The sequence below is a fragment of the Streptomyces sp. CA-250714 genome (assembly GCF_050936705.1).
GTDB lineage: Bacteria > Actinomycetota > Actinomycetes > Streptomycetales > Streptomycetaceae > Streptomyces.
Genome location: NZ_JBNJMI010000002.1, coordinates 3,626,673 through 3,684,343 on the forward strand (window position 1 = coordinate 3,626,673; position 57,671 = coordinate 3,684,343).

Genomic DNA, 57,671 nt, shown 5'->3' on the forward strand with positions numbered 1-57,671 from the left:
CGGGCAGGGCACCCCGCAGTTGCTGGGCCGCGTCGGCGAACTGGACGGCCAGGGCGTGCCGGCCGTCCAGGTGCAGGACGTAGCCCGCGGTCAGCAGCGTCTGGCCGACGAGGCTCTCCGGGATGCCGATCTCCAGCCCGATGCGGAGCGCTGCACGGATCTTGCGGATGGCTTCGGGGAGCAGGTCGGGCCCCTCGGAGGCGGTGATACGGGCGTCCAGCACGCGCATCATCACGTCGAACATCGCGGGCGGCGTACCGACGGACGCGTTCTTCCTGCTCTGGCTGTGGAGTTCGCGGGCCCGTGCGATGTCGCCTGCCTCGGTCGCCGCGACCGCGCGTACGAAGACCGCGATGGTCAGCGCGTCTCTGATGCCGAGCCGCTCGGCGTCCTGGATGGCGCGCTGGGCCAGCTGGTCGGCCTGTTCCGTATCACCGCGGCGATACCAGATGTCGGCGATACGGGCGACCAGCACCGGCATCTCGGTGAGGGCGCCGAGTTGCTGGGCGTAGCGGAGGGCGGTCTCGCACTCGGCACGCGCATCGTCGTAGCGGCCCTCCTGGAGGGCGACCTCGGCGCGCAGTCCGCACGTCTGGCTCAGCAGCCAGCGGTCGCCGGTGCTCTCGGCGAGAGTGCTGATCTCGGGGAGATCGTCCTTGGTTACGGACAGGCCGCCGGGCAGGTCCATCTGCACGTGGGCGCGGAACAGCAGCGCCACGGCCAGTTCCCACGGGCCGCCGTAGCGGCGGCAGTTGGCGACTGACAGGTCCATCAGCGGCGCCACGCCCTTGCTGCCGTCGATCAGATAGCCGGTAAAGGGCCAGAGCATGCCGGGGAAGCGGGCGGTGACCGGCCCGGGCTCGCGGAAGACAGCCACCAGTTCTTTGGCGACGGCACGGTGGTGCGGGTCGGTGAGGAACTCCTGGCTGTACTGCTCGGACAGCAAGAAGTAGTCCAGCAGCTGGAACTCCCGGAAGAGCAGCTCCTCTTCACGGTCGCGCTCCTCGGCAGTGGAAGGAAGCATCGACAGGACGGCCTCGACCCAGTGCGCGCCCTCGTCGCGATAGTTGCGCAGCCACCAGAACCAGCCGGCCACGCGGACGAGGGAGACGACCGTGTCACGCTCCCCGTTGCGCAGCGAACGGTGCAAAGCGGCACGGATGTTGTCCAGATCGGCCTCGACTCTCGGCAGCCAGGAGAGCTGTTCGCCGGAGCGAAGGCGGGGTTCGGCCGCGTTGGCGAAGCGGAGGATCTGGGCTGTGTGCCGCGCCTCGGCAGCCTCCCGGTCGGCCGGGTGTTCGGCAGCACGCTCGCGGGCGTAGTCGTGGATCGTCTCCAGCATGCGGTAGCGCACGCCGGTGCCGGTGAGGGCGGGCGGCTGGTCGGCGACGAGGATGGACTTGTCCACGAGCGCGGAGAGCAGATCGAGTACGTCGTCCGGGTGGATCTGCTCCAGGTTGGTGTCCGGTGGCGACTGCTCGGGGTCCGGTGGCGGCTGTCCGGTGTCCTGCGGTGAGCCGTCCGCGCACACGTGTTCGGCGGCGGAGAGGGTGCAGCCGCCGGCGAAGACGGACAGCCTGCGAACGACGGTACGTTCCCGCTCGTCCAGCAGGTCCCAGGACCAGTCCACGACGGCCCGCAGGGTCTGCTGGCGCGGCAGTACGGTACGGCTGCCGCTGGTCAGCAGGCGGAAGCGGTCGTCGAGCCGGTCGGCGATCTGGCGCGGGGTGAGCGACCGCAGCCGCGCTGCCGCGAGTTCGATCGCGAGGGGCAGTCCGTCGAGGCGGCGGCAGATCTCGGCCACGGCCTCCGGGTCCTCGCTCGTACGGAACCCGGGGCGGGCCGCGGCGGCGCGGTCGGCGAACAGGCGGTGCGCGGGCGCGGGCGGCAGCGGTTCGACAGGGCGCACCGTCTCGCCCGGCACCCCGAGCCGTTCGCGGCTGGTGGCCAGCACGGTGAGCCCGGGACAGTGCGCCAGCAGCGTCTCGGCGAGGGTGGCGGCGGCATGCACGACGTGCTCGCAGTTGTCGAGCACCAGCAACAGGCCGCGCTGCTCCAGATGTTCGACCAGCAGCGCGGTGGGATCCGCCTCGCCGCCCAGCGACCGGGTGCCCTCGGTGGCCGCCGTGGACAGCGACGTCACCCGGCGGCCGAGAGCGCTGAGCACGGCACCCGGCACGGCGGCGGGGTGATCGAGCGGTGCGAGCTCCACCAGCCAGGTGCCGTCGGGATACGGCGAGGGGTCGGCCGCTGCCGACGTCGCGGCGACCTGCTCGGCGAGCCTGGTCTTGCCCGAGCCACCAGGCCCGATCAGGGTGACCAGCCGGGAGGAACCGAGGTCGGCGCCGATGGCCGCGATGTCCGTCTCCCTGCCGACGAAGCTGGTCAGCCGCGCCCGGAGGTTGCCCAGCGGACGGCGGACACTGTCGTCGCCGGCGTGCGGCGGTACGGCGGATCCGACGGCGGAGGGCGGTGCGCCGGGGGAGGGCGGCGCGCTATGGGAGCGCGGAGGTGCGGGTGGGGTGCCTGGCGGGGTGGAGTGGGAGCCCGGCGGGGTGGAGCTGGGGCCTGGCGTTGCGGCGCCAGAGCCCGGCGTTGCGGCGCCGGGGCCGGGACGGGTGGCAGGGCTGGGGGGTGCGGTGTTGGGGTTGGAGCCTGCGGCGTGGGAGCCCGGCGAAGCGGCGCCGGGGCCGGCACCGGCGGAGCCAGAACGGGGAGGTGCGGCGCCTGAGTTGGAGCCCGCCGCGTGGGAGCCCGGCGACGCGGCCCCGGCGTCAGCACCGGCGGAGCCAGAACCGGAAGGCTCGGCACTTGAGTTGGAGCCCGCCGCGTAGGAGCCCGGCGAAGCGGCATCGGGCCCTGGAAAGGCGCCGCCGGAACCCGGCGGGGCCGTGCCGGAACCCGGCGGCGCGGCACGCGGGTCCGGCCGGACAGCGCCGGAACCCGACGCCGCCCGGCCGGAGGACTCCGGGGGCACCGGGCCGGAGCCCGGAAGCGCAGCGCCGGACCTATAGGACGCCGCACCAACCCCCGGGGGCGCGGCACCAACCCCCGGAGGCACGGAGCCAGAGCCCCATGACGCGGCGTCGGCCCCATCAGGCCCAGCGCCGGATCCGGGCTGGTCCGCACCTGGCACGGCACCGGGCGCGCCCGTCGGGGCGCCGGCAGCCAGCAGTTCGGCGTGCAGGGCGCGCAGTTCGGGGCCGGGGTCGGCGCCCAGGCGGGCGGCTATGTCACGGCGTACGGACTCGTAGACGGCCAGCGCCTCCGCCGTACGACCGCTCTCGTGCAGGGCGCGCAGATACAGCGTCTGCAACGGCTCGTCGAGTGGGCGTTCGGGCGCCAGTTCGCGCAGCTCCGGCAGCACGCGGGCGGCGCGGCCGAGGGCGAGGTCGGCGGTGAGGCGGCGTTGCAGCGCGGTGTGCCGCAGCGCTTCGGCGCGAGCCGCGACACGGGTGCGGTCGGGCAGGTCGGCGAGGGCCGGGCCGCGCCAGAGTGCGAGGCCCTCGCGGAGTACGGAGGCGGCCCGTTCGGCGTCCCCGGCCTCCAGGGCACGCTCGCCCTCGGTGGCCAGCCGTTCGAAGCGGATCAGATCGACCTCGTCCCGCTCCGGGTCGACCCGCAGCCGGTAGCCGCCGGGCAGCGACTCGACGGCGTCCTTGCCGAGGGCTCGGCGCAGCCTGCCCACGAGTGCTTGCAGCGCGGCCGGGGCGTTCTCCGGCATGCTGTCGGGCTCCACGTCCCCCCACACCTCGTCGATCAGTGTGTCCGGGGAGGTGGGGGCGCGGTTGTGGGAGCGCAGCGCGAGGGCGGCGAGCAGCGCACGCAGCCGCTGCCCGCCCAGCGGGAGCGGCCGTCCCGCCTCGTCATGGGCCTCGCTCGCCCCCAGGATCAGATACCGCACGGACCCATTGTCCCCGTAGCCGCTGACACCGCCGCGCGCTTTTTCGCCGGGCGTAACGCCGTTCCCCCACGAGCGCCCCGGCCTGACCCCGGAGAACGCCCGGGCCTTCCCCCGCGAGCGCCTCGGCCTTCCCCGGCAACCACCCCGGACCGCCCCCCGGCAATCGCTCCGGCCTGACCCCGGCAAGCCGCCCTGCCTGCCCCGGGAAGTCCCCCTGCCTGACCTCGGAGAACGCCCCGCGCAGTCACTCCGCAAACGCCCCGGCCTGCCCCCGGCGAGCGCCTCTTGCGGTCCCCCACGAGCGCCCCGCCGAATCACCCCACAAGCACCCCCGAGTAACCCCGCAACCGCGCCCCCCGAATCACCCCCCAGTAGGCGGGAGGATCCGCTCGTAGCGGGCGTCCGGGTGCACGCCCGCCGCGGCGGCGCGGTGGCGGGGCGCGGCCGAGCCGGTCCAGCACGTGCCGCGCCGGGCGAGCAGGCGGCCCAGCCACAGCTCCATGGAGACCAGATCGGCGATGCCCTCGACGGGCAGCTGCTCGCCCCTGGCCACCCGCTGGATGGCCTGGCGTACGACGCGGGCCTCCACCAGTCCGGCCTCGGCCAGCAGCGGCGCACGGAAGAGCTCCAGCAGCTGTTCGGCGGCCAGCCGAACGCCCGCGCGGAGGGCGGCGTGCTGGGTGGCATGGGTGGGGGCGCCCCAGCCGGGAGGGAGCTCGTGCACGCCCGCACCGGCGAGTGCCGCGCGCAGTATGGAGGCGCGCGCCCCTGGGCGTACGCGGAGTGCTTCGGGCAGCTCCCGTGCGGCACGGACAACTTGGTTGTCGAAGAACGGGGCGTGCAGCCGCTGGTTGCGAATCTCCGCGGCCTGTTCGAAGACGCGGTGGTCGGTGGCGGCCCGGGCGAGCGCTGCCCGTGCCCGCCGTTCGCCCGGGCGTTCGACGGACGGCCGGGCCTGTGCTGCTGCCTCCAGCCGCAGCGAGACCTCCGCCAGCGCCTCCCCCGTCAGCCAGCGCGCCGCCGGTCCTGGACGGCACCAAGTGAGCGCGGCGACGGAGGCGTCCACCGCGCTTTCGCCGCCCTCCGGATACGGCGCGAAGGCGGCAGCCGTGAACGAGCTGTCCCGCAACTGCGCCGCCGTCTCCACCACTCCGTCGCGGTAGGGCGTACGGGCCAGCCTGCGCGCCGCCCGGTAGATGGTGACGGGCACCAGCAGTGAGCGCCCTGCGACCTGGCCGCCGGACTGCCCCTCGGCGCGGGCCAACGCGGCGACGGGCCGCACCAGATGGCGGCGGCGCCGGTCCAGCAGCAGGTCGGCCAGCCGGGCCGGATGCGCGTCGATGACCTGGCGGGCGCCCGACCCGAGGAAATGGTCGGCGCTGCCTGCCGAGAGGCGGTGCCGGTGGCGTTCCGCGGTCACCAGGGAAGGGCCGGGCTCGTCCGTGAGGGGGCCGTTCTCCAGGTCCGCGTAGGGCAGCGTCTCCTCGCTGCCGGTCACCACGACATGGCGCAGCCGCGGGTTCTCCGCGATGGTGTGCGCCCGCTCCAGCTCCGCGAGATGGCTGTCGGCGCCCGCGGTGCCGTGCGGGTCGGCCGCGGTGCCGGCTGGGTTCGCGGCGCTGCTGAGGGTGAGGTCGTTGTAGGTGACCGCCAGCAGCCGCTCGCCCGCGCTTGCCGCGCCGGAGCCGAAGACGGTGCCGGGCGTGCCGGGCAGCCCGGCGGCCAGCAGCGCGAGGGTGCCGGACGCGGGCCCGCCGGACAGGTCGGAACCGACGCCGGGCGCCGGACCGCCACGCGCCCGCTGCCGGTCGGCGGGGCCCATGCCGGGCACCGGGCCCGGATCGCGTACGTCGAAATCGTGTTCGGCCGCATGGCGGGGCGCGGTGAGCCGGGCCCGTACGGCGTCCACGAGCGCGTCCCGCACGCCCGCGACCGCCGCCTCCGGGTCGACGGGCGGGGCGCCGACGACGAGCGAGGCGGACGACTCATAGCTGGCGACCTCCCGGCTGCCGCCGTCCCGCACGATCAGCGCGTGCCCCGGCGGCACCCGCCGCACCCCGCGGTAGGGAGTGCCCTCGCCGAGCGCTTCGGCCGCATCCGGGCAGGCCAGCAGCGCGGCCAGGTGCCCGAAGTCCAGTTCGGCCTCGATGAGATCGGCGAGCGGCAGCGCGGCGGTCGCATAGGCGGTACCGCCCGCCCAGGGGGCGTGGAAAACGGGCCGGGCACCCGCGAGGTCGGCGGCGATGGTGATACGGCGGCCCACACAGGCGACCGCGGTGTAGCTGCCGGGCCACGCGGTCAGATGGCGAAACGCTCCGCCACGCGCGGCGACCAGCCCGAGGCGCAGCTCGTCGTCGCTGGCACCGCAACAGCCGAGCACCGCGAGCCTGTTACCCGGTTGGGCCTCGACGACACGGATCTCGTCGGGCCGCCAGTCGCCGACAGCCCACAGCGGATCGGGACCGCTCCACAGCACCTGCGCGCCGACGGGCTGCAGGACACCGGCACTCCCGTCGGGGATGTGCGCGGTGTGCGGGGCGTGGCCGTAGGGGCCGTAGGAGTCCCGCGGGTCGTGAGAGGTGTACGCGTTCCCGGAGTTGTACGGGTCCCGGGAGGCGCCCCCTGAGTTGTACGAGTCCCGGGAGCTGTACGCGTCATGAGGGTGGTCGTACGGGCGGTGCGGGTCATGGGAGTCGCGCCGGGCGTTGTACGAGTCGCCGTAGGCGTCGGCGGAACCGGCCGCCGTGCGGCTTCCGTTGGCGGTGCTGCGGGTGGGTCCGCGGCGGCGGTCGGGCGTTGCCGCGGCGCTGCTCCACCCCACCAACCAACGCATCGCCGCCTGCCTTCGCGTCACTCCGCCGCTGTCTGCCGCACCAGGCGGGCGCCCGGGGCGGCGGGGCCTGCCGCCCCGGAAACCGCTGCCGTTGCGGCTATGGTGCCACGAGAGTGGCGCGCAGGAGGCGTGTAAGGGGCGCATACCTCAGCTCGGTACGCCGCCCCCTTCGCACCGGCCAGCGCCCCTGGGACTCGGTTGCGAGGCCCTGGAGTTGCCGGATCGGCAGCGGCATATACCACTGGCGTCCGCACCCGGCACCGCACACGCGACCGATGTCATTCGGCCAAATATGAACGGCCTTCGCGGCTCCGTGACAGCTGTCTTGACCCCTCGCCACGCAACGGCGAACGGGCGGCGTACCGAAGGCAACCGGGGCGAGCGCGACAGCCGGGCACGATCCGCACGGGCCGTGCGAGCGGAGCGCGCGGCGGCGTCGCACACGCGGGGCACAGAAGCATGGGAGGGAGCACACGGCAAGCGGCGTTCCGGACGTGGCCGCGTCCGACGCCGGCAGCACGGCCGCAGCCGCGGCGCTCCAGTGCGGCCCTCCCCGGGCACGGGCAGGGCGCGGCGCCGGGTCGGCAGCACTTGGGCGCGGCACGCATCGTGCTGCGCAGCTCCCCATACCGGGACGGCGAGTTACGGCGGTACGGCTGCCGCGCGGGCGCTCGCCGGCGATCTCCGTACCTTTGCCGTTACCGACGGAAAGGCCACGTCCGCCCCGGTGCCGCGGCCCTTCCGCGCTCTGTCGCGCGGGCTCCACGAGGGACGCCCGCGACACGTCCGCGCAGCACACCCGACGGGGGGTGCCGCGCCTCGAATCTCGTTCCGGCCCCGCCTCGTTGCCGGGCCGGGAGGGGCGTTGCGCACCTCCCGGCCCAGACCGCCGCCCGCGGGGAATGAGACGGCGGTGTCCCCCAGCCCACTGATCCTGAGCAGCGGGCCGACCCACGCGACTCCCATCGAACCCCTCCCCCCTTCGTGTCGGGCAGGCGCATGGGTGGGCGCACGGCCACACACCCGGGGCACAGCGACCGGCTCGGGAGAAGTCGTACGTCCCGCGGACGTCGCGCACGATTCCAGCCGCCCCGCGCGGGGCAGTATGGGGGTGGCACGTGACCCCCGCACGTACAGGCGTACGGACATAGATCCCGCCATCCGGCATGACACCTCTTAACGGTCGGGATGCGGCGAACTACGCTGTGTTCGCAGTGCTTTCCGCGCCGCGCAGTGCGCAGTGACGGGAGGGGGCCCCGCGCCAGAGCCGCGGGGCGGTCGTCGGTGTGGTCAGGGGTGCGCATGTCCAGGGAGTCACGCGGGCCGAATGAGAAGCTCGGCACCGTCCTCGCCCTCGCAGGAATCAGCAACGCCGGACTCGCCCGACGGGTCAACGATCTGGGGGCCCAACGCGGCCTCACTCTTCGGTACGACAAGACGTCGGTGGCCCGCTGGGTGTCGAAGGGGATGGTGCCGCAAGGAGCGGCGCCCCACCTCATCGCGGCTGCCATCGGCAGCAAGCTCGGCCGTCCGGTGCCGCTGCACGAGATCGGCCTCGCGGACGCCGATCCGACCCCCGAGGTCGGGCTGGCCTTCCCGCGTGACGTCGGGGCCGCCGTCAAGTCGGCCACCGACCTCTACCGCCTCGATCTGGCCGGGCGGCGCGGCGGCGGCAGCATCTGGCAGTCCCTCGCCGGCTCGTTCGCGGTGAGCGCCTATGCCACCCCGGCGTCGCGCTGGCTCATAACCCCGGCCGACAGTTCGGTCGCCCGCCATGTCGAGTATCTCGAGGGGGCGAACCCGTCCGCCGACGGGGCCAGAGCGGAACTCGGGGCCAACGGCGCGCTCGCCGCGTTCGCCGAAGGGCGGCTGCGCGAGGGCCGGGACGGGCGGGACGCGGAAGCGGACGGGGTCGGCACCCCGCTGCGCGTCGGGCACACCGATGTGTCCAAGCTGCGCGAGGCCGCGGACGAGGCACGCCGCTGGGACTCCAAGTACGGCGGCGGGGACTGGCGTTCGTCCATGGTCCCCGAGTGCCTGCGGGTGGACGCCGCGCCGCTGCTGCTGGGCGCCTACACCGACGAGGTGGGCCGCTCCCTCTTCGGCGCGACAGCCGAACTGACCCGGCTCGCCGGATGGATGGCGTTCGACACCGGGCAGCAGGAGGCCGCGCAGCGGTACTACATCCAGGCGCTGCGGTTGGCCCGCGCCGCCGCCGATGTACCCCTGGGCGGTTACGTCCTCGCCTCGATGTCGCTCCAGGCGACCTACCGGGGCTTCGCCGACGAGGGCGTCGATCTCGCGCAGGCCGCGCTGGAGCGGAACCGGGGGCTGGCCACCGCCAGGACGATGAGCTTCTTCCAGCTCGTCGAGGCCCGGGCCCACGCCAAGGCGAACGACGCACAGGCGTGCGCCGCCGCGCTGTCGGCGGCCGAGAGCTGGCTGGAGCGTGCACGGGAGGGCGACGCCGACCCCTCGTGGCTCGACTTCTACTCCTACGACCGGCTCGCGGCCGACGCCGCCGAGTGCTACCGCGATCTGAAGGCGCCGCGCCAGGTGCGCCGGTTCACCGAGAAGGCGCTGTCCCAGCCGAAGGAGGAGTTCGTCCGCTCGCACGGGCTGCGGCTGGTCGTCTCCGCCGTCGCCGAACTGGAGTCGGGCAATCTGGACGCGGCCTGCGCCGCCGGGGTCCGCGCCGTGGAAGTCGCCGGCCGTATCTCCTCCGCGCGCACCACGGAGTACGTCCGCGATCTGCTGCACCGCCTGGAGCCGTACGGGGACGAGCCTCGCGTCGCCGAGCTGCGCGAGCGCGCCCGGCCGCTGCTGGTGGCCCCGGCGTGAGGGGTGCCGGTTGGTCGCGAGAGGTGCCGGTAGGTCGTGAGGGCTGAGGGAGGCCGGTGGGTCGTGAGCGGGGCGGACGGGCCGTGAGCAGGGCAGCTCGGTGAGGTATGAGTCGGGAGGCAGCTGAGTCCGGGAGGCGAAGGCAGTTCATGATGGGGGACGTGTCCTCGACGTCCGGAAGACTCGACTGCGACGTGCTCGTGATCGGCGCGGGCATCGTCGGCCTGTCCACCGCCCATGCCCTCACCCGCCGGGCGCCCGGCACCCGGGTCACCGTCCTGGAGAAGGAGCCCGGCCCGGCGCGCCACCAGACCGGGCGGAACAGCGGCGTGATCCACAGCGGCATCTACTATCCGCCCGGCTCCCTCAAGGCCCGGTTCGCGCTCAAGGGCGCGGCCGAGATGGTGAAGTTCTGTGCGGAATATGGCATTCCGCACCAGGTCACCGGAAAGCTGATCGTCGCCACCGAGCACCAGGAGCTGCCCCGTCTGCACGCCCTCATCCAACGCGGCAGACAGCACGGCATCCCGGTGCGGGAACTGGGCCCCGCACAGATCGCGGAGCATGAGCCGCATGTACGGGGCCTCGCGGCCATCCATGTGGGGACGACGGGCGTGGCCGACTTCGTCGCCGTCGCCGACCGGCTCGCCGAGCTGGCGCAGGACGCGGGTGCCGAGGTGCGGTACGGCGCCGCGGGCCGGGTCACCGCGATCGACCGCCGCCCGGGGCGCGGGGTCGCCGTCCGTACGGCGGACGGGGCGGTGGTGCGGGCGCGCGCCCTGGTCAACTGCGCCGGGCTGCACTGCGACAGCATCGCCCGACTTGCCGGAGACACCCCACAGGCCCGCATTTTTCCGTTCCGCGGGGAATATTCCGAACTGGCGCCGGAGCGGGAACAGCTGGTGCGGGGGCTCGTCTATCCCGTACCCGATCCGGCGTTCCCCTTCCTGGGCGTCCATCTGACCCGCGGCGTACACGGCGGCGTGCACGTCGGCCCGAACGCCGTCCCGGCGCTGGCGCGGGAGGGCTACGCGTGGCGGACCGTACGCCCCGCCGAGCTGGCCAGGCTCCTCACCCATCCGGGGACCTGGCGGATAGCCGGGCGCCACTGGCGCTACGGAGCGGGCGAGGTGCGGCGCTCGCTCTCCCGCCCGGCGTTCACCGCCGCCGTACAGCGCCTGCTGCCCGAGGTGACGGCCGCCGACCTGCGCCCCGCGCCCGCCGGGGTACGGGCCCAGGCCGTACTGCGGGACGGGACGCTCGTGGACGACTTCCTCTTCGCCGAGGGGCCGCACACCATCCATGTCCTCAACGCACCCTCGCCGGCGGCGACGGCGTCGCTGCCCATCGGGAGGGAGATCGCGCGGAGGGCGGCGGGAGCGCTGGGAGAGGGCTGACGGGCGGTTCGCGACTTGCGGGGTCGGCCGCTGATGGGGGCCGTCCCCTTACGGTGAGGCGGACGACGCCGCACACCGCCGCCCGCAACGTCCCCCGTAAAATTGAAGCATCGTGTCCGAAAGCAAAGACTTCCCTCAGAGTGACGATCCCACCCGCGACGCGGTCGGCCTGGCAGGACCCGGCGACGACCGGAAGGACGCTGATGACGGCCCGCAGCGAGTTGATGACGCCCATGTCGGACAAGGGCCGGCTCCGCGGATGATGGCGCGGATGTTCCCGCCGGGGTCCGGGCCCTCGCCCGACCCGGCCGGATCGCACCACGAGCGCCGTATCCGCAGCTTCCAGCCCCGTCGCAGCCGGGTCACCAAGGGCCAGCGTGCGGCGCTGGAGCGGCTGTGGCCCCGCTGGGGGTTCGACGTGGACGGGCTGCGCAAGCTCGACCTCGGCGAGCTGTTCGGCGACCCGGAGCTGCCCGTCGTGCTGGAGATCGGCTTCGGCATGGGCGAGGCCACGGCCCGGATGGCAGCCGCCGACCCGGCCACCGGCGTACTCGCCGTGGACGTCCACACTCCCGGCCAGGGCAATCTGCTGCGCCTCGCCGACGAGCAGGGCCTCACCAACGTACGGGTGGGCAACGGTGACGCGATCATCCTGCTGCGGGAGATGCTCGCCCCCGACTCGCTCTCCGGGCTGCGGATCTACTTCCCCGACCCGTGGCCGAAGGCCCGCCACCACAAGCGGCGGCTGCTCCAGCCCGAGTTCCTCGACCTGGCGGCCGGGCCGCTGCGGTCGGGCGCGCTCGTGCACTGCGCCACGGACTGGGAGGACTACGCGGAGCAGATGCTGGAGGTGCTCAGCGCACACCCGGCGTACGAGAACACCCAGCCGGACGGCGGTTTCGCGCCCCGTCCCGAGAACCGTCCGCTGACCCGGTTCGAGGAGCAGGGCCTGGACAAGGGGCACAAGGTGCGGGACCTGCTCTTCAGGCGGCGCTGAGGGGGTCGCTTCATACGGCGCGGGGCCGCCTCCCCAGGTTGCGCTGAGGCGGTCGCTTCACGCGGCGCCGGGACCGCCTCCTCAGGCGGCGCTGGGGCGCGCGGTCCCCGGTGGCCGAGGGGCGACGGCCGCCCGGCGGCGGTTGTGCCGGTGACGCAGCATGCGTCACCCACACTGGTTACTGTCGATGGGTGCATGACGAGGCAACCGGCGCCCCCGGCGCGCCACCGAACCCGAGGACGCCCGGGCCCTACAGCGGCCCCGCGCCCGTCCCGCCCGCGCCTTCCGGTCGGCCGGAGAGCCCCCAGGACCGGGTACCGGAGACGGAACGGGGTGCTCCGCACCCCCAGGGCGACCCGCAGTCGGCAGCCCAGCCCGAGCCCGGACGAACGCCCCCGCCGATCCCGGCCCCCATGCACGGCCAGGCGATGCCGGCGCCCATACACGAACCGGTGATGCCCGCGCCCACGCAGGATCCGGCACCGGCGAACCCGTACGCATCCGCGAATCCCTATGCGCCGGCGGATCCGAGCGCACCCGCGACGCCCAGCGTGCCCGCGAACTCGTACGCACCCGCGAGCCCGAACGCACACACGGATCCGTACGCGCAAACGCCCCAGCCACAGGGCGCATCAGTGGACGCGTCTCCGTATGCGTCCACGCCGCCGTCCACGCCCCCACCGCCGTACGGCTTCACGCCTCATCGCCAGGCACCTGCGGGCACCCCGCGACCGCCCGGGCCCGGGGCCGTTCCTTCGGCGGCTCCGCACTACCCGGAGGTGGGTGCCGTATCGGCACAGTCGGCCCGGGTCCAGCCGCCCTCGGCGGAAGGGTGGCGCGCCCCGGTGAAGGGTGCTGGGCCCGCCGGGCAGGAGGGTGTGCCGACGCATCCGGTGCCGTCCTGGTGGCAGCGCAACCAGCGAACCCTGCGCGCCGCAGCGGTGATCGTGCTGCTCGCGCTGTGCGGGCTGATGATTCTGGCGCTCGTACGCGAACAGACGGGTACGCAGGGCCTGCTGGTCGGATTCGGGCTGGCACTCTTTCCGGTACCGCTGCTGCTGGCCGCGTTCCGCTGGCTGACGGCGCCGCTGCCCATACCCTGGCGCTCCCATCTGTTCGCCTTCGCGTGGGGGGCGTGTGCGGCGACGCTGGTGGCGCTGCTCGCCAACGGCTTTGCCACCAACTGGCTGGCCTCGTCCGTCGTCGTCGACTCACCGGACCAGGCGGACACGCTGGGCGCCACCGTCATCGCCCCCGTCGTCGAGGAGACGACCAAGGCGGGGGCGATCCTGCTGCTCTTCCTCTTCCGCCGCCGACACCTCGACAGCGTCGTCTCCGGGATAGCCGCGGCCGGTATCACCGCCGCCGGCTTCGCGTTCACGGAGAACATCCTCTATCTCGGCACCGCGTACGGGGAGGACACGGTGCTGGATCCGGAGAGCCTCTCCGGCTCGGCGACGGTCGGCACGTTCCTCATCCGCATCATCCTCGCGCCCTTCGCGCATCCGCTGTTCACCGCGATGACGGGGATAGCGTTCGGCATGCTCGCGGGCCTGTCGCGGCGACGGCGCGTCCTGCGCTGGGTGCTGCCGCTGCTGGGCTGGTTCACCGCTGTGCTGCTGCACGCGATATGGAACGGCTCGGCGTCCTTCGCCAACTACACCTTCCTCGCCGTGTACGGCCTCTTCATGATCCCGGTGTTCGGCGCGCTGACATGGCTGGCCATCTGGTCACGGCTGTACGAGCTGCGCGTCGTACGGGACACCCTGCCCGCGTACGCCGCCGCGGGCTGGTTCAGCGAACCGGAACCCTGGTCCCTCTCCTCGATGCGGGCCCGTTCCATGGCCCGCGCGATGGCCCGCCGCAGCCACGGCCCGGAGGCGGCCCGCACCGTCGCCGCCTACCAGCACGACGCCACCGCCCTCGCCCTCCTCCGCGCCCGCGCCGACAACGGCGCCACCGCCCCCGACTTCGCCGCCCGCGAGCACGAGCTCCTACAACACCTCTGGACCAACCGCCCCCTGGCCGCACCCCCCACCACCAGCGCCGCCCTGGCCCTGAGCCGCCCGTCGACGCCGCGCTGGGCGGGGTATCCGGGGCGGTGAGCGCCTTCCGAGTGCCTTTCGTGCCGGCGCGCAGATGTCTGTCGGATATGACCACTCAGCGCAAGGTACCGATCAGCGGAACGTGATGTCATCGAGGACGGAACGTGATGTCACCGAGGAGTAGGACAATGGGGCAATGCGTTCCGCAATCCCCTCCAGCGACGACGTCTCGGCCCGGATGAGCCGACAGGCCAACGAGGACACGAGTGCCGAGCGGGCGGTACGGAAGCTCCTCCACGCGTCCGGATACCGCTACCGGACCCACTATCCGGTTCCTGGTATGCGCAGGCGCAAGATCGACATCGCGTTCACGCGCGCGAGGTTGGCCGTCCTCATCGACGGGTGCTTCTGGCACGGCTGTCCGGAGCACGCCACCAGCCCCAGGGCGAACGCGGAATGGTGGCGACAGAAGCTCGATCGCAACATGGAGCGGGACCAGGAGACGAACGCACACCTGATGTCACAGGGGTGGACTGTGCTGCGCTTCTGGGAACACGAGTCGCCAGAAGCCGTCATGCGTCAGGTGGCCGCAGCCGTCGAGCGGGAAAAGGCAAGCAGACGGACACGACTGCAAAGGGGCGGGGGCCGATGAGCGGGTTGCGATTCGTCGACGTGTGCGCGGGGGCGGGTGGATTGTCCCTGGGACTGGAGCAGGCCGGCTTCGAGCCCGTGCTGCTTCTGGACAAGAAGCCGGTGGCATGCGAAACGCTGCGAACGAACCGCCCTGGGTGGCAGGTTCTGGAGATGGATCTGCTGGACTTCTCGCCTTCGCGGCACCAGGAGGTCTATGACGTCGACCTGCTGTCGGCCGGACTGCCCCGTGTGAAGTCCAGCGCGACCGTGGCCCGGTCCGATTCCGACGCCGAACTGCGCTTGCTGGAGGCGACCGTCTATCTGGCGCATGCCGTCCAGCCCCGGATCCTGGTCATCGAGAACGTACCGGAGCTGGTGGACGCCTCCGCCTTCGAGCCCATACGCGACTTCATCCGCAAGGAACTGGATCATCTCGGCTACCGGCTCAGGTGGTTCGTCCTGAATGCGGCCGATTTCGGGGTGCCGCAGAACCGTAGGCAAGGACTGCTCGTCGCGCTCAAGAGGCGACACTTCGATGCCTTCCATCCGCCGAGGCGGACAGTCGCCGAACATCTCTCGGTCGGACAGGCGCTGCGCCGCTCGATGGCCACGCGCGGCTGGCGGGACGCCGACCGGTGGGCAGCCCAAGCTCTCGACGTTGCACCGACTTTGGTCGGCGGGTCGGACAGGCGAGGAGGCGCGGATCTGGGGTTGAAGGGGACGAAGAAGGCCTGGGCCAGGATGGGAGTCGACGGAGGCACCGTTGCCGACGACGTTCCCGGCCCGGACTTCGTCTGGGATCCGGGGCAGGGCCGGGACGGGATGGTCCGGATCACCACCGAACAAGCCGCCATCCTGCAAGGCTTTCCGACCGACTGGACATTCGCCGGGAAGAAGACGGCCCGCTATCGCCAGATAGGACACGCTTCCCCGCCACCGGTCGGCCGGGCGCTCGGGCTGGCGATCCGGGCCGCTTTGACGGCATCCGAACCCCCCGTCGACGGATACACTCCAGCCTCATGAACAGCCCAGGAACGCACGTTCACCACCTCGACGAAGTACGCATTCTGGACCTCTTCGCCGGCCCCGGTGGACTCGACGTGGCCGCACACTTCCTGGGCTACAAGAGCATCGGCATCGAGTGGGACCACAATGCGTGCGAGACGCGCTACGCGGCGGGCTTGCCGACGATCCACGCCGATGTGAGCGTCATGCGCGAGACCCGATTCGACGAGATCCCCACCTCGGTCGATGTGCTCGCCGGGGGACCGCCTTGTCAGTCCTTCTCGGTCGCGGGCAACGGTGCCGGCCGTCGCGCACTGGAAACGGTGAAGGAATTCATCCACCGCCTTGTGGACGGGGAGGACGAAGCCGAGATCGACAGGGATCTGCACGCCCTCGGCGATTCACGCACCGCCTTGGTCCTGGAGCCTTTGCGCTGGCTCCTCAAAGCCATTGAGACGGACGGTCGTGACCCGTACAAGGTGATCGTCCTGGAGCAGGTCCCAGAGGTCCTGCCCCTCTGGGAGGTCTACGCGAAACTTCTCCGCGGCGGCGAGGGAAGGCTCAGGGGCGTCAAATACGAGGCAGAGTGCTGGAAGTTGAAGACCGAGCAGTTCGGCGTGCCACAGACCCGGAAACGCGCCGTACTCGTCGCCCGACTACCCGGGCACGGAGCCATTCGACCTCCGGAAGCAACTCACCTGCCCTTTGATCTGCTTCGCGGCAAACGCAGTGCCGTTCAGCCGGACATGTTGCCGACGGAAACGGTGAGTTCCGGCCCTCAGAAGCGCTGGATCTCCATGGGGGAAGCCCTCGATACGGCGAGCCGGATGGAGGGTTCGCCGGTGGACGTGTCGCGGCTCCGCACGAACGGCAGCCTGGATTTCTTCGTCGTCTCCAACTACGGCTCCGGAGGCGATCCGAAGAACCGGGGCCGACGCCTGTCCTGCGAGCCCGCCTTCACGGTCACCGGGAAGATCTCCCGAAACAAGGTGTACAAGAGTCTCGCGGAGTACGAGGCGGAGAACTCGGACCGTTTCACCATCCCCGAGTCGGGAGTGCTTCAGACCTTCCCGCACAATTTCCCGTGGTCCGGAAACGACCAGGCCCAGCAGGTCGGCAATGCCGTGCCCCCACGTCTTGGCATGCATGTGCTCGGCCGGGCATTGCGCGGGATGGCGCCCTCGGACGACGAGTTGGCAGCCGCGAGCACTTGGCCGAGCGTGCCCCGGGCCACCACGGAAGAACTGCGCCGACTCGGGTGCGGCGATCGGAGTCAGTGCCCTCCGGATTCCCACAAGGTCATTCGGCCTCGTGGGGAGTCCGGCCCCTGACCGGCGCATCCGCGAAAAGCTCCACGAAGTGACCGACCAACCTCTCGACCGACTCCGGCCGCGCGGGCTCCTCCTCCGGCCCTTCCGGTAGCTGGTTCCTGGGCGACGGCAGGGCTGATTCGGCTCCCGCGATCCAGTCGCGCAGCGGCTCCCCGTCGCGCTCCACATCGGGAGCGAGGACGTCGTACATCAGGGTCGCCGCAGCGGCGTTGACTGCGGATGTCAGCGCATTCACCTCCCGCCCAGTGCGCACCATCCCTCGCTCCATCAGCCTGACGAGAGCCAACGCGGTGGGGCGGTGATCGATGACATCCAGCCGAAGTGCGGAGTTGAGCATGTCCTGGCTGCCGCAGGTCACCACGGCAGGTCGGTAGTCCGAGCCGTCCCGGAAGAGTTCGGCCGCCCACCAGAGTCGGGCGAACGCCTGCTTGTAGTGCGATCCGACGAACCTGTCGCGGGCGACACGCGCCGGGGAACCGCTCTTGTTCGGTTCGGACAGGTGCCGCCAGACGACATAGTCCGGGGCCACGCCGAGGGCGAGGTACGTCCAGAACCGCTTGTCGGCTGCTTCCTTGCGGGTCAATCGCAGAGTCTCGTGCAGGCGTGGGGCCAGCCACGCGTCCGCTGCGGTGGGGCGCTCGGCCCGGAACCTGGTCAACGCGTCGTCTATCAGATCCCGGACCCGGTGCAGCTGCCATCGCGCATCGTCGCCCAGCATCGGCTCGGCGACTTTGTTCAGCGCGATGGAAGGGACGTCCTCACGTCCTTCGAGCACTCCTGTGGTGAGGTATTCGGCGGCCTGCACGTCGGAGAGCAGAGCAAGCTGTTCCGGCAGGTGCTCGGGGCGGGAAGTCACGCGGGATTCTCCTGGTCGAGTCGTGCGATGTCACGGACGGTGTCGGCCAACTCTTTCGGGAGCTCGGCACGGCGGGCCGCCGCGTACTGAATACGCGGTTGCAGGTCCGTCCAACTCCCCTCGCCGATACGGCGGAAGTGCACTTCCCGGAGCGCGTCGTCCTCCGACCGTCCGGGAAAGATGTCCGGGAGCATCTCCCGGAGTACGGCACCGCGCCAGTCGGCCGGGAAGAGCGGCGTCCCGTCCTCCTCGATCTCCAGGTCGCCGATTGCCGTGTGGAAGACCGCGACCCACACATCGGCACACATCTGGGCCATCAACAATTTGCCGACGACCTTCTCGGTTTCCGTGCCCTCGGCTTCCACGAGCCCCACGAGGCCCTCGAAGTCCGAATTCAGACGGACGGCAGGAAGCCGCCCCGAGGTGTCCACGACCCACGGTGCGTCCCGGAAGTCGCGCAACCACTCGGCACCACGGGCGAAACTCACCGTGGTGACGTCGAGTTCGCGATCCCTGCGTGGAGCGTCGGCTGTCACATCGATCAGCCATTCACGCTCGGTGAAGGCGATGATCCGCCCGGGCACCCCTCCGACCGTGGCGACCACGTACACAACGAGTGAGGCGCGATCCATGTGATCGTTCCGGTCGAGTTCGATCTCCCCGAGCCATTCCCCACGGCCGGCTTCCGCGGCCGGTTCCAACCAGGCGACCGTGCGTGCGTTGGTGGCACCCTCGGTCAGTACGGCGACGACCGAGATGTCGGACCAGTGGCCCTTCTTCTCGATCTCACGGATGGGAAGAGTCGCCGCCAGGGACAGCCGTGCGGTCTGCCAGTCGTGGCGTTCGGCCATGCCGAGCGCCACGACCTGATCGACAACCGAGTACCCCTTGGAGTCCAGCTGTTCGCGCGAGTCACCGGGACCACGGAGCCGCACCGCCGTGACTCGTGCCGTCACCTCACCAGTCGGCCGAGGGTAGGGATACGCCCTCACGCGATGTTCTCCTTGCTCTCCTGGAGTTCGACAACGAGGCTGGTCATCGAGGCCCGCGTGGAATGGGTGGACACATCGGTGACCCCTTTGAAGACGGCACGACGGGCTCCCGGCGCGAAGCGCAGCACGCCGTCGACCAGTTCACAGTTGCTGACGGCGACGAGTTCGGCCCACTTGACCACCGGACGAGGACCGGACCGGACCTCCAGCTTGGCGACGGGGTTCATGTGCCACGGCCCGCCCATGGAGGGCACCTTGACCTCGCCGGTGACCTGCCATGCGCCCGAGGAAGCGATCACCGCCTCCAAGTCGTCCAGTTCCGGAGGCGTCATTGTGCCCCTGACCTTGCCGGTTCGCTTGCCCTTGCCCGACAGCTTGAGCCGGTTGCTGACCTTCTTCGTGCCGCTCGGCTTCTTCTCCTTGGGCAGCGCCACCAGCGCGTGCACGGCTCTGTTCGTCTCCGCCGTCAGGGCCGAGATGCGCCGATGGGCCGAGGGCGTGTAGCGCATCCTCAACTCCTCGGTCTGGCCCCACTTGTTGTGCTCGGGTGGCTCGGAGGATCGCAGGAATTCCTCGGCCTCGTCCGCGAACGGCGCGTCGTCCCCGGCCGCGCGGCCCGCGAGCAGCACCGCTTGGAACGGGTTGGTCCCCACCGGGAGGTTGGGCACCAAACTCGTCTTGACCGTCATACGGTTGCCTCGCATGGCGGTCACCTGATTGATCCTGCCGTCCGCGTCCGTGGCCTCGGTGACCAGGAGAACCGCCCGGTGCTCGCCGGCTGTGTCCGTGAGACCGTCCCTCGCGGGCAACTTCAACGGCACGGTCACGCACGCCACCTGGCCGGCCTCCTTGAGCCGATCCACCGTGGTGCCGCTCAGGAATGCCTCAAGAGCACGCGAGCGGGCGGGTTGATGGACATGCGGATCGACCCGCTCCTCCGCGATGTGCTCCACGCCGTTGCGCAGCGTCCGCACCGATGCCTCCAGCAGGGGCTCCCGCTCGCCTCCGGCTGTCATCGCGGCCCAGAAGTTGCGACCCAGCGCCCGAACCAGCCTGTGGTGCATGCGCTCCAGGCTGTCCTCGTCGTCACCGACGTCGCCCTCGTGGGTTCGGCCGGCCTCCAGGCTGGCCACGTCGTGCGCTCCGACGATCAGGAAGGAAGTGCCGGGATCACCGTCCTCACGGGTGAGGTGCAGGCTCGCGACCGTCTCCTCGTCAGCCCACCACGAGCGGACGACTTCCGTGTTCTCCGCCTCGTCGTCCGGCCGCCCCAGCCAGGCGGGGCCTGCGTACCTCCTGCCGCCCACTTCCCGCCACGGCAGATCGAGGCGCCCGATCACCCGGCGCTCCGTCCGCCCCTCGTGGGGGCGGGAGAGCTTGGAATTCATGAGGACGAGGCCGAGTCGGCTGGTGGCCCACAGCGTGGCCTTTCCGAGGCCGTAGGATCCCCCGGCCGACGCATCGGACTTGCGGCTGTCCAGTTGTCGCCGCACCACAGCGGCGAATCGACCGTCCTCGTAGTCGTCGCCGGTCAGCCCGTTGGCGTTGTAGTCGTCGACGCGAAGCAGCACCAGTCGATCCCGCTCGTACATCTCCCGCAGGCCGGCGCCGATCACTCGTCCGACCTTCTGGTCCTGCGCGGCAGCCGCCTCGAAGTGCGGTTGGAGATCGGCCCAGCGGATCGCCTCACGGAACCGGGCAAGAGCTTCGCCGGTGAGTTCGTGCAGGGTGTAACGGACTCGGACGGGACGGTCGTTCGTCCTGTTCCGCTCGTCGAGGCTGTTCTGCGTCGCCTCACGGGCCAGCACCTCGAGATCGGCCTCGAAGGCGAAGGCCGCCGCGTTTCCGAACTCGCGGCCTCCGTCGTCGTGTGCGGGACGGTGGTACCAGACGGCTGCGGTCTTCCCGTTTTCGCTCTGCCGCTCCGTACCCACTGGGGAACCTTGTCCGGTTTCGTCCGCCTCGCCGAACATCTGCCGGAGCTCGACCAAAAGTTCATCACGGGGCTCGGCGCGGTGGGCGAGCCAGGCTTCGACCGGAGCCCGTGTCACTCCCAGCCGGCGTGCGAGTTCGGCTTCGTCCATCTCGTGTGCCTGCATCCGCTCGGCCAACCACCGGCCGAACTCCGTCTCGTTCGAGGCCACCCTTTCCTCTCTTCCGTCGGAACTGCTGGCTGTATCCGGTGCGTTGACATTCCTGGCAGGCCTCGGCTTGTCCATTCCCGTTTTTCCACGCCTCCCCGGGCGACTGTGAGGTCCGGACCTCACGACGACCATCTCCTTGCCTCTTCGCACGACCTTCACGTCATGCCGTGGGGCACCGCCCTCCTGAGGCTGCTCACACACACAGGAACGGAGTTGCTCCAGCGCGCGCTTCTCCAACTGACGAATACGCTCACGCGTGAGCCCGAACTTCCTGCCGATTTCATCCAACGTCCAGTTCGTTCCGTCGACGAATCCATAACGCAGCCGCAAGATTTCTCGGGTTCGCTCCGTGAAAGCACACGCATCGAACAGCTGAAACAATTCCTCGCGCTCGAATTCCTGCCGCAGCACCTGTTCAGGCCCCGGCACCGGGTGTGACTCGTCGACGACCAGGTCCCCGAGCGTGATGTCCTCCCCCACCGGGTGTTCCAGCGAAAGAACCGGCCGATGCATCAAGGGAAGGTACCGCTTCACCTTTTTGGGCTCCAGCTCGCACGCCAGAGCCAGATCGTCCAGGTTGGGGGTCTCACCCTTCTCAAGACGAGCCCGCTCCGCTTTTCGCAATCTGTTCACGTCTTCCCAGACGTGGACCGGGAGTCGGATGAGCGAGCCTTCGTTCGCGATCGCTCGAGAAATACTTTGCCGAATCCACCAGGTCGCGTAGGTGGAGAATTTGTACCCCATTGATACGTCGAATTTCTCCACGGCACGCATTACTCCGATCACGCCCCACTGCGCGAGATCGTCGTGCATGGGGCTTCCCTGCGGGTGCCCCATGCCGAGCACAATCTTGTGAACGAGCCGCTGGTTGTGGGCAACCATCGCGCTCATGGCCCGATACGCCTCACTGTCCGGTGACAGCGTCGCCAAATACCCTTCGGGTATCGGCTCCGAGACCTCTCTCGACCCTCGGAACAGCAGGCAGAGCCCCACTTCCTCTTCGGCCTTCAACACCCGCTGTTGGTTCAACCTCCTCCGGTCGACCTCGAGCAGAGCCCGAGCGGCGCGGCGAGCGCTCTCCGAGGCATCGACGTCCGGCGTTCCTCCCTGCCGCTTCCGGTCCAGGACTTCCGCTTCCTCCTCGGGGAAGTCCGACCAGTCGGGAAGCTCGTCGGGTTCCGTCCGAAGGTCGAGGTCGATGTCCTGGCTCGATGCGAACTCATCCTCGGCCTCGACCCGTTCGTCGTGCACCTCCGACGCGGCCACGGCTTCGCACAGGGCCTGCGTCTGCTGATCGTCGAGACGTGCGGCCCTCATCACCTGTCTGACAGCCGTGCGACGGTCGAGCCCTTCGTCGGTGAATCGACGTATGAGCCGTACGAGCAGCTCGCGACCGGCCTCCGTCATCCGTCCCCCGGCCGTATCGCCCTGCTCCGTTGTCATCGATCTCCCGCCCCCGCACCGCTACTTGGTCCACCGGTAAGTCCATCATTGGTGAGCCGTCCCTGCCAGCGCTTCCCCGCCAGGAGGCGCGCCGGCGGACACCGGAACTTTGTATTTTGAGGGCACGTTGGCGTGGCCGTGGGGAGAGTGGATGCGCATCATTCCGAGCGAGATCTCGAGCAAGACCAAGAGCAAGGCGGAGCGCGATGTGTTCGCCGCGTTGAAGGCGATCCCCGACGACCAGAGCGTCGCCCTGCACACGGTCCACCTCCCCAAACACCACAAGAAGCGGGTCGGCGAGATCGACTTCGTGCTCATCACGCCCGACATGCTGCTCTTCATCGAGGTCAAGGGCGGCCGGGTCGTCCAGCGCGACGGCAAGTGGTATTACGGGCCGCCCGGTCGGGAGGACCGTAAGGAGGAGAGCCCCTGGGAGCAGGCCAACGGGGGCATGCACGAGTTCGAGAGGGAGATCGGCAACCTGGTCGGCAACCTGAGAAGCCAGGGCGTCCTCGGCGGGTACCTGGTGATCACGCCGGATGTGGACATTCCCCGTATGACCCACTACGAGCCCGAGCAGTATCTGGGCAGCACCGCGTGGGACGGCGGGCGCGGCTTGGCTCGAGGGATCGAAAGAGCCACCCGCCACTGGCGGTCGCAGAACAAGTGGGCCGGCCCCATCCCCTCCTCCCTTCGCAAGAAGATGCTGGAGGCCATTCGACCGGACTTCGACCTGGTGCCGAACGTTCGAGCCCGGTTGACGGACCTCGAAGTCACCTTCGAACGTCTCACCAGTGAACAGCTCGAAAAGCTCGACGAGTTCGAGGCCAACAAACGACTCATCCTCACCGGTGGCGCGGGAACGGGCAAAACGTTCCTGGCCGCCGAGGCGGCGCGCCGCGGATCCGCCCACGGCAGCGTTCTGTTCACCTGCGCCAGCACCACGTTGGCCACCCACATGGAGCGCATCCTCGCCGACAAGGCAATAGCCGTCCTGCCCTACGAGCGGCTGGACGAAGTTCGGGGGCGCGTCTTCGATCAACTGATCGTGGACGAGGCGCAGGATCTGATGAACCTCGATTCTCTCCTCGGCACTCTCGAGCCCTTGGTCTCGGGTGGCCTCGCCAAGGGGCGTTGGATCTTCATGCTGGACCCGAACAACCAGGTACTGACCCCGGACGCCTACGATCCCGAGGCCTGGGAGTACGTGTCCGATCTGGGTTTCGTCGTCGGCCCCTTGAAGCGCAACTGCCGCAACACCACGCAGATCGTCCATCAGGTCCGCTCCTACACCGGTGCCGACCTGGGCATCGCATCGGCGGGCGAGGGGGAAAAGGTTCGCTTTCCCACCGTGCAGGACCCGCAGGGCGAGGCAGCAGCTCTCGATGCCTACGTCGACGACCTCCTGGCCGAGGGTGTCTCCCCGGAGGAGATCACGCTGCTGTCCGTCTCCGGCGACTGGGACACGAGCTCGGCTCGGCTGTCCGGAAGGGCCTCCAAGATCCAGCGATTCACCGACGTGGTCGGGACCGACAACAAGAAGCGACGGCTCATCTGGTCCTCCGTCGCCGACTTCAAGGGCCACGAGAACCACATCGTCTGTTTGATCGATCTCGAACCCGCCCATCTCGAAGGTCGCCTCGACGCGATCTATGTCGCCTGGACGCGAGCGCGGTCCCAGCTGTGGGTCGCCTGCCGCCCCGGCACCCGCGACGTGCTGAAGCACCTGGGCATCGCCGTGCTGAAGGGGGAGGCAGAGCCCGTATGAACGACGCGGACAAACTGCTCTCCGATCACCGCGACGAGTTCGTGACCTACCTCCGCGACCAGTTGGTGGGTCCTGCCGGCGGCGAGGACGAAATCCTCGTCGACCCCCCGGACCGTCGCTACCTGATGGGCACGCTGTATCCCCGAGGTGCCTCCCTGCCGGCGCACTCGCAGGAGGAGGGTGAGGAGGATTTCCACGAGGCGGCGGCCGGAAGCGGGGAGGAGGACGCCTTCGCGGACGATCCCGTGGCCGAGGCGAACGCGTGGCTCCCGTCGTCTCTCGGCTTCTCCTTCTTCACCGACGCCCAGCAGATCGAGGTGACGTGCGAGGCATCCCGCTATCTCACTCACCGTGAGGGAGGGCGGCGCAGTTGGCGCAGGCAGCCGCGGCTCGCCTCGAAGAAGGCTGTCGAGAAGGACAGCACAAGCCCGATCCCCGTGCTGGAGGGGCACGGTCGTCTCCACGTCCGATGGCGTCCTTACGGTGCGGGGCATCTTGTGACGTGCGTACTGGCGAACGCGCACGACGAGGAGGAGAGCACGCGCAAGGACCGCGACCTGATGCTCTTCCAGGCCGACCTGAGCGCCAGGACCGTCGGTGGGACGATCCTCGAATATCCGAGCACGCGTCTCAACAGCCGTGACGAGGAGGAGCAGGAACTCCGCGTCCAATACCGGCACATCGTGACCAGGGCCGTGGGACACGGATGCGCTGTCGAGTGGGAAGACGCGCCCGCGCCGGTCACCACCGTGCGAGCCCAGGTCATGCCCCGGCAAGTGGTCGAGCACATCAAGCCGGACGGGCCCCGGAATCTCCCCGTGCTCCGGCTCGCCCACCTCTCGCGGTCGGACCTCCCCGCGGACCAGCTCGGCGCCGAACTGCGCTCGTTCGTCGACGGCTATCGCACCTGGTACGACGCCCAGCGCCTGGAGGCGGCCTCCCTCAAGCCGTGGGCCGCCGCGCCCGCCGCACGCATCCTCGACCGGATCGAGAGCGCGGTCGACCGCATGACGTCCGGCATCGATGCCCTCACGGCATCGACCCCCGCAGGCGCCAAGGCACGCGAAGCATTCCGCCTCGCCAACCGCGCGATGGCACTCCAGATGCTGCACAGCCGCCCGGAGCTGGCGGGCAGCCGACGGACCAGGAAGAGCGATGTCGTCGAACTGAGCGAGCCTCCTGACGACTACGCCTGGCATCCTTTCCAGCTCGCATATTTCCTGCTCGTGGTCGAGGGCCTGATGAACCCCGAACACGAGGACCGGGAGACGGTCGATCTCATCTGGTTCCCCACCGGCGGCGGCAAGACGGAGGCATACCTCCTCACCGCGTGCTTCGAGATCCTCTGGCGCCGGCTGCGGTTCGGAGCGGAAGGTGGCGGCACAGCCGTACTGAGTCGCTACACGCTGAGTCTGCTCACCACGCAACAGTTCCAGCGCACGGCGACCGCCGTCTGCGCGCTGGAATACATGAGGCAGGGATACGACGGACCGCTCGCCCACAGCTTGGGGGAGGAGCCCATCTCCATCGGGCTCTGGGTGGGCAAGGAGACGACACCGAACAGGATCTCCGAGGCGCAGAACGAGCTTTCCAGCCTGAAGCAGTTGAACTCGCCCGACGACCGGTTCCTACTGGAACGTTGTCCCTGGTGCGGAACCGAGATCGTCCCGGAACGGCAGGGCTCGGAGAAGGATTTCGGGATCGTGGCGGACGGCGTGACCACGGGATTCTTCTGTCCGCGCGACACCTGTGTGTTCCACAAGCGGTTGCCGGTGTCCGTCGTGGACGAGGAGATCTACCGGGAGCCGCCCACCTTCGTGCTCGGCACCGTGGACAAGTTCGCGCGGCTGGCGTGGGAATCGGAGGCCGGAAGCCTCTTCGGCAGAAGGGACGGCAAGCGCCCTCCCTCGCTGGTGATCCAGGACGAGTTGCACTTGTTGGCCGGCCCCCTGGGAACGACGGTCGGCCTGTACGAATCGGCCATTCTCGAACTGTGCACCCGGAACGGCACCGCGCCGAAGGTCATCGCATCGACGGCGACAATCCGCCGCTCGCAGGACCAGATCCGCAGCCTCTACGGTCGCCCCGCACAGCTCTTCCCGCCGCCCGGCATCAAGGCCGGCCACTCCTACTTCGCCTCGCCCGACACGGACAAGCCCGGACGTCTGTATGTCGGTGTCATGGCACAAGGCCACACCGCTTCGACCTCGACGGTTCATGTGGGAGCCGCGGCCTTGCAGGCACCGCAGGAGATCTGCGACGACGACACCACGCGCGACGCCTATTGGACCGCGGTCGCCTACCACAACAGTCTGCGTGAGCTGGGACGTACCGTCACGATCGCTCGGGACGACATTCCCGCCCGCCTCGAGCATCTGACGAAGGACGACTCCCTGCGACGCAAGCTGGACGACGACTCGGTTGTCGAACTCACCAGCAACATCGCGCGGGCCGAGCAGCCACGGCTTCTCGAACGTCTCGGCAAGGGCTTCAAGGAACGCGGCAGCATCTCCTTCCTCGCCACGACCAACATGCTCTCCGTCGGGGTCGACGTCCCACGGCTCGGCCTCATGCTCATGAACGGCCAGCCCAAGACGACGTCGGAGTACATCCAGGCGACCAGCCGCGTCGGCCGTCGCCATGTCCCTGGCCTGATCGTCACGCTCTTCCGCTCGTCCAAACCGCGCGACCGGTCCCACTACGAGTCGTTCGGCGTCTACCACAGCTCGCTCTACCGGCACGTCGAGCCCACCAGCGTCACACCGTGGTCCATGCCCTCGCGCAAACGTGCCCTGCACGCGGTGCTCACCATTCTCGTACGACACGGGATCAAGGGCCTCAACTCGGAGAACAAGGCCGGGGAGATCCTCGGTCACATGGACGACGTCCGGCGGATTCGCGATCTGTTGGTGGATCATGTGCGCCGAGCCGATCCCGACGAGGCCGGTGCCGCGGCGGAACAGCTGGACACGCTGATCGAAGACTGGGAGCAGCAGGCCGAGATCGCGCGCGGCGACGGCACCCGTCTCTACTACCAGTCCCAGGGAAGGTCGTACGAAGCGCTTCTCACCGACTTCGGCAGACAAGACGGCATGTGGCCGACGCCTCAGTCGATGCGCAATGTCGACCGCGAGTGCCTTGTCGTCGTGAAGGGAACGTGACAGCAATGAAGGACGTTCGGCATAAAGTCCGCAGGTCACAGACCCTCGTTCCATTCGGCGTCGGCGGGATCATCGACCTGAGAGGCGAATCGTTCGTAGCCGCGGACACTCGGGGGTGGGCGGCGACAGCCGAAACAGTCGAAGCGCCCCGGCTCATCGCCAAGCTGCGTGTCGCCGGCCTCCGTTCGGCCCCTGTGATCCCCTCCGGCAAGGCCGCTCATGTGACCCGCTCGGGGCCCGTGTACGTACGGTTTCCCAAGTGGCTGTTCTGCCCCCAGTGCAGAAACATGCTGCGTTGGCGTTCGGACTACGAGGTACGGGGCAAGCAGCCGGCATGCCGCCGGTGCGCGGGCAACCCGCAGTTGGCTCCGATGCGTTTCATCCAGGTGTGCAGGGCGGGACATATGGCGGACATCGACTGGCGCCGGTGGGCCCATTCCAGGAGCGAGGGCCATTCTCAGCGCCAGTGCCAAGTCAATCGACTCCGATTCGTCGCGACCCCGGAATCGTCCGGACTGGAAGCCCTGCGTGTTCGCTGCGCCGTCTGCGGAGCGGGTCGCAGCCTGGCCGGACTCAGCCAGAAGGACATCCTCGGAAAGTCAGGTTTCCGGTGCCCGGGAACCCATCCCTGGGAATCGGAGTCCGATGAGGCGGAAGCCTGCGAGGAGACGCCGCAGGCGGTGCAGCGCGGAGCCTCGAATGTCTACTTCCCGATCACACACTCGGCGATCGACATCCCATCGCCCTCGGGATTCTCCGAGGACGACGAATTGGCCCAGAAGGTCATCAACGACAAGCTTTGGCCAATCCTCATAGGCGCGGAAAACGACCCCCTGGCGGACCAATACCGGAAGCTGATCGCCACGTCCTGCGAAGTTTCGGAGGACGTGGTGAAGTCCCTGGAACGTCGCCATGCCGCCGAGACCGCGTCGGTGTCTTTCGTGGCGGACGCCGACGACGATCTCAGCATCGCCGAGTGGGAAGCCTTTTCCGAGCCCGAATCCGTCGCCGATTCGAAGACCTTCTCCGTACGCCGGACCGACCTCGGGGTCGTTGACGAGGACCCCACCTCCATAAGGGAGTTGGCGGCGCGGATCTCGGCAGTTGTCGTCGCCGATCGCGTACGCGAGGTCCGTGCACTCGAAGGGTTTTCGCGGTACGAGCCCAGTTCCGGTGATGGCGAGGAGGGCGAGGGCGGGCGTGTCGTGTCCGTCAACACGCATGCGCCGGCCCAATGGTTGCCGGCCATTGAGATCTACGGCGAAGGGATCTTCATCGCAGTCGAAGAGGAACGTCTCAGGACGTGGGAGAGCATTCCGTCGGTCCGCGACAGAACGCTGGGGATCGAGAAGAATCTCGAGGCATCGCTCAAGGTCGATTGGCTGAGAGGGAAGACCGGCCCGAAACTCCTGCCCCGCTTTGTCATGCTCCACACCCTGGCGCATCATTTCATTCGCCAACTCTCCTATGACAGCGGCTACAACGCGGCCTCGCTGCGCGAACGCGTCTACGCGAGAAGCCACGCTCCGGGAAGTGGCCATCCGCCCCAGGCAGGGGTGTTCATCTACACGGCCGCCGGGGATGCCGAGGGGACGCTGGGCGGACTCGTCCGACAGGGGAAGCCGCCGAACCTCGTCGAGACATTGATTCGGCTGCTCGAGTCGGCACAGTGGTGTTCCCAGGATCCCCTCTGCGCCGACTCGACCGGCAGGTCTCTGGCGAACCTCAACCGTGCCGCCTGCCATGCGTGCACACTTCTCCCCGAGACGAGCTGCGAGATCGACAACTCTCTTTTGGACAGGACGCTGTTGATCGGCGACGGAGCCGTCCCCGGTTTCTTCGCCGGAGTCGTCCGTGCGGCATTGGAGGAATCGGCGGAAGCCGTCGATCTCTCATGAAGACTCCCTCTCTGCTCGATCTCGGAACCGAGCAGCACTCCGTCATCGATCTGCCATTCCGCGGAAGCCATGTCATCACCGGGGATCCCGGTTCGGGGAAAACCGTGACGGCCGTCTACCGCGCCTGGGCGCTGGCAACAATCGGACGCGAGGTCGCGCTCCTCACGCACTCCAATCTGCTGCATCAGTATCTCGCCCAAATGGCACCCGACCTCACGGAAGCCGTCCAGGTCACGACCGCCTACCGGTGGATCCGGGACTTCTGGAACGAGCACTTCGGTTCCGACCCGCCGAAGATCGATGATGAAGGGTGGTACCACGCGTGGGTCGAGATGCAGCAATCCTGCATCAACCAAAGGGTCACTTCGGCAGCGCACTTGGTGATCGACGAAGGCCAGAGGCTTCCTGTCGATTTCTACCGGTGGTGCCGCATACTCGGTGTCGAGGTCACAGTTTTCGCGGACGAGAAGCAGGAGATCGGTGACGACCAGAGCACCGTCTCAGAGATTCACAGGGAAATCGCCGCACAGGCTCCTCCTCTCGTCCTGCGGGGGAATCACCGGAACAGCCGGGAAATCGCGATGCTGGCATCCGAGTTCCATGAGGGCGCGGGCGATGAGGCACCCCTACCGCCGAAACGCGCGGGGCGTACACCGACGGTCCTCAAAGTGCCAACCTTGGATCATCTGGTCACTGGAATTTCTCAATATTTCTCTGCGCATCCGGAGCGAAGTATCGGGATCATCTGCCGGTCGACGCATTTGCAACGGGAGATCCAGAGCCGGTTCACGGAACTCGGGCTGGCCGCGCACACCCAAGCCTATGTACACAACGATCGGTATCGGAACGCCATCGACTTCTCCACCCGCCCCATCCGCATCGTCAGCACGAACAGCATGAAGGGGCTGGAATTCGACAGCGTTTTCGTGCCCGACCTGGACGCGTACACGGAGGACCCGACCGGCGTGGCCGCGCGCCTTCGCCTCTTCGTGCTCTGCACCCGTGCCCGCGAGGAGCTCCACCTCGCCCACCGTGGCCCCCAGGAGCCCGCAATCCTGTCCGACATCCCGGAAAACCTGTTGGCCCGACATGCCGGCTGACGTGCGGCCATCGCGATGCTCGGCCCCGGCCGACGAGCGTTGTTGATCGCCTGTGCCGTGTTTCCTGGAAGCGGCGGGGTGGATCGCAGATGACCGCGTCCTCAAGCGGCGTCATGGAGTATGGGCTTGCCCGTGTCTTTGAAGTCAGACAGCTTCAGGAGGACCCCATGAACAGGACCAGCGGTGATGAGTCCGCTTTGCTCAAGCTCTTGACGGAGTACAACCGCGGAGTGCTCGTCACGCTGCGGCGGGATGGGAGGCCGCAGCTTTCGAATGTCAATCACACCTTTGACCCGGACAAGCGGCTACTGCGGATCTCTGTCACCGCGGATCGGGCGAAGGCGCGGAATTTGGGGCGGGATGCGCGGGCCAGTTATCACGTGACCAGTGGGGATGGGTGGGCGTGGACGGTGGTGGATGGGGTGGCGGAGTTGACGCCTGTTGCGCGGGAGCCGCGGGATGAGACCGTCGAGGAGTTGGTCGAGGTCTACCGGGCGATCCGGGGTGAGCATCCGGACTGGGACGAGTACCGGGCCGCCATGGTGGCGGAGCGGCGGCAGGTGGTGCGGCTCAGCGTCACGCACGTGTACGGACAGCCGCAGTGACGCGGCGACGCTGAGCCGCCCGGCCAGGGCTATGCCGAGGCGTCGGTCAGCAGGCGGAGTTCGTCGTTGGTGAGGCGGAGATCGGCGAGCGCCAGCAGCGCGGGGAGTTGCTCGACGGTGCGGGCACTGGCGATGGGCGCTGTGACGGTCGGCTGGGCGGCGAGCCAGGCGAGGGCGACAGTGGCCTCGGAGACCTGGTGGGCGTTGGCCACGGTGGTGAGCGCGGCGAGGACGCGCTGGCCGCGCTCGGTGGCGAGGTACCGGGCCGCCTTATCGGTGCGCGCCCCCTCGGGCGCGGTCTCGCCCGGACGGTACTTGCCGGTCAGAAAGCCCGACGCCAGCGCGTAGTACGGCAGTACGGCGAGGGATTCGCGCCCGGCGAGCTCCGCCAGCTCGCCCTCGTACGTGTCGCGCGAGACGAGGTTGTAGTGCGGCTGGAGCGCCACGTACCGGGCGGCGCCCTCCCGGTCGCTGAAGGCGAGCGACTCGGCGAGGCGGGACGGCGAGATGTTCGACGCGGCGATCTCACGGACCTTGCCCTCCCTGACGAGGTCGTCGAGTGCGCCGATGATGTCGGAGACCTCGACCGACTCGTCGTCGAAGTGCGTGTAGTACAGGTCGATGCGGTCCGTCCGCAGGCGGCGCAGCGAGTCCTCGCAGGCGGCCTTGATGGTGGCCGGGGCGAGGCCCATGTGGTCGGGGTGGCGGGCGACCTTGGTGGCGATGACGACGTTGTCCCGTACGGACGAGCCGCGTGCGGCGAGCCATTCGCCGATGACGGTCTCGGACTCGCCGCCCTTGTTGCCCTCCACCCAGGCCGAATACGCGTCGGCCGTGTCGATGGCGTTGCCGCCGGCGTCGGTGTAGGCGTCGAGTACGGCGAAGGACGTGGGGGTGTCGGCCGTCCAGCCGAAGACGTTGCCGCCGAGCACGAGCGGCGAGACGGACAGCTGACCGATCTTCTTGTCGGCATTCATCTGCATGCCGCGACCGTAACGCGGGGGCGGGCGGTGGCATGTCACCGCACACCGGACACCGCCCCCATCAGCCCTCAGGGCTCAGACGTCGGCCCTCAGGGCTCAGATGTCGACGCCCTTGGCGCGGAGCCAGGGCAGCGGGTCCACCGGGTCGCCGCCGTCGGGGCGGACCTCGACGTGCAGGTGCGGTCCCGAGGAGTTGCCGGTCGAGCCGACGCGGCCGATGACATCGCCCGTGCCGACCTTGTCGCCCGCCGATTTGGTCATGGACGAGAGGTGGCAGAACCAGAGTTCGGTGCCGTCCTCCAGCTTCAGCACGACGCGATAGCCGTACGAACCGGCCCAGCCCGCTTCCTTGATGGTGCCGCTGTGGACGGCCTTGACGGGGGTGCCGTTGGGGGCGGCGAAGTCCTGGCCGGTGTGGTCGTTCTGCCACATGCCGCCTGCCTGGCCGAAGCCGGCGGTGAGCTGGAAGGAGGCCAGCGGGGCGGTGTAGCTGCGGGCGAGCTTGGCGCGGCGTTCGGCCTCGGCCTTGCGCTTCTGCTCGGCCTCCGCCTTGCGCTTGGCCTCGGCGGCCTCGCGCGCGCGTTCGGCCTTGGCCTGCTTCTCCTCGGCGGCGGCCCGCTTCGCGGCTTCCTCCGCCGCCGCGTTCGCCGCCTGCCGGGCGGCCTCCTCGCGGGCTTCCGTGTCCTGCGTCGAGCGGTGCTGTTCGGCCTGCGCGAGGATGCGGGCCCGCAGTGCCTCGCCGGCGTTGGTCCCGCCTGTGGCCGCGTTCTCCGTATCGCCGGAGCCGTCAGCGCCGTCCGGGGAACCCGGGTCGTCCGCGTCGTCGGAGATGAGGGAGCCGATGCCGGGGAGGTCCTCGGCATCGGGCAGCTGGTCGGGGATGCTCCGGACCGTGTCGGCCGCGGTGTCCAGGTCCGGCACGGATATCGCGCCGGGGTCCTTGTCCTGGGCGGTCGCCATGCCGCCGGCGCCGACCGCCGCGATCATGCCGACGCCGAGTACGGCACCGCCGCGCGCCACACCGCCGGCCCGCTGCTTGGCGATCCGGTGCTTGCCGCGCAGCGGGCGGGTCGACTCCTCGGTGGGGTTCCACTCGTCCCACGGTTCGGCGCCTTGCGGCTGTTCGGAGACGACGGGCAGTTCGGAAGTGACGTGCGATGCGGAACGGATGTGAGGCGCCGAGGAGGCTTGGGGGGCGGCGGTGACGTGGGGTGCGGCGGACCGGATGGGGGCTGTGAGCCGTCCCGGCGCGGAGCCGTAAGGAGCCGGTTCGGAGCCGTAAGGAGTCGGCGCGGAGCCGTAAGAACCCGGTTCGGAGCCGTGGGGAACGGCGTTGGAGGGAGCGAAGCCGTAGGGGGCGGAGGAGCCGGCCTGGTCGACATGCGGGTCGTACCCGACGGTCTCGGGCGCGGGACCGGCAAAGCCCTGGGATCTGGACGCCACGGGGGCGCTCTCCTTTCCTTCCTTCTCGCCTACCGGGTTAGCTGACGGGTTCGGAGCAGGAAGGTCTCCTACGGGCGTCCTCTCGCAAGGGCGTCCGATTCACCCCATCCTCCTCGTCCGGCTGACGAGAAGGGGTGGTTCCCCGGTTCCCACGGTGCGGTCCAGCCAGTTGGGCGCTGCTGGTGCCCCGTATGCGGGATTCGGCGACGGCGCACGGTGCCGTCTTCCGTGACGACAGTGACGACCGTGCTGCGTTATCGGACGGTAATAGAACAGGGGCCTTGATTCCAAGCCGTTCCCTGTAATTGGTGCGGCCGCAGGCAGGCGGGTGGTGCCGCCAAAGGCTGACGGTGCCTCAGCTCAGCCGCCGGTACCGGGGGCCAGCGGGCCGATCTTGGGGACGGAGGCCTTGCCGGTGTTGGTGACCGGCCCGCCGGACCAGGGCGTACGGAGAGAGGTCCGCTCGTCGGGCGGGGTGACCCGCACGGCGCTCGGCGTGACCGTGGTGACGTTCGTCACCTCCGGGTTGGTGTACGAGAGCGGCGCCCACGCGCTCTTGCCGGGCGCAAGCGTGACGGTCCGGATCTCGCCACCCGTACGGTTCGGGTCGAAGGACACCTGCTCGCCGCTGCTGTTGACGAAGGCGAGCCCGGGGTAGCCGCGCACGGTGCAGCTGCTGCCCGACCGGTTGGTCAGGACCAGGGCGAAGTTCTCCTGCCCGGCACCCGGGTGGTTGGGGCCGAACGACGCCTTCAGATCGGAGGTGTGACACCGGGAGCCGGAGCCCGGCCCTCCGCTGCCGCCCGAGCTGCTCTCGTCGCCCGAGCCGCTCTCGTCGCCCGAGGAGCCCCCGGAGGAATCCCCGCCGCCCGAACCCGAAGAGCCCGAGCCGCCCGAGTTGCCGTCCTGCGAGCTGCTCCCGCCGGTTCCGTTGTCGCCACTGCCGCTGCCGCCCTTGTCGGAGCCGCCGTCGGACTCGCCCTCGGCGGGCGCGGCTTGGCCGTCGACCTTCTGCGGCCCCTCCGCATCCTTGTTGCAGCCGATCAGCAGCGCGCCCGCCGCCAGCACCGCCGTCGAGGCGGCCGCGATACGGGCCGCACGGCGATGGGAGCGGTACGGGGCTGCGGCAGGTCGGCGGGCCGCCAACGCCTCGGTGTCGTACAGGGGTTGTGAGAGGGGGGTGTTCGTCGGGTCCTGTCGCTTCGTCATGGTTGCCGTCCCCTGGTCGTCCTGGCTGCGGTCGTCCGGCCTCCCGCGGCAGCACGCGCTGGCTCGTCCTCGTCTCCAGCCTGCCCTCGGGCTTGTGGGCCGTACACAGCCTTCGATGGCCGACTTTTCGGCAAGGTTCACGGCAGTCGGGAGTTTTTTCGCGGTACGGCGAGGTGGGCGGGACCGCGCCGTGACGGGTGGGTTCGGAGGGGACGGGAGGGGCGGGAAGGGTGGGTGAGAGGCAGCCCGGGCGGGGGCAGCACGGCGGCGTACGGCGGACGAGGGGCCCTGCGCGCCGGGGTTGTACGCCGAGCCGAGCCCGTATCTCGGCGCCGTACCCGGACGTCCGTACGTCGGCGCCCGGGGCCGGACCCCGGCGCCCGGCGCCCGTGGACCGGTGCTACGACGCCGACTCGTTGACGCGCAAGCTGCTCAGCACCCGGTCCGTCCTGGCCGAACAGTCCTCGTTGCAGCGGATCTGCACATACACCGGAGGCTTGCCCTTCTGCTGAGGGGACAGGCCGATCTCTTCGAGCGAGAACCGGGGAGCGCCGCAGGCCGACCAGGTACGGACCTGCCCCTGCCAGCCCCCGCCCTTGAAATTACGGCTCCCTGTGTACTGACAGCCCTTGTGCTCGAGTTCGGCCACCTTGTCGGGCAGCGCCGACTGGGAGTCGGCGGCCCCCTGGGAGCTCGGGGTGCCCTTGTCGGCGCCGTCGGCGCCTTCGGCCTCGTCGGCCGAGGAACCGAGCCCCACGAAGACCCCGTTCGTTCCCGAGGTGAGGTCGTGCCAGCTGCCCACGTCCTCCGTCACGAGCAGCCCGGGGGCGCGCTTCGCCGACAGCCCCAGCGAGGAGGGGCGCCAGCCGGAGTCCTTCATCTCGTCCGCCCACACTCCCGGAATCCGCACGCTGATCTGCCCGCTCGCGTCATGCACCCGCACCGATGAGGGCGCCTTCCCGGGGTCTTTCGGCATCAGCAGCGAACTGGCCACACCGGCGCCGGCCAGCACGACGGCGGCCGACCCGATGGCGACGGCACGCCGCCGACCGCGACGAGGCGTCGCCCGAGCGGTCGCACCGGGCGCACCGCGTGGTCCGGCAACGGACGCCTGCGGGCCCGGCGTCTGCGGGTCGGACGCCCCGGAGACGGCGCTCTCGGACGCAGCTGGCTCAGCGGCGGACGACTCGGACGCGAATGACTTCGAACCAGCTGCCCCGAGACGGGACTTCTCGGGCGCGGATTCCTGGGCGAGGGACGACTCGGACGCAGCTGACCCAGCCGACGCAGCCGGCTCAGAAGCGGAACTCCCACCCTCAGATCCCCCACCCACCGGCTTCCGCGCCCCCCGCGACGGCGGATCCGTCGCGACCGTCGACGGCTGACCGGGCACCTGGGAAACCGGTCGTACGGCCAAAAAGGACACCTGCGACGCCGACGACGCGAAGCTGCCGCGCCCGTCGCCGCCCCGGCCCGGCTCCGCCGCGAACTCGTCCGGTCCGCCCTCAGGTGGCGGGTTCCGGTCGAGTTCCGTCGCGATCCGGTCGAGTTCGTCCGCGAACGCGGCGGCGGTCGGCCAGCGGCGCTCGCGGTCGGGCTCCATCGCACGTGCGACGGCCCGCGCCATCTCGGGCGGCAGCCCCGGACGAAGCTCGTCCAGCGGCATCACCCGTTCCGGCGTGCCCGGAACCGCGCCGGTCACCAGGTGGTAGAGCACCGCGCCCAAGCTGTAGATGTCCGCACGCGCGTCGATGCCCTCAAAGGGTTCGGCCTGTTCGGGGGCCATGTAGCCGACCGACCCGGCGACCACCGTGAGTCCCGAGGCCTGCGCGAGGTTCTTGGCCAGGCCCAGATCGGCGACCAGCACGCGCTCGCGGCCCTGCGCTCCGCCGCTGGTCAACAGCACGTTGGACGGCTTGATATCGCGGTGCACCACCCCGGACTCGTGCAGTGCCTCCACGCCGTGCGCCGCCTCCGAGGTGAGCCGCAGCGCCTCGGGCACCGGCAGCGGTCCGGCCGTCATCCGGTCGGCGACCGTGCCCCGGTCCGCGTGCTCCATGACGAAGTACGGCCGTTCGTCGTCCAGTTCACCCACGTCGAAGACCTGCACGACACCGCCCGACGACGCCCTGCGCAGCAGCCGCGCCTCGGCCAGGAAGCGCTCCCGGATGTCCATCCGGTGTGCCCAGTTGTCGGCCATCACCTTGACTGCGACAGGCGCTTCCAATCGGTCGTCGTGTGCGAGCCACACAACTGCGAACGCGCCGGAACCGAGACGACGTTCGACCCGGTAGCGGCCGATCAGATCAGGTGAAGGCATGCCCCTTATGATGCCTGGATGTGCCCACCGTCCTCCCCCCACGCCGTGAACCAGCCATCCGGACGGCCTGAGTCGGCGGGCTCCGGCGAATCGCCGTCGGCCTCCGACACCGAAGCACTCGCCGCGCGGGCGGCGGGCGGCGACAGTGCGGCTCTCGACGCACTGTTGCGCGCCATCCGACCGGACGTAGTACGACACTGTGGCCGGTTCCTCCTCTTCCGCGAGGACGCCGAGGAGGCCGCGCAGGACGTACTGCTCCAAGTGGCCCGGCACATCGAGCGCTTCCAGGGCCGTAGCCGCTTCAGTACCTGGCTGCACACGATCGTTGCGAACTGTTCACGTCAGAAGTACCGCGAGCTGAAGCGCCGGTCCGCCGAGCAGCCGGTGCTCCCGAACCAGACGGGAGGGCCGGAGACCCGCCCCGATCCGCGTACGACGAGCGTGATCGCCGGCTCCCGGGTGGACCTCCTGGAGGCGCTGGAGCGGCTGGAGCAGGAGAGCCCGCACCTGGTGGCGCCGTTGGTCTACCGGGATCTGTGCCAGATGGACTACGCCGAGATCGTCGACCGGCTCGGCATCCCGCTGGGCACCGTCAAGTCCCGGCTGCACCACGCCCGCAGGCAGATCAGGCCGTGGCTGAGCTCACAGGAGCTGTGAGCCACAGCCGTCGCCTGGGGCGGATGTCCGCGTGATGCACTGATCCCATGGCGGAGACGGCGGTGGCGGAGTTCGAGGCGCACAGGGCGCGGCTCTTCGGGATCGCCTACCGGATGCTGGGCTCGGCGTCCGAGGCGGAGGACATCGTCCAGGAGGCGTATCTGCGCTGGGAGCGCGCCGACCGAAGCGCGATGCTGGCTCCAGGCCCGTGGCTGGCGAAAGTGGTCACCAATCTCAGCCTCAACGAGCTGACCTCGGCGCGCGTACGGCGCGAACGGTACGTGGGCCAGTGGCTGCCCGAGCCCGTACTGACGGCGACAAGCGGCGCCGACGGGCGGGCGGGCGCGGGAGTCGGCGGGGCGGCCGGGGCAACCCCGCCGCTGGGTCCGCTGGAGACCGCCGAGCAGCGCGACTCCGTCTCGTTCGCGCTGCTGGTCCTGCTGGAGCGGCTCACTCCGCCCGAGCGTGCGGTGTTCGTCCTCCGTGAGGCGTTCGCCTATCCGCACCGTGAGATCGCCGAAGTGCTGGAGGTCTCGGAGGCGAATTCGCGCCAGCTCTACCGACGGGCCAAGCAGGCGGTGCACGGGAGCGCGCTTGCCGCGCGGACCGCATCCGCCGGGCCGACCGCACGGACCACACCCACCGCGTCCGCCGCACCGACCGCAGCCGCAGCACCGACCGCCGCCGTCGACGGCCGCAGCGGCAGCGACCAGCAGCCGGAGCGGGAGCGGGAACGCTGGGTCGGGCTGGTGGAGACCTTCGTGACGGCCGCCCGTGAGGGCGATCTCGCCCGGCTGGAGCGGCTGCTGGCCGACGATGTGGTCTCGTACGCGGACGGTGGCGGCCAGGTCGGCACCGCGCGCCGCCCGATCCTGGGCCCGTCGAAGGTCGCGCGGTATCTGGCCGGTGGGCTGACCAAGTTCGCGGCCGGTGTGGATCTGGTGCCGTACGAGGTGAACGGCGGGCCCGCGCTGCTGGCTCTCGCCGAGGGGCAGTTGCTGGGAGTGGTGTCGCTGGAGGTGGCCGACGGGCGCATCGCCGAGCTGCGGATCTCGGTGAACCCGGACAAGCTCGCGTACGCGGCCCGGCAGCTCGCCGTATGTCGGCCGGTCGGGTAAGGGCTGTCACGTCCGGGGCCGCCATCCGGTTCTCCAGGTGACAGTGCCACACCGATCCGGAGGAACGAGTTCCATGGCCCCCTCGAACGACTCCACCGCTCCCGCCGGCCCCGCCCCGGGCGACGGGCCCGTGCTGGTGACCGGCGGCACCGGGACCCTCGGCCGCCCCCTCGTGGCCGAGCTGCTGGCGGACGGCGTCCCCGTACGCGTCATGAGCAGACGGCCCCGCCGACCGGACGACGACCGGCCCTGCGAGTGGGCGGTCTGCGATCTCACCAAAGGCGTCGGGCTGGCCGCCGCCGTCTCCGGCGTACGGGCCATCGTGCACTGTGCCACCGACCCGTGGCGGGAGGCGATGGTGCTCTCCCGGGTGGTCGAGGCGGCGCGGGAGGCGGGCGTCGGGCACCTCGTCTACATCTCCATCGTGGGCGTCGACCGGGTGCCGTTCCCGTACTACAAGGGCAAGTTCGCGGCCGAACGGCTGCTGGAGACGTCGGGGCTTCCGTACACGATCCTGCGGGCCACACAATTCCACAATCTGGTGGCCGCGATGGCCACCGCGCAGCGACGGCTGCCGTTCGCCCTCACGCCGTCCGGTTTCCGCTTCCAGCCGGTGGAGGTCACCGAGGTCGCCCACCGCCTCGCCGAACTGGTACGCGGCGAGGCAGCGGGCCGGGTGCCGGACATGGGAGGGCCGCGGGTGCACACCGCGCGCGAGCTCATCGAGGAGACCCTCCGGTCGACCGGACTCTCCCGCCGCGTCGTCGGCCTCCCCCTCCCCGGCCGCACGGCCCGCGCCTTCCGCCGCGGCGGCAACCTCGCCCCGGACCACGCCACCGGAAAGGTCACCTTCGCCGAGTTCCTGGCGTCCCGGACAGCGGACTAGGTCGTGTCCGGCGGATCTTGCGTACCCGGCAATGGAGGGCTGCGCTTGCCCACCCTGCGCCTTGGGGGTACCTCCCGGACGGAGTCTGGGGGAGCAGCCTGCCCAAGCGCAGCAGGGGGACGCGCCCCGAAGGGGCGCGGGGAACTGCGCGACCAGCCACAACGCACCCGTAGCCCGCCGGCGTCGGGCAGGGGCATCCCCTCATCGAACAACGGAGAGGGCCAGTCAAGATCCGCCGGACACGGCTTAGTCCCCGGCGGCGGGCTGGTTGAGGGTGACGGGTGGTGGGCTGAGCCGGGCGAAGCCCTCCTGGCGCTGGTACGGGAAGTAGGGGTACGCCGCGTCCTTGGCGCTCGCCTCGTCCAGCCTGGCGGCCTGCTCCGGGGTGAGGCTCCAGCCGACCGCGCCGATGTTCTGGCGCAGTTGCTCCTCGTCGCGGGCGCCGACGATGACGGAGGAGACGGTCGGGCGGCGCAGCAGCCAGTTGAGCGCGACCTGCGGAACCGTCCGACCGGTCTCCTCGGCCACGGCGTCCAGCGCGTCGACCACGCGGTGGAGGAGTTCGTCGTCGACGGGCGGACCGAACGCGGCGGTGCGGTGCAGGCGGCTCTGCTCGGGCAGCGGCTGCCCGCGCCGTATCTTCCCGGTCAGCCGTCCCCAGCCCAGTGGGCTCCACACGACCGCGCCGACCCCTTGGTCGAGCCCCAGGGGCATCAGCTCCCACTCGTAGTCGCGGCCGATGAGCGAGTAGTAGACCTGGTGGGCCACATGCCGGGGATAGCCGTACTTGTCCGCCGTGGCCAGGGACTTCATCAGCTGCCAGCCCGAGTGGTTCGACACCCCCGTGTAGCGGATCTTCCCTTCGCGTACGAGCTGGTCGAGGGTGGCGAGGACCTCTTCCTGCGGGGTCGCGGCGTCGTACGCGTGGAGTTGGAAGAGGTCGATGCGGTCGGTGCCGAGGCGGCGCAGCGCGTCCTCGGTCGCCTTGACGAGGCGGGCCCGTGAGGTGCCGTGGTCGCCCGGCCCCTCGCCCATGGGCAGGCCCGCCTTGGTGGAGATGAGCACCTGGTCGCGGCGGCCCTTGACGGCCTGGCCCAGCACTTCCTCGGAGGCTCCGGCCGAGTAGACGTCGGCGGTGTCGAACATCGTGATTCCGGCGTCGAGCGCGATGTCCACCAATCGGCGCGCGGCGCGGGCGTCGGTGTCGCCCCAGTCCCCGAAGAGCGGTCCCCGGCCGCCGAAGGTGCCGGTCCCCAGGCTCAGCGCCGGGACCCGTAGCCCGGAGGCACCCAACTGTCGGTATTCCATGGCTCGTTCTCGCTTTCCTCTTTACCGGCGTCCCTCTTTACAGGCGCCTCGGCATGCGCTTCTGCACGCCTCGATGAGTGCTTAACGGAACCAGCGTCCCGTTAGCTGAGCCAGTACCGTAACAGGTGCGAGCCGTTAAGGGAACTGGAGACCCGTTGTGAGACCCGAGCCGGGAACCCGGCGGAATACGACCGCGCCGGACACCGTCGCCGTACCCGGCACGGTGCGCCCCGGGGGGCGCACGGCGCGGGTGCGCGAAGCAGTGCTGCGCGCCGCCGGCGACGCACTCGCCGAGCATGGATTCGCGCACCTCGACCTCGCGGAGGTCGCCCGTCGCGCCGGGGTCGGCAAGACGACCGTCTACCGACGCTGGGGAACGGTAACCGCACTGCTGGCCGACCTGCTCGACGACATGGCCGAGCAGTCGGAGCCACGCACCGAGACGGGCTCCCTGCTGGACGACCTGGAGGCCAACGCCACGCTCGTACGGCGCACGCTGACGGATCCCCGGCAGGGCGCGCTGTTCAAGGCCGTCATCGCCGCCGCGACGTGCGACCCGCTCGCCGCCGAGGCACTGCACCGGTTCTACGCGGCCCGGGTCGCGGAGTGGGCACCCTGCGTCCAGCAGGCCGCGGACCGGGGCGAGGTACCGGCGGACACCGACCCCGAACAGGTCATCCGCGCCGTCTCCGCGCCGCTCTACTACCAGCTGCTGACCACCGGCACCCCGCTCGACCGGCCCGCCGCCGAGCGCGCGGCGCGCGCGGCGTACGAAGCGGCCCGCGCGGGCGCCTTCCGCCGCGAGCGGTGAGACTTCCTGGAGTCCCAGCTCCCCCTACGGCCGCCCGTCGGGCTGAGCCGTCCGCGGGGCGCTCCCCGCTATCGCTTCCGTGAACGCCTGGACCTGCGGCGTCAGGGGGCCTCGGCGGCGCACCAGTCCGTACGCCAGTGACGCCGCCTCGGGGAGGGGGACGTAGCTGACCCCGGGGTGGGGGAAGTACGTCTCCGCGTGCGCGCCCGACAGCAGGGCGCCCTTGCCCGCCGCCACCAGAACGAGGGCTTCCTGCACGCTGGTGACCGGCAGCCCCGGCGGGATGGAGCGCCCCGCGGGCGTCCGCGCGGGGGCCAACTGCTCACGGCACAGCACCGGCAGCCCCTCCCGCATGGTCAGCAGGGGCGTCTCCCCCAGGTCGGCCAGATCCTCCGGGGAAGCGACCCCGCGCAGCGCCAGCGGATGCCCGTTCCGCACCGCCAGCACCCGTGGTTCGCTGAACAGTTCGGGCCCCTCCACCAGATCGGCCTCCCCGGCGGGGAGTTCCGCGAGCTGTACGTCGTAGGCGCCGGCGCGGAGCTTTCCGAACGGGTCGGCCAGCGGAATCTCGCATGGCTCGACCACGAGCCCCGGCCACCGCTCGGCCAGTGCTTTCGCCGCGCGCATCACGACCTCGCCGGCCAGCGGTCCGGAGAAGCCCACATGCAGCACGCCCCGCGGCTCCCCCGCGCGCCGCGCTGCGGTGGCCGCCGCGCGGGTCAGCGCCTCGTCCATGGCGCGCTGGTGCGGCGCGAGGTCGTCGCGGAGCTGCCGCCCCAGCTCGGTGAGCGTCACCGTGCGGCTCGTACGGTGGAACAGCGGCGCGCCGACCCGTCTTTCGAGCCGCTGTACGAGCTGGCTGACGCGGGCGCGGGAGAGATGCATGCGCGCCGCGGTGCGCCCGAAGTGCAACTCCTCGGCCAGTATCAGCAGGCACGTCACCTCGTCGCGTTCCATACCGCCGCCGCACCCCCTGCATCGTTCAGTCTGGCTGAACGCAACGTTGCCTTGTTCGCCGTTGTTCCCCGCGCCCGCCCGGCGGAGGGTGAGAGCGTGGCAACTCACCTCAACCCCCGGAATTACCCGCATCTCCGAATGTCCGCCCGCGAAAGGGGCGTATTGCTGGTCCTCTGCGGTGCCGTCTTCCTCGAAGGCATCGACATCGGCATGCTCAACGTGGCACTGCCCGCCATCCGCGCCGATCTCGGCATGCCGGTCGGCGAGTTGCAATGGGTCATGAGCTCCTACGTGCTCGGCTACGGCGGCTTCATGCTGCTGGGCGGCCGCGCGGCCGACCTGTACGGGCGGCGCCGGATGTTCGTGCTGTCGCTCGCCGTCTTCCTCGCCTTCTCCGGGCTCGCCGGGCTGGCGAGCGAGGGCTGGACGCTGATCGCGGCCCGCTTCGTCACCGGCGTCGCGGCGGCGTTCATGACCCCTGCCGGGCTGTCGCTGATCACCACGAGCTTCAGCGAGGGCAGACAGCGGAACAAGGCGCTGCTCATCTACTCCGGCACCGGTGCGGCGGGGTTCTCCACCGGGCTGGTCTTCGGCGGTCTGCTGACCGTGCTCGGCTGGCGCTGGGTGTTCTTCGCCCCTGTCGCGCTCTCCGCGCTGATCCTGGCCGCCGCGCTGGTGCTGGTGCCGCGCGAACCCCGAGCCGAGCTCCGGGCCGAACCCGGCACGGACGCGGAACCGTGCCGCAGCTTCGACCTGGCGGGCGGAGTGACGATCACGGCAGCTCTCGTTCTGCTGGTCCTCGGCATCGAGCGGGCCACGCACAGCAGTTGGCCACGGACGCTGACCGTACTGGCTGCCGGGGCGGTCCTCCTCGGTGTCTTCGTACTGATCGAACGTCGCACTGCTGCACCGTTGATCCGGCTGGGCATGTTGCGTTCGGGACCCCTCGTACGCGCCAACGCGGCGGCGCTGCTGTTCGCCGGTGCCTTCTTCGGCTTCCAGTTCCTCGTCGTCCTGTACCTCCAGGAGCTGCGCGGCTGGTCGACGCTGGAGACGAGCCTGGCGATGCTGGTGGCCGGTGTGGACGCGGTGCTCTCTCCGACGGTCGTGCCGCGGCTGGTCAACCGCTTCGGGAGTTCGCGGGTGGTCCTCGCCGGAGTGCTGGCCGCCGCGCTGGCCTACGCCCTGTTCCTGCCCGTCGGGGCTGAGTGGTCGTATCTGGCGATGCTGCCGAGCCTGACCCTGGTCGGGGTCGCCTTCGCGCTGGCGTACGGGCCGCTGACCATCCTGGCGACCGACGGCGTCGCCGAGGAGGAGCAGGGTGTGGCAGGCGCGCTGCTGTTCGCCTCCGTCCAGTTCGGTGCCGCGCTCGGCCTCTCCGGTGCGGCGGCCGCCAACATGGCGGCCACCCATGCGGACACCCCCGCAGCACTGCTGGACGGCTACCGGGCGGGACTCCTGGTGCCCCTGGCCGCGGCGCTGCTGGCCGCAACCGTTGCGGCGTTCGGACTGCGCGGGCGGCGCACAGTGGCACAGCAGCCGGTGGCGGGAAGCGCACCCGGTGCCGAATCCGTGGTTCTTACGGAGCGGTGACACGGGCGCCGCGTGCCGGTACGCGGCGCGACAGCGCGCCTAGCGTGGCCGTATGCGCGTTCTTGTCACCGGCGGTGCCGGGTTCATCGGTTCCCATGTCGTGGAGGCCCTGACCGCAGCGGGCCACGAGGCGGTCGTCCTGGACGCCCTGCTGCCCTCGGCACACGGTGCGGATGCCGCACCTCCGGCCGCTGCGTCGGGGGTGCGGCAGCTGCACGGTGACGTACGCGACCAGGACGCCGTCGCCGACGCGCTGCGCGGTGTGGACGCGGTGTGCCACCAGGCGGCGATGGTCGGCCTGGGCAAGAACTTCTCCGACGCACCCGAGTACGTCAGCTGCAACGACCTCGGCACAGCAGTGCTGCTGACCGCGATGGAACGCACCGGAGTGCGTGCACTGGTGCTCGCCGGGTCGATGGTCGTCTACGGCGAAGGGCGCTACGAGTGCCCGCGGCACGGTGTCGTCCGCCCGGGGCCGCGCGCCGTGCCGGACCTGCGCGCCGGACAGTTCGAGCCGCCCTGCCCCGACTGCGGCGCCCCGCTCCGCCCCGGCCTGGTCGACGAGGACGCGCCGCTCGACCCCCGCAACACCTACGCCACCACCAAGCTCGCCCAGGAGCATCTGGCCGCGGCGTGGGCGCGGGCCGTCGAAGGACGTGCCGTATCGCTGCGCTACCACAACGTCTACGGCCCCGGAATGCCCAGCGACACCCCGTACGCGGGCGTCGCCTCGTTCTTCCGCTCCGCCCTCGCCCGCGGCGCGGCACCCACCGTCTACGAGGACGGCGCACAGCGACGGGACTTCGTCCATGTACGGGACATCGCGGCAGCCAACCTCATCGCCCTGGAGGCCGTGCACACCGGAGCGGCGGCGCACCGGCCCGGCTCCTTCACGGCCTACAACACCGGCAGCGGCGACCCGCACACCGTCGGCGAGATGGCCGTCGCACTGGCCGAGTTCCACGGCGGCCCCGACCCGGTCGTGACGGGCGAGTACCGGCTGGGCGACGTACGGCACATCACGGCGTCCTCCCAGCGGGCCGCACGCGAACTGGGGTGGCGGGCGCACATCGGCTTCGCGGCGGGCATGAAGGAGTTCGCGGCGGCCGATATGAGGGCGTCCGGCATGAGGGCGCCGTTGCAACAGGCGTAGCGAGGGCGTTGCAGTAGTCGTAGCAACGGCATTGCGGTGAGGGGAGTGGAGCCGCACCGCTCAGCCCGCCTCCGCGCCGGCTCTCCGGCCCGGCACCGCCCTCGGCAGCGTCAGTTCGAAGCAGCAGCCGCCGGTCACATTGCGGACCGCAGCCGTGCCCTGGTGGGCCTCGACGATGCCGCGGACGATGGCCAGCCCGAGGCCCGCGCCCGGGGGCGTACGGGCGTGTGTGCCGCGCCAGCCGGTGTCGAAGACGCGAGGCAGGTCCTCCTCGGGGATGCCGCCGCAGCCGTCCGTGACGGACAGTACGACCTTCTCGCCCTCCTCCGCGCTGCGCGCGTGCACGGCGACGGTGCCGTCCGCCGGGGTGCGCCGGATGGCGTTGACGAGGAGATTGCCGAGCACTCTGGTCATCTCGCGGGGGTCCACCTCGACGGGAACGGCGGCCACCGCGTCGCCGACCAGGCGGACGCCGTTCTGCCGGGCGAGCGGGTCGGCGCCCGCCAGTGCCTCCTCGACGAGTTCGGACAGGGACACCTGGTGCGTGGTCAGGGCCAGTGTGCCCGCGTGGATGCGGGAGAGCTCGAACAGGTCGCCGACCATGGAGTTGAGCCGTTCGACCTCGGTACGGATCTGCCGCAGAGTGCGCCCGGTGTCCTCCACCATGCCGTCCTCCAGCGCCTCGGACATGGCGCGCAGTCCGGCCAGCGGGGTGCGCAGATCGTGCGAGATCCAGGCGATCAGTTCGCGCCGTGAGCTCTCCAGTGCCCGCTCGCGGTCCCGGGAGGCGGCCAGCTTCTCGCTGGTGGCGGCGAGTTCACGGGTGAGCGCGGCGAACTCGGCCGGATCGCCCGCCTCGGCCGCGCCGGGTGCCGGGAAGCTGCCGCCGTCCCCGAAGGACCGCGCTGCCTGGGTGAGGGCGTTGCTGCGGGCCGCCACCCAGCGGCCCAGCAGCAGCGCGGTGGCCAGTGAGACGACGGCCGCCATGGCGACGACTGTGGTGACGACGAACAGGTCGTGCCGAGAGAGGAACATGGCCCAGGCGACGGCGAGTGTCCCGGTGAACATGGCCGTCACGGCGACTGTCGAGACGACCGTCAGCGAGACGGCGAGTGAGCGGTGCCGCAGCGCCCGCAGCGCCAAGGCGCCCAGCAGTCCGGCCACGGCGGCGCCGAGGAAGGCGAACAGGGCGATCAGCAGCATGTCCTGCACGGTGGTTCAGCCCTCCTGCGCGATGGCGTCCGGATCGAACCGGTAACCGACGCCCCATACGGTCTGGATCAGCCGGGGGCGCGCGGGATCGTCCTCGACCTTCGCGCGCAGCCGGCGGACATGGACGGTCACCGTCGAGAGGTCGCCGAAGTCCCAGCCCCAGACTTCACGCATCAGCTCCTCACGGGAGAACGCTCTCGCCGGGTGCCGCAGCAGATGGGCCAGCAGGTCGAACTCCCGCACAGTGAGGGAGAGCTCGGCGCCGTTCCTGGTGGCGAGCCGGGCCCGCGGGTCGACGGTCAGCCCGGCGGCGCGCAACGGCGCCTCCGGCGGCGGTACGTCCTGAGCCCGGCGGCTGCGGCGCAGTACGGACTCGACGCGCAGCACCAGTTCGCGCGGGCTGAACGGCTTGGTGACGTAGTCGTCGGCGCCCACCTCCAGGCCCAGCACGCGGTCGCCCTCGTCGCCGAGCGCGGTCAGCATGATGACGGGCACGGGCCCTTTCCCGCGCAGCCGGCGGCACACCTCCAGGCCGTCCATCTCGGGGAGCATCAGATCGAGCACCACGAGGTCCGGCCAGTGCGCCCCTGCACGCTCCAGGGCGCCGGGCCCCGTCTCCGCACGGTCGACGGCGTACCCGGCGCGGTGCAGATAGCCGGTGACGACTTCGGCGACGGTGGGGTCGTCGTCGACGACCAGGATCCGACCGGTGGATGGTGGCTGCATGGCTTCAGAGTGGCACCACGCGGGTGGGCGCGGGAGGCGAGCCGACGGCGGCACGGGCGATGTCCGTGTTTCGTAAGAACGCGAAGTCCGGAATGCCAGTTTTGTTTCCGTAGGGTGTGCGGAACGTGATCGAACCTCACTCGAAGGAGGCCACGCCCGTGCCCGGTGTCGATGTCGTACTCCCCTGCCTCGACGAGGAGCAGGCCCTGCCCTGGGTGCTGGAGCGGATCCCGCCGGGCTGGCGGGCGATCGTCGTGGACAACGGCTCGACGGACGGCTCCGCTGAGAGGGCACGCGAACTGGGTGCGACCGTCGTGTCCGAGCCCCGGCGCGGCTTCGGCGCCGCCTGCCACGCGGGACTGACGGCCGCCGAGGCGGACATCGTCTGCTTCTGCGACTGTGACGCCTCCCTCGACCCGTCGCTCCTGGAGCCGTTCGTCGACGCGGTACGAGCGGGCCGCAGCGACCTCGTACTGGGCCGCAGGCGCCCGCAGACGCGCGGCGCCTGGCCCGCGCACGCCCGCGCGGGAAATCTCGCCCTCTCCCGCATGCTGCACGCGCGCACGGGCGTACGGCTGCACGACCTGGGCCCGCTGCGGGCCACCCGCCGCGAGGGGCTGCTGGGCCTCGGGCTGACCGACCGGCGCAGCGGATACCCGCTCCAGATGGTCGTACGGGCCGCCGACGCCGGCTGGCGGATCGAGGAGCGCGATGTGCCGTACCGCCCCCGCACCGGCAAGTCCAAGGTCACCGGCACCTGGCGCGGCACCTGGCACGCGGTCCGCGACATGCGGGCGGTGCTTCAGGAGCCGCCTCTCGCCGGACAGAGGGCTGCCCGATGACGGAGCGCTCCCGTGCGCCGGAAGGAACCACCACACTGCTCGTCGTCGCCAAAGAGCCGATGCCGGGGAGGGTCAAGACGCGGCTGTGTCCGCCGTGTACGCCGCACCAGGCCGCGCTGCTGGCAGCCGCCGCGCTGCACGACACCCTGGAGGCCGTACGGGCCATGCCCGCCAGGCGTCGGGTGCTGGTGCTGTCCGGGCGGCCCGGCGAGTGGCTGCCGCCCGGTTTCGACGTCGTCCCGCAGTGCGCCGGAGGGCTGGACGAACGGCTCGCCGCGGCCTTCGCCGAAGCGGGCACCGGACCGGCGCTGCTCGTCGGGATGGACACCCCGCAACTGACCCCCGCACTGCTGGCTCCCGCCCTCGGCCCGGACGGCTGGCGGGAGTGCGACGCCTGGTTCGGGCCCGCCCTTGACGGCGGTTTCTGGGCACTGGGACTGGCCGACCCCGATCCCGCACTGCTGCGCGGAGTTCCGATGTCCACTCCGACGACCGGACAGGCGCAACTCGCCCGCCTGGCGCGGAAGGGACTGCGGGTCCGCCAACTGCCGCCGCTGCGCGACGTGGACACCGCCGAGGACGCCGTACGGGTCGCCGCCGAGACACCCGGCAGCCGGTTCGCGGCAACCGCCGCCACCCTCCCTGATCTCCGCCCCGGACTGGCCACCCTCGCCATCCCCGGCAGCCGGACCCCGCAAGGCCTCGACGCCCGCTGGACGACCGCCCCATGACGACCACCGGAAGAGCCCCCGAAACCGTCACCGAAGCCATCGACCGACCAGCTGCCGGGGCCTCCACCGGCGTCCGCACTCGCGCGGTGCCGTGGCATGCCGATCCGTACGCCGAGGCGCTGCGCAGCGGGCGTGGGCCGCTGTTCCTGCGTCGTAGTGACGGCTGGTTGCTGCCGCTGGAGGTGGAGCGCTGGTGCGCGAGCGCGGACTCTGCCGATATGTCGGTGCTGCGCCGCTGCGAGGGAGCGGTGCTGGACGTCGGCTGTGGACCCGGCAGGCTGGTGGCGGCCCTGTCCTCGCTCGGCCACCGGGTGCTGGGCATCGACGTGAGCCCGGCGGCTGTCGCCCGTACCGTCGGCCTCGGCGGTACGGCCCTGTGCCGTTCGGTCTTCGACCCGCTGCCCGGGGAGGGCCGGTGGGGAAGTGTGCTGCTGTTGGACGGCAACGTCGGTATAGGCGGCGATCCCGAAGCACTGTTGGAACGCTGCACCCGGATCCTCGCGCCGCGCGGACTGCTGCTGGCCGAGACGGCGCCCCTGGACGTGGACGAGCGGGCCGAGGTGCGCCTCGACGACGGGCGGGGCACGCACCCCCATGCCGGCAGTGGGCAGTTGTTCCCATGGGCCCGGTTGGGTACGGGTGCACTGCTGCGCTACGCACTGCCCGCCGGGTGGTCGACGGCGGGTCAGTGGGAGTCCGGCGGGCGGTCTTTCGTCGCACTGCGGCGCACCTGACGCGCTCCGCGCATGGACCGTCTGCTGAGCACTGTCCGTACGGCCAGCCAGAGCCCCGAAACGACGAACAGTGCGACCGTCAGCCACAGCCAGTGCAGCGCATAGCCGTTGTTACCCTCCGGCCGCCCGGTGAGCTTCGGGTACCGGTCGGCCGGACCGACGATCAGGGGCAGCCAGACCAACAACAGCAGCAGGGACAGCAGGGCGGGGATCCGCAGGTGGTTCACATACCGACCGGCCAGTCCGGGGACCCGGTCCGCCAGCGAGTACAACGGCAGCAACACCAGATCGTGCAGCAGTGCCGCCCCCACGAACCACACGGCGACACCCAGCCAGTCGTCCGCCAGCAACCGCACACCGGCATAGCCGGTGATGACGAAAGAGGCCAGCAGCAGGACGATCTGAAGCGGGCTGCCCACCGAGCGGCGCATCCGGCCGGCGCCCTGTGCGGGACCGGCCTCCATCCGGCCGCCCGCCGCGGGCCCCTGCGCCCGGCCCTTCATCGGTCCCCTCCGAACTCCAGCCGGGTGACCCATTTGGTGTTGTGCACCCCGGGTGCCGCCGGGACGATGACGCGGGCCGGGTAGCCGTGGTCGAGGGAGAGATCCTCGCCCCCCACCCGCAGCGCCAGCAGGGACCGCGGATCGCGCACCTGGTTGTCCCGCAGGGAGGCATGCCGGAACGCGCCGGAGCGCTGCAGAGACGCCACGAAGACGCCGGGCAGCCCGTCTCGTGGGTCGAACCCGGCCAGCTCCGCCAGATCACGCAGCCGTACGCCGCTCCAGTGCTGGTCGGAGGTCGACCACCCCTCCACGCAGGCGATCGGCAGCGCGGCGGAGTGCTGCCGCATCTTCAGCAGGTCGGCCCGGGAGAACCGCAGCTTCCGCCCGTGCGCGCCCTCGACGATCAGTCGCCAGCCGTCGCCGGCCTCCTCGCGTGTGACGCCGACGGCAGCGGCCGTCTTGTTGATCTGGAAGGCGTTCGCCCCGGTGCCCGGATCGGGGCCGCCGTGCGGTGCCAGCAGCGCGGTGCGGCGCAGCGGCCCGTCGAAGTTCTGGCCGATCGTCACACCCAGCAGCAGCACCGAGCCGCCGCCCACCGCGCCGAGCGCCCCGCGCCGGGTCAGCGTGGGTGGGGCAGGACGAGGCGCGACCAGCCCGGTGCCGAGATCCGGCTCCCGCTCCCCCTCGTCAGCGGGCTCCGCACGACCGTGTCCCTGTGCCCCGCGTTCCCGGCGTTTTCGGCGCCCTGATGCGAGGTCGTCCGGCGGCCCGTCCCGCAGTACCCGTACGGCCTTGGGCAGCCGCAGCGCGACGTGCACCAGGAACGCGGCGATGAACACCCACGCGCCGTAGAGGTGCAGCCGGTAGAACGAGCCGGGGAACAGGTAGTCGAGCTGGATGTTCAGCAGTCCCGTCACAAACTCGAACAGCACACCGCCGACGAGCAGCAGCAGCGAGATCCGCTCCAGCGCGTGCGCCGCCGAGCGGGCGGGCGGCATGGTGAACAGCTTGGGGATGACGGACCAGAGCTTCGCCAGCAGCACCGGCACCAGGACCACACCGACCGTGGTGTGCAGCCCCTGGGTGAGCCGGTAGAGCCAGTACGGATCGGTCGGCCAGGCGAACAGATAGAAGCCGAACAGCCCATGGTCCGCCGTCCGGTCGTTGGCCCGCAGCTCCGGGTTGTACGCCGCGTACGACAGCAGACCGGTGACGAACAGCACGGTGATACCGGCCAGCAGTACGGCACCGAGCAGCGCCGTCAGCCACGGACCGCGCAGCGGACTGCGCCAGAACCCGGGCTCCGACGGGAGCCGCATCGACCGGTCCCGGAGAAAGGTGCGGTGGTCGCCCATGCGGTGACCGTATGCGCGGACACGGCCCAGAAGAGGGCTGCAACCCATGACAAAACGCTGACGTCCTCCACCGGAGCCCCCCGCACGACCCCACGCGGCCTAACGTGCCCCTGTGCCCCCCAACCCGAATCCCCCGCAGGAACGCGCCCCGAAGGGGCGCGGGGAACTGCTCCCCCAGCCTCCGGCCGGGAGGTGCCCCCACCAGCCACAACCCACCCGCAGCCGGCAGACGGCAAACAGGGGCACCCTCCTGCCGGACCTGACAGCTGTCGCTACCGCCGCGACACTGGTGACCGCAGCCGTCGTCCTCGGCGCCGCCATCGAACGCGAACACGGCACACTACGAGTCCACTACCCCCCGTACTACGCGGAGCTCACCCCGCACCTGGGCCCCGGCACACCGCTCGCACTCCTGATCGCGGCAACCGTCCTCGGCTACGGCCCCACCCTGGCCGCACGACTGCCGTGGCGCCGACTACTGGCGGCCTCCTGGGCCGCCGGCATGGCGTGGATCTGGTCGCTCGCCCTGGTCGACGGCTGGCACCGGGGCGTGGCGAACCAGCTGACCTCCGCCTACGAGTACCTCCAGGAGGTGCACCGGTTCGGGAACGTCCCCGCCGCGCTGCGCACCTTCACCGACCACATCCTGCTGCACTCCCCGGACAACTGGGTCCCACATGTGGCGGGCCATCCGCCCGCAGCAGTGCTCACCTTCGTCGGGCTCGACCGGGTGGGGCTGGGGGGCGGCCCATGGGCGTCCGTATGGGTCATCACCGTCGGCTCGTCGGCAGTCGCCGCCGTACTGGTGACGCTGCGGGCCCTGACGGGCGAGGAACAGGCCCGCAGGGCAGCGCCGTTCCTCGTACTGGCGCCGACCGCCGTCTGGGTGGGCGTGTCGGCCGACGGGTACTTCACAGCAGTGGCCGCCTGGGCACTCGCCCTGCTCGCGCTGTCCGCGCGGACGGACAAGCACACGGTCACCGAGCCGCTCCGCCTCCGGCGCACTGCCGCGCTCGGCGCCGGGCTGCTGTTCGGGCTCACCTGCTATCTGTCGTACGGACTCACCCTGTGCGCGCTGCTCGGCCTCACCGTCCTCGCCCTGTCCCGCACTCTGCGGCCGCTCCCCTGGGTGCTGGCGGGCGTCGCCGTAGTGGCCGCCGCCTTCACCCTCGCGGGCTTCAACTGGTGGGAGGGCTACCAACTGCTGACCGAGCGCTACTACGAGGGCGCCGCCCGCATCCGGCCGTACAGCTACTGGGTGTGGGCGAACCTCGCCTGCGCGGTGACAGCCGTGGGACCGGGCGCCGTGGCCGGCGTACGGCGGGCAGCCCTGACCGGTGCAGCAGTGGGACGCCGGGCATGGGCACGACTGCGACCACGACCGCAACTGCGGGAAGCACGAACGGTCGACCCCGACCCCCTCACCGACCGCGAACGCCTCGCCCTCCTGGTGATGGCCGCTCTGCTCACGATCGCCGTCGCCGACCTGTCCGGCATGAGCAAGGCCGAGACCGAACGGATCTGGCTGCCCTTCCTCACCTGGCTGCTGCCCGCGGCGGCACTGCTGCCCCGCCGGGGAGCGCGGTACTGGCTGGCTGCCCAGGCGGCAACCGCGCTGGCGGTCAACCACCTCCTGCTGACCGGCTGGTGACGGACGCGCCCGGTGGGGCGAAGCCAACGGCGCGTCCCATCACCAACTACCTGGCGCCTGCCATGAGTTGGAGACGTCGTGGACACCCGAATGAACTCCCGATTGTCAGACCCTCCACCTAGGCTGGCCGCTCAGTCGCTTCAGCAGGACTGACCGGGTGCGGGGCACCTGGTCAGGGACCGAGGAGAGCCACCATGCCAGCCCAGAACACGCCACTGACGCCTGCGGACAGTCACAACGTCATCGAGGTGCGGGGCGCGCGGGAGAACAACCTCGCGAACGTCTCCCTCGACATTCCAAAGCGCAGGCTGACGGTCTTCACCGGGGTGTCGGGCTCGGGCAAGTCGTCGCTGGTCTTCGGGACGGTCGCGGCCGAGTCCCAGCGGCTGATCAACGAGACGTACACGGCGTTCATCCAGTCGTTCATGCCGAGCCTGGGCCGCCCCGACGTGGACAGCCTGCGCAACCTGAGCGCGGCGATCGTCGTCGACCAGGAGCGGATGGGCGCCAACTCCCGCTCCACCGTGGGCACCGCGACCGACGCCTACACAATGCTGCGGATCATCTACAGCCGCCTGGGCACCCCGCACATCGGCACCTCGACCGCGTTCAGCTTCAACAGCACGGAGGGCATGTGTGCCGAGTGCGAGGGGCTGGGCCAGACCACGACCATCGACATCGACCAGATCGTCGACCGTGACCTGTCCGTGCGCGAGGGCGCCGTCACCGCACCGGGGTTCGCGGTGGACAGCTGGTTCTGGCAAGTGCTGGTCAACTGCGGCTTCTTCGACCCGGACAAGAAGGTCCGCGACTTCACCCAGCAGGAGTGGGACGCGCTGCTGTACCAGCCGACGACGAAGGTGAAGGTCGGCACCTCGAACCTCACGTACGACGGCGTGATCACCCGCATCCAGCGCACCTACCTGTCCAAGGACCGGGACGCGATGCAGGCCCACATCCGGGAGTTCACCGACCGGGCCGTCGTCTACACCAGCTGCCCGGCGTGCGGCGGCAGCCGACTCAGCCAGGCGGCGCTCTCCTCGAAGATCGACGGGGTGAACATCGCGGACTGCGCCCGTATGCAGATCAGCGACCTCGCCCCGTTCGTCCGGGGGCTGTCGGACGCCTCCGTGGCGCCGCTGCGCGACACGCTCTGCCAGACGCTCGACTCGCTGGTCGACATCGGCCTTGGCTATCTGAGCCTGGACCGGCCCGCGGGCACGCTCTCCGGCGGCGAGGCACAGCGCGTCAAAATGGTCCGCCACCTCGGCTCCAGCATCACCGACGTCACCTACGTCTTCGACGAACCCACCATCGGCCTGCACCCGCACGACATCCAGCGGATGAACGAACTGCTGCTGCTCCTGCGCGACAAGGGCAACACGGTGCTGGTGGTCGAGCACAAGCCGGAGGTCATCGCCATCGCCGACCATGTGGTCGACCTCGGCCCCGGCGCGGGCACCGGTGGTGGGCAGATCTGCTACGAGGGCGATGTCGCGGGGCTACGCGCCTCCGGCACCCTCACGGGCCGCCATCTGGGCCACCGCGCCCGGCTGCGCGAGACGGTCCGGGAGCCCAAGGGCGCCGTCGAGATCAGAGGCGCGAACCTGCACAACCTCAAGGACGTCGATGTGGACATCCCGCTCGGTGTCCTCACGGTCGTCACAGGCGTGGCGGGCTCCGGCAAGAGCTCCCTGATCCACGGCTATCTGTCCGGCCGGGACGACGTACTGGTGGCCGACCAGTCACCGATTCGCGGATCACGCCGCAGCAACCCGGCGACCTACACCGGGCTGCTGGGCCCCGTCCGTACGGCGTTCGCCAAGGCCAACGGCGTCAAGGCGGCGCTGTTCTCCGCCAACTCGGCGGGCGCCTGCCCGAACTGCAACGGGATAGGGCTCGTCTACACGGATCTGGCGATGATGGCCGGGGTCGCCTCGGTGTGCGAGGAGTGCGACGGCAAACGCTTCACGCCCGAGGTGCTGAAGTACACGCTGCGCGGAAAGAACATCAGTGAGGTGCTGGCCATGTCGGTGGCCGAGGCCCGCGAGTTCTTCACCACCGGCCAGGCAGCCGCGATCCTCGGCCGCCTCGCCGACGTGGGCCTGGGCTATCTGCGCCTGGGCCAGCCGCTGAACACCCTCTCGGGCGGCGAGCGCCAGCGGCTCAAGCTGGCCATCCACATGGCGGAGAAGGCGGCCACCTACGTCCTGGACGAGCCGACGACCGGACTGCACATGGCCGACGTCGACCAACTGCTGGCGCTGCTGGACCGGCTGGTCGAGGACGGCAACTCGGTCGTCGTCATCGAGCACCACCAGGCGGTGATGGCCCACGCGGACTGGATCATCGACCTGGGCCCGGGTGGCGGCCACGACGGTGGCGAGGTGCTGTTCACGGGTCCACCGGCCGAACTCATCACCTCCACCGACACATTGACGGCGCAGCATCTGCGCGAGTACGTGGGGAAGGGCGCCGGGCAGCCGGGGGCATAAGCCGAGCAACCGGGGGCGTAGGGGGACCAGCCGGGGGCCTGAGGGCAGCGGCGCCGTCACCACGAGGGCCGTGCCGACACCCCGCCGTCCAGCACCAGGTCATGGCCGTTGATCCAGCGTGCCTGCGGCGAGGCGAGAAAGACGCAGGCGTCACCCACGTCCTCCGCCGTCCCCAGCCGGCCGTCGGGGGCGGCGGCGCGCCATCGCCGTACGCCCTCGGGCCACTGCTCCTCGATGCCGTCCCGCTCCACCAGCCCGGGCGAGACGGTGTTCACCCGCACCCCGAGCGGCCCGTACTCCAGCGCGGCGGCCCGGGCGTGCGTAACGATCGCGGCCTTGGAGACGGCGTAGTGCGCGTGCCCCGGCGCGGGCTGCGCCGCCTCGATGGAGGCGACGTGCGTAATGCTGCCGCCACCGCCCTCCGCCAGCAGCGGCGCCGCCGCCTGCGTACAGCCGAAGACGCTCGACAGATTGGTGTCGACGACGGCACGCCACTCCTCCGCCGTCATCCCGCGCAGTTCCCGTACGGGCTGCACGCCCGCGTTGTTGACCAGCGAACCCAGCCCCGCGGGGCACCACCGGGCGGCCTCGGTGACCACGGCACGGCAGCCGTCCTCCGTGCCCAGCTCCCCGTGCACGGCGAGGGCCGCGCCGCCCTCCCGCCGGATCAGCTCCACCGTCCGCTGCGCCCCCGCGGCGTCACTGCGGTAGTGCACCACCACCCGGGCGCCCGCCGCGGCGAACCGGAGCGCGATACCACGACCGATGCCGCCGGAGGCGCCGGTGACCAGCACGGTCCGGGGCTCGGTGGGCGGCGCGGGCGACGGCACTGTCGACGGCTCGGACGGCGGCATTGTCGACGGCCCAGGCGACGGCTCAGGCAGCGGCTCCGCCGGGCTCATCGAGCCAGCTCCCTGATGATCCGCTCATGCTCCGGATACGCCCCGGCGAGCACATCCGCGTCCCCGTGCTCATACCCCGCGTCGGTGTAGCCGGGCGCCATCGTGCAGCCGAACAGCGTCCACGCACCGCCCACCCCTCCCGTACCGTTCACGCCCCCCGCCGCGACCCGGGCGCCCACCCACGTTCCGGCCGGCACGGTGAGCTGCACCTGGTGCCCCGCGCCGAGCACATCGGGACCGAGCACGGGAGTACTGACAGCCGTACGCTCCTCGCGCGGGGCGAGCAGCAGCAGTTGCAGCGGCGCGCCCAAGTAGTAGTGCCAGACCTCGTCGTTCGGCAGTCGGTGGAGCGCGCAGTAGTCATCGGGCTCGTCGGTCAGCAGCATCACGATCGCGGAGCCCTCCGGCCGGCCGTCACTCCGTTCGGGCCCCGCCCACAGCCGCCGGAACCGGCCGCCCTCGCGGGGCAGCGGCTCCAGTCCGAAGTGCGCGGCCAATGCCTCAGCCGTAGCGCGGGCCTCATCTCCCACCTCACGTCGCATTCTTCAGCCCTGCCCTCACACCGCACACGCCATGCGCCCCGTATGCGCCCCCACCCGCACCACCGGATCCCGCCATCACTCGGACGGGTGAGATCGAGGCACTGAGGGGTTCGGTGTCCGCACTCACGCCTCAGCGCCCTCAGTACGTGCTTAGAGTGCACATGTTCGGCCCCGGACCCCGGCCGAACGGCCGTACCCGGCCCGCGACGGACCACCGGACTGCCGGCGAACGCGCACGCCCGATCAGCGGCATGCCGTAACGCAGCACCGCCGTAAGCCGTAGGCCGCCGAGCCGAAACGCCGCACCCCCACTCTCCATCACCCGCACCACCACACCCCACACACCACCAAACCGCACGCACCACCACGCACCACCACGTCACGACCGCACACACGCTCCACCGCACCACACGCTCAACCGCTCCACCGCACAACCGCACCCGCCGCACCACCGCCGCAACCCGCACCCGCCGCACCCCGGCACCCCGGCACCCGCCGCAACTACCGCACCCGCCGTACCGCTCGTCAGTGGAAGGGGTCTTCCATGGTCGCCGTCCCGCGCTCCGACACCCCGGGCCCGGCCCGGT

At 70.6% G+C, this 57,671-nt stretch carries 39 protein-coding genes, 3 pseudogenes and 1 riboswitch (1 of these 43 only partly in view); of the genes and pseudogenes, 24 read left to right on the forward strand and 18 right to left on the reverse strand.

All coding sequences use genetic code 11. From position 1 onward, the window contains the following. Positions 1-1,747: 1,747 nt before the first annotated feature. Positions 1,748-3,724, reverse strand: a pseudogene (locus ACQEU8_RS35120) (BTAD domain-containing putative transcriptional regulator); the annotation flags it as partial. 541 nt (positions 3,725-4,265) lie between these two features. Continuing rightward, positions 4,266-6,737 carry an asparagine synthase-related protein gene (locus tag ACQEU8_RS35125; RefSeq protein WP_433108404.1) on the reverse strand — a complete coding sequence of 824 codons (2,472 nt, stop codon included), beginning with the start codon at positions 6,735-6,737 and terminating at the stop codon, positions 4,266-4,268. Positions 6,738-8,039: 1,302 nt separating this feature from the next. On the opposite strand from ACQEU8_RS35125, the gene ACQEU8_RS35130 reads away from it, so the two are divergent. The 7 genes from ACQEU8_RS35130 to ACQEU8_RS35160 all read left to right on the forward strand — a co-directional run bounded on the left by ACQEU8_RS35130 (position 8,040) and on the right by ACQEU8_RS35160 (position 16,986). Next, entirely contained in the window at positions 8,040-9,578 is a 1,539-nt protein-coding gene (locus ACQEU8_RS35130; RefSeq protein WP_433108406.1) for a sporulation protein, read from the forward strand. A gap of 152 nt (positions 9,579-9,730) precedes the next feature. Further along, entirely contained in the window at positions 9,731-10,975 is a 1,245-nt protein-coding gene (gene lhgO / locus ACQEU8_RS35135) for an L-2-hydroxyglutarate oxidase (protein WP_433108949.1), read from the forward strand. A gap of 259 nt (positions 10,976-11,234) precedes the next feature. Further along, positions 11,235-11,972, forward strand: a complete 738-nt coding sequence (gene trmB, locus ACQEU8_RS35140) for a tRNA (guanosine(46)-N7)-methyltransferase TrmB (RefSeq protein ID WP_433108951.1) — start codon at positions 11,235-11,237, stop codon at positions 11,970-11,972. 878 nt (positions 11,973-12,850) lie between these two features. Continuing rightward, a complete protein-coding gene (locus tag ACQEU8_RS35145) occupies positions 12,851-14,077 on the forward strand; it encodes a PrsW family intramembrane metalloprotease (RefSeq protein ID WP_433108408.1) in 1,227 nt (408 codons plus the stop codon). Positions 14,078-14,213: 136 nt separating this feature from the next. Continuing rightward, positions 14,214-14,669, forward strand: a complete 456-nt coding sequence (locus ACQEU8_RS35150) for a very short patch repair endonuclease (protein WP_433108410.1) — start codon at positions 14,214-14,216, stop codon at positions 14,667-14,669. After that, positions 14,666-15,673 (forward strand): DNA cytosine methyltransferase, encoded by a 1,008-nt coding sequence (locus ACQEU8_RS35155; RefSeq protein ID WP_433108412.1) that lies wholly within the window; start codon positions 14,666-14,668, stop codon positions 15,671-15,673. Before ACQEU8_RS35150 ends, ACQEU8_RS35155 begins: the two co-directional genes overlap by 4 nt. Further along, positions 15,670-16,986 carry a DNA cytosine methyltransferase gene (locus ACQEU8_RS35160; RefSeq protein WP_433108414.1) on the forward strand — a complete coding sequence of 439 codons (1,317 nt, stop codon included), beginning with the start codon at positions 15,670-15,672 and terminating at the stop codon, positions 16,984-16,986. The genes ACQEU8_RS35155 and ACQEU8_RS35160 overlap by 4 nt, the downstream gene beginning before the upstream one ends. Here ACQEU8_RS35160 and ACQEU8_RS35165 read toward each other — a convergent pair. From ACQEU8_RS35165 to ACQEU8_RS35180, 4 genes and pseudogenes are all read right to left on the reverse strand, one after another. Beyond that, complete coding sequence (locus ACQEU8_RS35165; protein ID WP_433108416.1) at positions 16,955-17,842, reverse strand: DUF6339 family protein; 888 nt, start codon at positions 17,840-17,842, stop codon at positions 16,955-16,957. The two genes, ACQEU8_RS35160 and ACQEU8_RS35165, sit on opposite strands and share 32 nt — an antisense overlap. Then, a complete protein-coding gene (locus ACQEU8_RS35170; protein ID WP_433108418.1) occupies positions 17,839-18,834 on the reverse strand; it encodes a hypothetical protein in 996 nt (331 codons plus the stop codon). Before ACQEU8_RS35170 ends, ACQEU8_RS35165 begins: the two co-directional genes overlap by 4 nt. Then, a complete protein-coding gene (locus ACQEU8_RS35175) occupies positions 18,831-20,933 on the reverse strand; it encodes a transcriptional regulator (RefSeq protein WP_433108953.1) in 2,103 nt (700 codons plus the stop codon). The genes ACQEU8_RS35170 and ACQEU8_RS35175 overlap by 4 nt, the downstream gene beginning before the upstream one ends. A 258-nt stretch (positions 20,934-21,191) precedes the next feature. After that, a pseudogene (locus ACQEU8_RS35180) lies at positions 21,192-22,421 on the reverse strand (sigma-70 family RNA polymerase sigma factor); the annotation flags it as partial. Positions 22,422-22,572: 151 nt separating this feature from the next. Between ACQEU8_RS35180 and ACQEU8_RS35185 the strand changes: the two are divergent. The 5 genes from ACQEU8_RS35185 to ACQEU8_RS35205 all read left to right on the forward strand — a co-directional run bounded on the left by ACQEU8_RS35185 (position 22,573) and on the right by ACQEU8_RS35205 (position 30,953). Beyond that, entirely contained in the window at positions 22,573-24,189 is a 1,617-nt protein-coding gene (locus tag ACQEU8_RS35185) for an NERD domain-containing protein (RefSeq protein WP_433108420.1), read from the forward strand. Continuing rightward, complete coding sequence (locus ACQEU8_RS35190; protein WP_433108422.1) at positions 24,186-27,350, forward strand: helicase-related protein; 3,165 nt, start codon at positions 24,186-24,188, stop codon at positions 27,348-27,350. Before ACQEU8_RS35185 ends, ACQEU8_RS35190 begins: the two co-directional genes overlap by 4 nt. 5 nt (positions 27,351-27,355) lie before the next feature. Continuing rightward, the gene (gene drmB, locus ACQEU8_RS35195; protein WP_433108955.1) at positions 27,356-29,248 is read left to right on the forward strand and encodes a DrmB family protein; all 1,893 of its coding nucleotides are present in this window, start codon (positions 27,356-27,358) and stop codon (positions 29,246-29,248) included. Continuing rightward, positions 29,245-30,348 carry an ATP-binding domain-containing protein gene (locus tag ACQEU8_RS35200; RefSeq protein WP_433108424.1) on the forward strand — a complete coding sequence of 368 codons (1,104 nt, stop codon included), beginning with the start codon at positions 29,245-29,247 and terminating at the stop codon, positions 30,346-30,348. Before drmB ends, ACQEU8_RS35200 begins: the two co-directional genes overlap by 4 nt. A 167-nt stretch (positions 30,349-30,515) precedes the next feature. Beyond that, positions 30,516-30,953: a PPOX class F420-dependent oxidoreductase gene (locus ACQEU8_RS35205; RefSeq protein ID WP_433108426.1), complete on the forward strand. Its 438-nt coding sequence runs from the start codon at positions 30,516-30,518 to the stop codon at positions 30,951-30,953. 29 nt (positions 30,954-30,982) lie between these two features. On the opposite strand, the gene ACQEU8_RS35210 is transcribed toward ACQEU8_RS35205, so the two are convergent. The 4 genes from ACQEU8_RS35210 to ACQEU8_RS35225 form a co-directional block, all read right to left on the reverse strand. After that, positions 30,983-31,930: an aldo/keto reductase gene (locus ACQEU8_RS35210; protein WP_433108957.1), complete on the reverse strand. Its 948-nt coding sequence runs from the start codon at positions 31,928-31,930 to the stop codon at positions 30,983-30,985. Positions 31,931-32,032: 102 nt separating this feature from the next. After that, positions 32,033-33,076 (reverse strand): M23 family metallopeptidase, encoded by a 1,044-nt coding sequence (locus ACQEU8_RS35215; RefSeq protein ID WP_433108959.1) that lies wholly within the window; start codon positions 33,074-33,076, stop codon positions 32,033-32,035. A 315-nt stretch (positions 33,077-33,391) separates the two neighbouring features. Next, positions 33,392-33,565, reverse strand: a riboswitch (cyclic di-AMP (ydaO/yuaA leader). A gap of 174 nt (positions 33,566-33,739) precedes the next feature. Further along, on the reverse strand, positions 33,740-34,588 hold the full coding sequence (locus tag ACQEU8_RS35220) for a DUF4232 domain-containing protein (protein ID WP_433108428.1): 849 nt from the start codon (positions 34,586-34,588) through the stop codon (positions 33,740-33,742). Between the two features lie 400 nt (positions 34,589-34,988). Further along, the gene (locus tag ACQEU8_RS35225) at positions 34,989-36,908 is read right to left on the reverse strand and encodes a serine/threonine-protein kinase (RefSeq protein WP_433108430.1); all 1,920 of its coding nucleotides are present in this window, start codon (positions 36,906-36,908) and stop codon (positions 34,989-34,991) included. 18 nt (positions 36,909-36,926) lie between these two features. Here ACQEU8_RS35225 and ACQEU8_RS35230 point away from each other — a divergent pair, with 18 nt between their 5' ends. The 3 genes from ACQEU8_RS35230 to ACQEU8_RS35240 all read left to right on the forward strand — a co-directional run bounded on the left by ACQEU8_RS35230 (position 36,927) and on the right by ACQEU8_RS35240 (position 39,569). After that, positions 36,927-37,565 carry an RNA polymerase sigma factor gene (locus ACQEU8_RS35230; RefSeq protein WP_433108432.1) on the forward strand — a complete coding sequence of 213 codons (639 nt, stop codon included), beginning with the start codon at positions 36,927-36,929 and terminating at the stop codon, positions 37,563-37,565. A 47-nt stretch (positions 37,566-37,612) separates the two neighbouring features. Further along, positions 37,613-38,683: a sigma-70 family RNA polymerase sigma factor gene (locus tag ACQEU8_RS35235; protein ID WP_433108434.1), complete on the forward strand. Its 1,071-nt coding sequence runs from the start codon at positions 37,613-37,615 to the stop codon at positions 38,681-38,683. Positions 38,684-38,756: 73 nt separating this feature from the next. Beyond that, on the forward strand, positions 38,757-39,569 hold the full coding sequence (locus tag ACQEU8_RS35240; RefSeq protein WP_433108436.1) for an SDR family oxidoreductase: 813 nt from the start codon (positions 38,757-38,759) through the stop codon (positions 39,567-39,569). Between the two features lie 246 nt (positions 39,570-39,815). On the opposite strand, the gene ACQEU8_RS35245 is transcribed toward ACQEU8_RS35240, so the two are convergent. Beyond that, a complete protein-coding gene (locus tag ACQEU8_RS35245) occupies positions 39,816-40,877 on the reverse strand; it encodes an aldo/keto reductase (RefSeq protein WP_433108438.1) in 1,062 nt (353 codons plus the stop codon). 157 nt (positions 40,878-41,034) lie between these two features. On the opposite strand from ACQEU8_RS35245, the gene ACQEU8_RS35250 reads away from it, so the two are divergent. Further along, a complete protein-coding gene (locus tag ACQEU8_RS35250; protein WP_433108440.1) occupies positions 41,035-41,688 on the forward strand; it encodes a TetR/AcrR family transcriptional regulator in 654 nt (217 codons plus the stop codon). Positions 41,689-41,712: 24 nt separating this feature from the next. Here the strand turns inward: ACQEU8_RS35250 and ACQEU8_RS35255 are convergent, their stop codons facing one another. Further along, the gene (locus ACQEU8_RS35255; RefSeq protein ID WP_433108442.1) at positions 41,713-42,645 is read right to left on the reverse strand and encodes a LysR family transcriptional regulator; all 933 of its coding nucleotides are present in this window, start codon (positions 42,643-42,645) and stop codon (positions 41,713-41,715) included. Positions 42,646-42,783: 138 nt separating this feature from the next. On the opposite strand from ACQEU8_RS35255, the gene ACQEU8_RS35260 reads away from it, so the two are divergent. Next, positions 42,784-44,238 (forward strand): MFS transporter, encoded by a 1,455-nt coding sequence (locus ACQEU8_RS35260; protein ID WP_433108444.1) that lies wholly within the window; start codon positions 42,784-42,786, stop codon positions 44,236-44,238. 52 nt (positions 44,239-44,290) lie between these two features. Then, on the forward strand, positions 44,291-45,391 hold the full coding sequence (locus tag ACQEU8_RS35265; protein WP_433108446.1) for an NAD-dependent epimerase/dehydratase family protein: 1,101 nt from the start codon (positions 44,291-44,293) through the stop codon (positions 45,389-45,391). Positions 45,392-45,451: 60 nt separating this feature from the next. Here the strand turns inward: ACQEU8_RS35265 and ACQEU8_RS35270 are convergent, their stop codons facing one another. Both ACQEU8_RS35270 and ACQEU8_RS35275 read right to left on the reverse strand, forming a co-directional pair. Next, entirely contained in the window at positions 45,452-46,603 is a 1,152-nt protein-coding gene (locus ACQEU8_RS35270; RefSeq protein ID WP_433108448.1) for a sensor histidine kinase, read from the reverse strand. Between the two features lie 6 nt (positions 46,604-46,609). Further along, positions 46,610-47,329: a response regulator transcription factor gene (locus ACQEU8_RS35275; RefSeq protein WP_433108450.1), complete on the reverse strand. Its 720-nt coding sequence runs from the start codon at positions 47,327-47,329 to the stop codon at positions 46,610-46,612. A 125-nt stretch (positions 47,330-47,454) separates the two neighbouring features. Between ACQEU8_RS35275 and ACQEU8_RS35280 the strand changes: the two genes are divergently transcribed. The 3 genes and pseudogenes from ACQEU8_RS35280 to ACQEU8_RS35290 form a co-directional block, all read left to right on the forward strand. Beyond that, positions 47,455-48,171 carry a glycosyltransferase family 2 protein gene (locus ACQEU8_RS35280; RefSeq protein WP_433108452.1) on the forward strand — a complete coding sequence of 239 codons (717 nt, stop codon included), beginning with the start codon at positions 47,455-47,457 and terminating at the stop codon, positions 48,169-48,171. Then, positions 48,168-48,902 carry a TIGR04282 family arsenosugar biosynthesis glycosyltransferase gene (locus ACQEU8_RS35285; RefSeq protein ID WP_433108454.1) on the forward strand — a complete coding sequence of 245 codons (735 nt, stop codon included), beginning with the start codon at positions 48,168-48,170 and terminating at the stop codon, positions 48,900-48,902. The genes ACQEU8_RS35280 and ACQEU8_RS35285 overlap by 4 nt, the downstream gene beginning before the upstream one ends. Further along, positions 48,899-49,630, forward strand: a pseudogene (locus ACQEU8_RS35290) (class I SAM-dependent methyltransferase); the annotation flags it as partial. The gene ACQEU8_RS35285 and the pseudogene ACQEU8_RS35290, both read left to right, overlap by 4 nt. Here the strand turns inward: ACQEU8_RS35290 and ACQEU8_RS35295 are convergent. Both ACQEU8_RS35295 and ACQEU8_RS35300 read right to left on the reverse strand, forming a co-directional pair. Then, positions 49,588-50,139 carry a hypothetical protein gene (locus ACQEU8_RS35295; RefSeq protein ID WP_433108456.1) on the reverse strand — a complete coding sequence of 184 codons (552 nt, stop codon included), beginning with the start codon at positions 50,137-50,139 and terminating at the stop codon, positions 49,588-49,590. The pseudogene ACQEU8_RS35290 and the gene ACQEU8_RS35295 overlap by 43 nt on opposite strands. Next, positions 50,136-51,494, reverse strand: a complete 1,359-nt coding sequence (locus ACQEU8_RS35300; protein ID WP_433108458.1) for a molybdopterin-dependent oxidoreductase — start codon at positions 51,492-51,494, stop codon at positions 50,136-50,138. Before ACQEU8_RS35300 ends, ACQEU8_RS35295 begins: the two co-directional genes overlap by 4 nt. A gap of 166 nt (positions 51,495-51,660) precedes the next feature. Between ACQEU8_RS35300 and ACQEU8_RS35305 the strand changes: the two genes are divergently transcribed. Then, a complete protein-coding gene (locus ACQEU8_RS35305; RefSeq protein ID WP_433108961.1) occupies positions 51,661-53,145 on the forward strand; it encodes a hypothetical protein in 1,485 nt (494 codons plus the stop codon). A gap of 194 nt (positions 53,146-53,339) precedes the next feature. Further along, positions 53,340-55,640, forward strand: a complete 2,301-nt coding sequence (locus ACQEU8_RS35310) for an ATP-binding cassette domain-containing protein (protein WP_433108460.1) — start codon at positions 53,340-53,342, stop codon at positions 55,638-55,640. Positions 55,641-55,696: 56 nt separating this feature from the next. On the opposite strand, the gene ACQEU8_RS35315 is transcribed toward ACQEU8_RS35310, so the two are convergent. Together ACQEU8_RS35315 and ACQEU8_RS35320 are read right to left on the reverse strand one after the other, a co-directional pair. Beyond that, the gene (locus tag ACQEU8_RS35315) at positions 55,697-56,494 is read right to left on the reverse strand and encodes an SDR family NAD(P)-dependent oxidoreductase (RefSeq protein ID WP_433108963.1); all 798 of its coding nucleotides are present in this window, start codon (positions 56,492-56,494) and stop codon (positions 55,697-55,699) included. Between the two features lie 44 nt (positions 56,495-56,538). Further along, the gene (locus ACQEU8_RS35320) at positions 56,539-57,084 is read right to left on the reverse strand and encodes a cupin domain-containing protein (RefSeq protein ID WP_433108462.1); all 546 of its coding nucleotides are present in this window, start codon (positions 57,082-57,084) and stop codon (positions 56,539-56,541) included. A gap of 544 nt (positions 57,085-57,628) precedes the next feature. On the opposite strand from ACQEU8_RS35320, the gene ACQEU8_RS35325 reads away from it, so the two are divergent. Next, a protein-coding gene (locus tag ACQEU8_RS35325; RefSeq protein ID WP_433108464.1) for an STAS domain-containing protein crosses the window boundary here: on the forward strand, positions 57,629-57,671 show its 5' end (the start). Its footprint extends 326 nt past the window's final position; only the first 43 of its 369 coding nucleotides appear in the window; the start codon lies at positions 57,629-57,631; the stop codon falls past the right edge of the window.

Bases quoted from the DNA above. Each gene is read 5' to 3' on its own strand.
- ACQEU8_RS35125 (WP_433108404.1), bottom strand. From the start codon at position 6,737: ATGCGTTGGTTGGTGGGGTGGAGCAGCGCCGCGGCAACGCCCGACCGC.
- ACQEU8_RS35130 (WP_433108406.1), top strand. From the start codon at position 8,040: ATGTCCAGGGAGTCACGCGGGCCGAATGAGAAGCTCGGCACCGTCCTC.
- lhgO (WP_433108949.1), top strand. From the start codon at position 9,731: ATGGGGGACGTGTCCTCGACGTCCGGAAGACTCGACTGCGACGTGCTC.
- trmB (WP_433108951.1), top strand. From the start codon at position 11,235: ATGATGGCGCGGATGTTCCCGCCGGGGTCCGGGCCCTCGCCCGACCCG.
- ACQEU8_RS35150 (WP_433108410.1), top strand. From the start codon at position 14,214: ATGCGTTCCGCAATCCCCTCCAGCGACGACGTCTCGGCCCGGATGAGC.
- ACQEU8_RS35155 (WP_433108412.1), top strand. From the start codon at position 14,666: ATGAGCGGGTTGCGATTCGTCGACGTGTGCGCGGGGGCGGGTGGATTG.
- ACQEU8_RS35160 (WP_433108414.1), top strand. From the start codon at position 15,670: ATGAACAGCCCAGGAACGCACGTTCACCACCTCGACGAAGTACGCATT.
- ACQEU8_RS35175 (WP_433108953.1), bottom strand. From the start codon at position 20,933: ATGCAGGCACACGAGATGGACGAAGCCGAACTCGCACGCCGGCTGGGA.
- ACQEU8_RS35185 (WP_433108420.1), top strand. From the start codon at position 22,573: ATGCGCATCATTCCGAGCGAGATCTCGAGCAAGACCAAGAGCAAGGCG.
- ACQEU8_RS35190 (WP_433108422.1), top strand. From the start codon at position 24,186: ATGAACGACGCGGACAAACTGCTCTCCGATCACCGCGACGAGTTCGTG.
- drmB (WP_433108955.1), top strand. From the start codon at position 27,356: ATGAAGGACGTTCGGCATAAAGTCCGCAGGTCACAGACCCTCGTTCCA.
- ACQEU8_RS35200 (WP_433108424.1), top strand. From the start codon at position 29,245: ATGAAGACTCCCTCTCTGCTCGATCTCGGAACCGAGCAGCACTCCGTC.
- ACQEU8_RS35205 (WP_433108426.1), top strand. From the start codon at position 30,516: ATGAACAGGACCAGCGGTGATGAGTCCGCTTTGCTCAAGCTCTTGACG.
- ACQEU8_RS35210 (WP_433108957.1), bottom strand. From the start codon at position 31,930: ATGAATGCCGACAAGAAGATCGGTCAGCTGTCCGTCTCGCCGCTCGTG.
- ACQEU8_RS35220 (WP_433108428.1), bottom strand. From the start codon at position 34,588: ATGACGAAGCGACAGGACCCGACGAACACCCCCCTCTCACAACCCCTG.
- ACQEU8_RS35225 (WP_433108430.1), bottom strand. From the start codon at position 36,908: ATGCCTTCACCTGATCTGATCGGCCGCTACCGGGTCGAACGTCGTCTC.
- ACQEU8_RS35230 (WP_433108432.1), top strand. From the start codon at position 36,927: ATGTGCCCACCGTCCTCCCCCCACGCCGTGAACCAGCCATCCGGACGG.
- ACQEU8_RS35235 (WP_433108434.1), top strand. From the start codon at position 37,613: ATGGCGGAGACGGCGGTGGCGGAGTTCGAGGCGCACAGGGCGCGGCTC.
- ACQEU8_RS35240 (WP_433108436.1), top strand. From the start codon at position 38,757: ATGGCCCCCTCGAACGACTCCACCGCTCCCGCCGGCCCCGCCCCGGGC.
- ACQEU8_RS35245 (WP_433108438.1), bottom strand. From the start codon at position 40,877: ATGGAATACCGACAGTTGGGTGCCTCCGGGCTACGGGTCCCGGCGCTG.
- ACQEU8_RS35255 (WP_433108442.1), bottom strand. From the start codon at position 42,645: ATGGAACGCGACGAGGTGACGTGCCTGCTGATACTGGCCGAGGAGTTG.
- ACQEU8_RS35260 (WP_433108444.1), top strand. From the start codon at position 42,784: ATGTCCGCCCGCGAAAGGGGCGTATTGCTGGTCCTCTGCGGTGCCGTC.
- ACQEU8_RS35265 (WP_433108446.1), top strand. From the start codon at position 44,291: ATGCGCGTTCTTGTCACCGGCGGTGCCGGGTTCATCGGTTCCCATGTC.
- ACQEU8_RS35275 (WP_433108450.1), bottom strand. From the start codon at position 47,329: ATGCAGCCACCATCCACCGGTCGGATCCTGGTCGTCGACGACGACCCC.
- ACQEU8_RS35285 (WP_433108454.1), top strand. From the start codon at position 48,168: ATGACGGAGCGCTCCCGTGCGCCGGAAGGAACCACCACACTGCTCGTC.
- ACQEU8_RS35295 (WP_433108456.1), bottom strand. From the start codon at position 50,139: ATGAAGGGCCGGGCGCAGGGGCCCGCGGCGGGCGGCCGGATGGAGGCC.
- ACQEU8_RS35300 (WP_433108458.1), bottom strand. From the start codon at position 51,494: ATGGGCGACCACCGCACCTTTCTCCGGGACCGGTCGATGCGGCTCCCG.
- ACQEU8_RS35310 (WP_433108460.1), top strand. From the start codon at position 53,340: ATGCCAGCCCAGAACACGCCACTGACGCCTGCGGACAGTCACAACGTC.
- ACQEU8_RS35315 (WP_433108963.1), bottom strand. From the start codon at position 56,494: ATGCCGCCGTCCGAGCCGTCGACAGTGCCGTCGCCCGCGCCGCCCACC.
- ACQEU8_RS35320 (WP_433108462.1), bottom strand. From the start codon at position 57,084: ATGCGACGTGAGGTGGGAGATGAGGCCCGCGCTACGGCTGAGGCATTG.